Genomic DNA, 57671 nt, shown 5'->3' on the forward strand with positions numbered 1-57671 from the left:
TCTGAGGGGAAGGTGGCTCCAGTACGAGAGGAACGAGTTGTCGGTGCCTCTGGTTTACCAGTTGTCTGATAAGGCATTGCTGGGCAGCTACGCACTGGACGATAAAGGCTGAAAGCATCTAAGCCTGAGGTGTCCCCTGAAAATAGATTGCTTAGGACGCGAGTAGAAGACTCGTTTGATGGGGTAGGGATGTGAGCTTCGAGGTTTTTTTCCGAGTTGTTTAGTCCGCTGCTTCCAATTGTTCGCTTGCTTTATTTTCTTTTTATTACTTAAGGAAAATATTTAGTTAATTTGAATTCCTATGTGTTTATTACTTTTATGTAATGGGCAGTTAGGATTCGGTTTGGTGTATTCAGTTTGGGTGAAAATGTACGTTTATTTAAGATCATTTATTTTATGAGTCAAATTATGTCTTGATTCTTCATAATCATATAGGTTTGGCGGTCATAGCGATGGGGTTACACCTGGTCTCGTTTCGATCCCAGAAGTTAAGTCTTTTCGCGTTTTGTTTGTGTACTATGGGTTTCGGTCTATGGGAATTTCATTTAGCTGCCAGCCTTTTTTTATCTTTATTTCTTCAAATATTTTTTTAATTTATTAAACTATAATTGAGAGTATATTTATATATTTTCAATAACATATTTTTTAATTACAGTATTAAATTAATTAAAGTTCATTATATTTTTTAACTTTTTTTAAAAGGTTATTGCAATGAATATAGTTTATTTGATATTAAATTAATTTTAATTTACAATTATTTTCAATAATTATTTTTTTAACAGATAATAAAGGTTTTAAAATGGAAAAGGGAACATTATACGGAGTAAGTATTGGGCCAGGAGATCCTGAGTTAATCACTGTAAAGGCAATGAATATTATATCAGAGTGCAAATATATAGCAACACCTCATACAGGAACTGGTGATTCATTGGCATTATCAATTGTATCTCAAGCAACAGATTTATCCCAAAAGGAAATAATGTTTTTAGAGTTTCCAATGACTAAGGATAAGGACATTTTAGCTGAAAGTCATAAAAATGCTGCAGAATCAATTGCTAAGGTTCTTGATGAAGGTGAAGATGTAGCCATGTTAAATTTAGGTGATGTAACTATCTTCTCAACATTTGCATATACAATGGACCAATTATTGGAAAAAGATTATGATGTAGAGGTCATTCCAGGAGTAACAAGCTTTTGTGCTTCAGCATCTAAATTAAGGATCGGATTGACTACAATGAATGATCCTTTACATATTATTCCTGCAACAGGAATAGACTTAAAGGAAGCTTTACAAATGCCTGGTTCTAAGGTACTGATGAAAATAGGTAGGTCAGTGCCTAAATTAATCGAAACATTGAGGGAATTAAATCTTCAGGATAATGTCTATGCAGTTGAAAACTGTGGTTTGGAAAATGAAAAGATCTATAATTCTTTAGATGAATTTGATGAAAATATGGGATATTTCACTATCGTCGTTGTAAAGTAATTTAACTCATTAGTTTTATTGGGGATTTCATATGGCAGAAAAACGTTTGGTTAATCAAAAATTATTGCGTTGCGGTTATACAACAGGGACATGTGCAGCGGCAGCTTCTAAGGCGGCTGTGGCAATGCTCTTTAAACAGGAATCAATGGATTCTGTAGCAATCACAACACCTAATCAAACTGATCTCATAATAGATGTTTTAAACCCTCAGTTTAATGATAATGTTGCAAGCTGTTCTATTGAAAAGGATGGCGGTGATGACCCTGACATCACTAATGGAATATTGGTATCTTCCAAAGTGGCTTTATTGCCTGATTCTTCAGAAATTATTATTGAAGGGGGAAAAGGAGTTGGAAAAGTAACCAAAGGTGGGTTAGATCAGCCAGTTGGTATGTCTGCTATAAACTCTGTTCCTCGAAAAATGATAAAGGATTCATTAAATGAATTGGCGATGCAATTTAATTATAGTGGAGGCTTTCATGTTTTAATTTCTGTACCGGAGGGTGAAGAAATAGCAAAGAAAACTTTCAACCCTGAATTAGGTATAGTTGGGGGCATTTCAATTTTGGGTACAACAGGTATTGTTGAGCCAATGAGTGCCAAGGCATTAGCCGATTCAATTAAAGTTGAAATAAGTGTCATTGCTGCAGAAAGCAATGAGTCCATACTTATATTCTTAGGTAATTTTGGTAAAAAGTTCACAGAAGAGGATTTGAATTTATCAACAAAACCTGGAATAATGTGCAGTAATTTCATTGATGTTGCATTGGATAGTTCTGTTGAATTTGGGTTCAAGAATATTCTTTTAGTTGGCCATATAGGCAAATTTGTAAAACTGGGAATAGGAATGTTTAACACCCACTCACATAATGGTGATGGTAGGATAGAAACACTATTGTCCTGTGCGTTGGATGCAGGTGCAAATATTGAAATCCTAAAAGAGATTCAAAAATGTGTAACTACTAATGCAGTATTGGATATCCTATATGAAAATGACTTATTGGATAAGACTATGGAAATCTTAAATGAGAGAATACAACATAATATTGATAGAAGAGTTCCAGATGACATCAATGTTGGATTCATATGCTTTGCAAATACGGGAGAGTATTCTGGAGTTTTATTTGAAAGTGAAAATGTAGATGATCTTAAAAGATTATGGAAAAAATAAAAATTAACTAACTTTAAAGAAGGTTTATTTATCAAAATTTTATTTATAAGAATGTTTATTTGATGATTATTTGAAATTATGGAGGAATAAATAATGATTCATTTTGTTGGAGCAGGAAGTGGAGCTGTTGATTTAATAACTATAAGGGGAGCAGAACTCCTAAAGGAAGCAGATGTAATAATATATGCAGGTTCATTAGTCAATCCTGATTTGTTAAATTATGCTAAGGATTCATGTGAAATTTATGACAGTGCTAAAATGACTTTAGATGAAGTCTTGGAAAAGATGTTTGAAGCTGAAAAGGAAAATAAGATGACTGTCCGTTTGCACACTGGTGATTCAAGTATTTATGGTGCAATCCGTGAACAGATGGACCGTTTAGACGAAGAAGGAATTTCCTATGATGTTTGCCCTGGAGTTTCAAGCTTTTGTGGTGCAGCGGCAGCATTGAAAGCAGAATATACCTTGCCTGATGTTAGCCAAAGTGTAATAATCACTCGTATGGCCGGTAGAACTCCAGTTCCAGAAAAAGAAAGCATTGCATCATTTGCAGAACATGGGGCAACTATGGTTATTTTCTTAAGTACCGGTCTCCTTAAGGACTTATCTAAAGAGCTTGTAAAAGGAAAATATACTGAAAACACTCCTGCAGCAATCGTTTATAAGGCAACCTGGCCAGATGAAAAGGTTATGCGTTGTACTGTTGGAACATTATATGAAACTGCAAAGGAAAACAACATTACAAAAACAGCTTTAATAATTGTTGGAGATGTTTTAGACAGTGAATATTCCTTATCACGTCTTTATGCTGATGATTTTTCAACAGAATTCAGACAAGCTAAAAAATAAATTTGTAGTAATTTCAAGCTAATATGCTTGAATCTGTGAGGTTAAGAATGAAAGTATCAATTATTGCGTTTACAGATAATGGTATGGAAATTGCATATAAATTATCAAATTCATTATCTGAAGCTAATGATGTGGATTTTGCTAGGTGTGGAAAAGGAGCTTTGTCCACTTGGACAGAGGAACATTTCTCTACTAATGATGCCTTAATTTTCATAGGTGCAATAGGAATAGCACTTAGGGCAATCGCTCCCTACATCAAGACAAAAACAAAAGATCCTGCTGTAGTTGTAGTGGATGAATTGGGACAGTTTTCTATACCTATTCTCTCTGGACATATTGGGGGAGCTAATGAATTGGCACTTCAAATAGCTGAGGATTTAGGTTCTATTCCAGTAATCACAACTGCCACTGATATCAATAAGGTATTTGCAGTGGATACTTGGGCAAAAAGTCAGGGATTACAGATTTTAAATCCGCAATGCATTAAATTGGTTTCATCTAAGTTACTAAAGGGAGAATCTGTACATGTCAAATCAGATTATCCCATTCAAGGAAATTTGCCTAAGAATGTTTATCTTAATGATTTAGAAGATTCCAATGTAGGATACGATGTGATAATCACTCATAAAGATTTAGAAAATGAACGTAAGAATGATACATTATTATTAGTCCCACAAATCATTACAGTTGGCATTGGATGTAGAAAAGACATAAGCTTTGAATCGGTAGAAAGCTCCATTTTAAATATATTGAAAAGTGAAAATTATCATATTTTGTCTATAAATGCTTTGGCAAGCATTGATAAAAAGGCTAATGAAAAAGGAATCTTAGAATTTGCTAAGAAATATGATTTGCCATTTAATACTTATAGTGCAGAGGAACTAAACAGTCTTGAAGGAGACTTTACAAAGTCTGAATTTGTTAAAAGTGTTGTGGAAGTGGATAATGTCTGTGAACGTTCCGCAATTATGGAAAGCAATGGAAAATTGATTAGGAGTAAAGACACTTGTGATGGAGCAGGTGTGACTGTTGCTTTAGCAATAAATGACCCAAATATTTCTTGGGAATAATAATTCAATAATAATATAATTCAATAATAATATAATTCAATAATAATATAATTTAATAATTTAATATATTCAATAAAAGTTAATTCATAATTATAATTTAATAATAATATTAAAATCATAAGGTGTCTATTGGAGGAAATAATTTATGAAATGTGTATCTGTAGTGGGTATTGGTCCTGGAAATGAGTTATACCTTAGCATTGCTGCTAAAGAGACTCTTGAGGATTCAGATTTGATTGTAGGTTATAAAAAATATGTAGAACTTGTAGAAGAGTACTTGCCTGAAAAAGAGTATTTGTACACTGGAATGACAAAAGAGGTGGACCGTTGTAAGATGGCATTGGAAAAGGCAGCAGAGGGAAATGCAGTATCTGTAGTCTGCAGTGGAGATGCTGGAGTGTATGGTATGGCAGGTCTGGTCTATGAACTCTCAGTTGACTATCCTGATGTTGAAATTGATATTGTTCCAGGTATTAGTGCTGTTTTAAGTGGATCTGCAGTTTTAGGTGCTCCAATAGGTCATGACTTTGCTGTAATCAGTTTATCAGATTTATTAACCCCTTGGGAATTGATTGAAAAAAGATTGGCATTAGCTGGTGAAGGAGATTTCTGTATTTGCCTTTATAATCCTTCAAGTCATAAAAGAAAGGATTACTTGAAAAAGGCATGTGAAATCTTATTGAAATTCAAAGGTGAAGACACTATTTGTGGATATGTTAGAAACATCGGTAGAGATGGTGAAGAATATCATATCACTAACCTTTTAGAGCTTAAGGACACAGAAGTGGATATGTTTACCACAGTTTTCATTGGAAATGCCAATACAAAAGTCATTGATGATAAAATGGTAACACCTAGAGGTTATAAAGGTGTATAAATGATATAAATTTATAAAAGGATAAAAATTTATAAAAGTTATAATTATTATATTAATTAATAAATTATCAAATTAGAATATTATTTAACTAATGAGTTCTCTTAATTAGAGGTGTGGATATGCACAAAATTGTTTTATTTGGAGGAACTACTGAAGGACGTTTATTAACTGAATTCTTATCTCAAAATAAGATTCCTGCTATAGTTTGTGTTGCTACAGAATACGGGGAGAAAGTATTGGAATATGAACCTCCTGTCATTGTTCAGCCTAAAAGATTAAAGCCTGACCCTATGAGAAAACTATTTGAAGAAGAGAAGACGGAATTTGTTTTTGATGCTACACATCCTTATGCTACAGAAATCAGCAAACACATTAAGGAGATTTGTGAGGAACAGAATATTGAATACATTAGAGTCTTAAGAGAATCAATTGAGATTGAAGATGCTGTAAAAGTATCCAGTATGGAAGAATTGATTGATTATCTTAACACTACTGAAGGATTGATTTTTTCTTCAATGGGGGCGAAAGAGGCTCCTGCGTTAACAGAGGTGGAAAACTTCCAGGAAAGGGTTTATTTAAGAATGTTGCCTTCACCAGAAGGAATGAAGCAATGCCTTGAATTAGGTTACCCTATGAAAAACCTTTGCGGAATGCAAGGTCCTTTTTCTAAGGAATTCAATATGGCACAATTCAAGGAAATTGGTGCAGGCATACTTATAACTAAAGAATCTGGTAATGTTGGAGGTTTTTTAGAAAAGACAGATGCTGCAAAGGAATGTGGCATGGAAGTTGTCGTTTTATCCAGATTAGTTAATGAAGAGGGTATTAGTGTAGAAGAAGCTAAAGACACCATTAGGAGTAAATGCTTATGAAGGAAATCAATATTATTGGAATGGGTATGAGTGAAAAAACCATCACTGCTGAAGCTTTGGAGTTGATTATTGAAGCCGATATTTTATTAGGGGCTAAACGATTAATCAATGAGTTTTCTCACATGAAAAAACCTAGTTATAATGCTTATTTATCTGATGATATACTTGAGATAATAGAAAAGACAGATGCAGAAAAAATAGCTATCCTAGTTTCTGGAGATGTTGGCTTTTATAGTGCAGCTGAGAAATTATTGGATGTCTTAACGGATTATAATCCTAATTTAGTTTCTGGAATATCCTCTGTATCATACTTTTTTGCAAAATGCAGTCTTCCTTGGAAAGATGCAAATTTGATAAGCTGTCATGGGCTTGATACTAATATTGTTTCATCAGTTCGAAGAAATAGGTACACTTTTGCTTTAACAGGCAAAAATATTCCAGAATTGCAGAAAGAATTGGTTAAATATGGATTCGGTGATTTGAAGGTTTGGATTGGTGAGAATTTGGGCTCAGATGAAGAGTCCATTCAAGAATCCAAGATAGCTAATTTGGCTGGAATGGAATTCAGTTCTCTAACTGTTTTGATTATAGAAAATCCTGATTTTGATTCAAGAATCAGAACTGGAATTCCAGATGATGAATTCATTAGAGGAAAAGTCCCAATGACAAAGTCAGAAGTTCGAGCTGTATGCTTGTCTAAGCTATCAATTAATCCTGATGATGTGGCTTATGATATTGGCTGTGGAACCGGTTCTGTAACAATTGAAATGGCGTTTTCAGCATATGAAGGAAAGGTTTATGCCTTTGACAAGAATGAAGAGGCAATTGCATTGTTAAATCAAAATTGCCAAAAGTTCCACTTGGATAATGTGGAGGCGCTATGTGGATTGGCACCAGAATGCCTAAAGGATTTGCCTGTTCCGAATGTGGCATTTATTGGAGGAAGCTCTGGAAATATGGGAGAAATTGTCAGTTATCTTTATGGAATTAATGATAAAATGAAATTTGTCATAACTGCAGTGACTATTGAAAGTGCAATGGCTGGATTGGAATCCTTAAAGAATGTTGGAATAAATGGGGATATTGTTCAAGTTGCAGTTTCAAAAGGCAGACAAATCGGTGACTTGCATATGCTAATGGCTCAAAATCCTATATTCATTATTAGTGGAAGTGGTGCTCATGAATAGAATTTTGATTTCAGGAACCAACAGTAACTGTGGAAAGACAACAATAACTATGGCTTTGCTTGCAGCATTCCAAAATAGAGGTTTGGAAATCGCTTCCTTCAAATCAGGTCCTGATTATATTGACCCAATGTTCCATCGTAAGGTCTTTAATGTAGAGACTCATAATTTGGATCCTTACTTTTCAACTGAGCAAATGTTATGTGACCAATTCATTAGAAATTGCGGTAAGGACTTAAGCATAATTGAAGGAGCTATGGGCTTTTATGATGGAATCGGTGTTGAAGGCAGAGCAAGTGCTTGGGAAGTTGCTAAATCCATTAAAGCTCCTGCAGTTCTTATTATTGATGCTAAAGGAATGAGCAATTCTGCAGCAGCAATCATAAAAGGTTTCAAGGAATTCAAGGAAGAAAGCATGGTTGAAGGAGTAATATTCAATGGGATTTCTCCTATGTTGTATCCTCTTTTAAGGGATATTGTCCAAAAAGAAGGCATTAAGGCCTATGGTTTCTTGCCTAGAGAAGAGAAGTATTCCATTGGAAGCAGAAACTTAGGATTGATCACTGCAGATGAAATTGAAGACATTAAAGAGAAAATAAATGGTCTTAGGGAATTGGCAGAGAAATACATTGATTTGGATGGATTGTTTGAATTGGCTAAATCAGCTCCAGTCCTTGAAGCAAGTGATGATTTTAAAGAGTTGATTCAAAGCAGCAAAACTGATTACAACGAAGCTAAAACTCGAATAGCAGTTTCTCGTGATAATGCCTTTTGCTTTATGTATAAGGAAAACATTGAAATATTGGAAGATTTAGGATGTGAAGTAGTCTATTTCAGCCCATTGGAAGATGAAGAGCTTCCTAAAGATATTTCTGGATTATATTTATGTGGAGGTTATCCTGAACTATATACCGAAGAATTGTCTAAAAATAGGAAATTATGTGATGAAATTAAAGACATAATAGAAAGGGGAATTCCTACAATAGCTGAATGTGGAGGTTTCATGTATTTGCATGATTCCATTGAAGAAATCCCTATGGTTGGATTTATCAAGGGGAATTGTATAAAAACCGACAAATTGCAAAGATTTGGCTATATTGAAATCACTGCTTTGGAAGATAATCTCTTATGCAAAAAGGATGATAGCATCAGAGTGCATGAATTCCATTATTATGATAGTGAAAACTGTGGAGAAGCATTTATGGCTAAAAAGGCATCCAATGGTTTGGAATATCTTTGCTGTCACGGTTCTGACAGTCTTTATGCAGGTTTCCCACATATTTATCTTCCTGCAAATCCTGATTTTGCAAAGTCTTTTGTGGATAATGCAAGGAAATGGAAAGGTTAAAATTTATATTTATTAGTAGTTAATTAATTATGTAATTTAGTAGTTATTCATTGTAAAATTGAAGTGATAGTATGAAAATTGAATTAGAACAAGTTGAACCTGCTGAAATTGAAAGCAGGAGTATGGAAATCATTGAATCTGAACTTCCTCATGAAATTGACCCTAAATTAGCGCCAATTATTAAAAGAGCAGTTCACACTGCTGCTGATTTTGATTATGTAGATAACTTATGCTTTTCAGAAGATGTAGTCGATAAGGCATTGGAAGCAATTAAGAATGGTGCTTGCATTGTTACTGACACAAATATGGCAAAGGCAGGAATCAATAAGGCAGAGCTTAAGAAGCATGGTGGCGAAGTCTTCTGCTTTATGAGTGATGATGATGTTAGAGACATTGCAAAAAAGAATGGATCTACACGTGCAAGAACTTCCATGGATAAGGCAGCAAGTTTGGATAAACCTTTGATTTTTGCAATAGGAAACGCTCCAACCGCTTTGATTCGATTATATGAATTGATTCAAGAAGGAAAACTCAATCCTGAACTCATCATAGGAGTTCCAGTAGGATTTGTTAATGTAGTCCAATCAAAAGAGTTGATTATGCAATGTGATGTTCCTTACATCGTTGCTCGTGGACGTAAAGGTGGAAGTAATGTTGCAGCGGCTATTTCAAATGCATTATTGTACATGCTAAGAGATCAAAATAAATAGCTTTTATTTTTTTAATTTTATCTTTAATTTCTCATTTTTTATTATTTTCATTTCATGAAATTTCATGAATCTTATTTTTCCTTCTTTTTTAATTCTTTTTTCATTTCATTAATTATTTTTAATCAATATTTTTAAATATTTCTTTAAATAAAGTATAATTTAGTAATGTTAAATTTTTCTTTAAAAAATTTAATTTGATTTATTTAATCAATAAAATGAAATATTTTTTATTTTTTAGGATGATATTATGGCTGATAAGATTATTTTAGTAGTAAGTTTTGGTACTTCTTATAACAATAACCGTGCTCTTACCATTGGAGCTATCGAAAAGGACATTGATGAAGCATTTCCTGATTATGAAATGAGAAGAGCATTCACAAGCCAAATGGTTATAAACATTTTGAAAAAACGTGATGATTTGGCTATTGACAATGTGGAAGAAGCATTGGAAAGAGCATTGGCTGATGGTGTAAAGACTGTTATCATTCAACCAACTCACATCATGAACGGTACTGAATACCATTTCAAGATCAAGGATACTGTAGACAAATACATTGACAAGTTTGAAAACATTCCAATTGCAGAACCTTTATTAATCTCTGATGAAGACTTTGAAGACCTGATTGCAAGCATCACCTCTAAAGGAGATTATGATGACGATACTGCAGTTGTATTCATGGGTCACGGTTCTCCTGCAGAAAGTAATATTGTTTACACCAAATTGCAAGGAATGCTAAAGGATAAAGGATTCGATAATTATTATATCGGAACTGTTGAAGCAAAACCTGACTATGATGATGTCTTGGCTATGGTAAAGGAAGGGGACTACAAGAAGATAGTGCTCAAGCCTTTAATGGTTGTAGCTGGAGACCATGCTCAAAACGACATGGCAGGGGATGAAGATGATTCCTGGAAATCAATGTTTGCATCCGAAGGCTATGAAGTTGAATGTGTAATTGAAGGACTCGCTCAATCTAAAGACATTAGAGATGTTTACATTAAGCATGTTCAAAATGCAATTGATGGTTTAAATTAAATCATCTTTCTTTCTTTTTTTATTTTTTCATAATTATTTTTTTATTCTTTTTTTATTCCGCAAACTCTAGTTTTAAGAACTTTTTTCACTAACTTTTTTTCAATTCATTAACTTTAAATACTATCGTTTCTATATTTTATTTGCTAATTATGATTGAAAATATTTAAAAAAGAATGATTTAAAGGGTGATAGTATGAAGTGTAATGCATGTGGCAATAAGTATTCAGATGAATTTGATTTCTGTCCATTCTGTGGTGCCTACCCTAAAAAGTTTTGTCCAAAATGCTTTAAGGAAATTAATGATGGTGGAGATGTATGTTCAGACTGCGGAACGGAACTTTTGCCATTTGAAGGCTTCAAGAAGTATCAGGATCTTAAGGAGAAGGCTCTTGAATACTTGGATAAGGATAATTTTAAAAAATCAACGGAATATTCTGAAAGGATATTGGAGGATTGGCCTCAAGTTGAAGAGGTAAATTTTCTTTTGGCTGAGAATTATGCATTCTTAGGCGAGATTGATAAGTCTTTAAGACAGTATGAGAGATTAGCTGAAATTAATCCAAGATATATGGGAGTATATTCCCGAATAGCTAAGATATACATTGAAAAAGAAGAGATTGAAAAGGCTAAGGAGTATCTTCAAAAGGAACATGATGCATATCCATTTGAAAATGAGCATTATATCTATTCAATGCACATTTGCTTTTTGGAAGATGATTTTGAAAAGGCAAACAGAATTCTTGATAGATTATTTGCAATTGGGCCTAATGAAGATGATTTATTGATTTTCAAAATTAACAATGACTTGAATTTGAAATTAGTTGAGTATGATCCGGAACTTGCAGACTTAAATGAAAGGGTTAAGGCGTATTTGGAGAAAAATTTCAATTATTCCTTTTAATTTTTTTTAAGAAGGTTGAGAGTGATTTCATAGTATGTTTAGGGGGTTGAAATATGGAAGTAATGGATGTCATTAATGAGATAGAAACCAATAATAATCCATTTCAAGATGGCTTGGATTATTATATGGATTGTATTGTGAATGTAAATAGTGTTAGAACAAGATGTGAACAGGTTAGTATTGTCCAATGTGATATGGATGGTTCTGATTATGGTAGAAATGGGATTCATCTTTTGATTGAACTTCGAAGAGGTGAATGGATCACTTGGATTTTCCTTGATGAAGTGGAATCCTTAGAGGTTAAGGAGTTTCATAAAAAATAATGGGTGGTTGTGAAAAATGATTATTTCACATTTCATTTAACCGCTATTCTATTTTTTAAAATCATCACAGCTTGTTATTTCATCATTATCCTTAATGGAACAAACTCCATTCTGTGATAAAGCGCAGTTTAAGCAGTTTTGCTCTTCCTCTGGATCTGGAGCTGCGACTATTTGCTGGAGGGATAATGTGAAAATACCATTTAAATGTTCTCCATTTGTTTTTTTAGGGCCTCTGCCTACAATAGGTGATAAGCTTTTCATATAACATGGGATCTCTCCAGTTCCTCCAATATCCACTTTAATCTGTTCATAAGTGTTGAATGTGTTGAAAAATTCTGCTCCTTCTTTTAATATATCTTGAGAAGCTTCAAATTTAAATATTAACATTTTGTTTTCTAAAGAAGTTAATTGGACATATTTGTCATCAAAGGTAAACTCTTCTCCATTTTCTTTTTTAAAAATAACTATTCTTGCAATGTCAGTCATGTTTAATCTCCTAATATTATATGTATGATAATGGTATCTTATAGTATATGATTGTTTGCATTTATTAAAACTATTTTTATTGAAAAATTAATTGCACTAATATGACGATATCGGAACTAACAACTCCATGTATCCTTCAGCATATCCTAATTCCAGATCATCTGGGTCATAGATGGAATTGCCGCATTCAGCACATCTATAATATCCATCAATTTCATATATTGATTCGCTTCCACAGTATGGGCAAGTCAATACATAACCTTCTTTTCTATCAGATTCTAGTTTATTAAGGCTGTTTGTAGCTTTAGAATTTCCTGAACTGTAATCTCTGCCACCTTTATTCTTTGAAGCATTTCTTTCCATTTCTTCCATTAATCTTCGATAGTCTGCTTCATATACATTGCCGTTGGCTTTAGATTGATACACATCAAATTCATAACCAGTCAAATAGCCATTTTCATCCTTATCCGACTTTCTAAATAGATCATATAGCATATCTTGTGGTGTATGTGAGACAATGTGATTCACTTCATTGAATTCTAATTTGCCATCATCATTAAGGTCCAGATTATTAAATTCATCAGGATAATTGGTTTCATAATCTGCTGGATGCAATCCTTTAATGAAAAGATTTGCATCGCTAGCTATTGAAATCACCAATATAAAAATTAATGGAAAAACACAACAAATATATAAAACAGGGTGTTTTTTAAAACGTGCACTGAATGTTTCAGATTCATCCACCTTTCTTATTTTAAAAAGAGACCAAATACTATCTGAACTAGAATCATCTGTTTCAATATCAGTGCTTAGAGCAGATGGGCCATTATCTAATTTAGTTCCACAATCTGCACAAAAAATAGCATCATCAACGTTTTCCTTTCCGCATTTGGAACATTTTATCATAGAATCCCCCAATACAATTTTAAAAGTAATCTAGAAAATTTGACATTACTTTACTTATGAAATATTTTATGCTTTTTGATTTATATTGTTTTTGAAAAGATTTTCTAATATAAATTTAATAAATTTAATCCTTTTTACAAAATTATATATACAATTTTAAATAAAAATTATATTGTCGCATCATATTTATGACTGATGCCTATGGTCCTTCTATGAGGGAAGCTTTAGCTGTCGATGATTAGGAGAAACCCAGCATTAGATAGGCTGCCTGTTTCGAGGGTTACTCGTGGAGGAAAGGGTAAACTACCTGTGAAGCAAGAGAGTTAGTATACAGGCAACATTATTTTTCATTATTATAAGAAATCTTTTGGATGGAAAAAAATTGATTGTGGCGGGTACTTTAACAGTTATTGCTGTAGCATGCATTGAATTATTTTTATCAGATATTCATTATTATTGTATAGCAGAATCCGGTCCTTTTTTATTGTTTTTTTTGTTGGAATTTTATTATATCATTTCAATGAAAAAATTGAGAAATGGAATTCAAAAATATACTACATAATCTCATTAGCTTTGTTTGCAGTATTGGGGTTAATTATTTATTCAAATATTGATAATACTGTTGTTTATTATATTAGGGATATTTCAGGGGCAGCATTGTTTTATTTCATATTTATGGCAGTTTCAAGAACTTCCTTTTCTGATAAGCTCAATCAGTCAAGATTTTATAATTTTTGCGAATCCCGTTCCATGAATATTTATCTGCTGAATTGTCCGTTTATGCAAATTTATTTCCTTTTACTTAATCCTTTAATAGGAACAAATGTTTATTTAACTATTCTGTGTCTTTGGATATTGTCATATCCTTCAATATTCCTTGCAGTATGGATTCAGAATAAACTGAAAATAGCTTTAGTCAATAAAATTCCAATTCAAAAAACCGGCGGTTAACAGTAATTGATGATAATCGTATTATTCAATATATTGAATAGGTGATTATCTGACAAAACAATATGGTGTTAATGTAATATTTTTGACATAAAAAATCGAGTTTATAAATGAACATTTGAATGCAATATATGATGAACTTCAGATTCAAAGCAAATAATATTAAACCATGAGGTAAATGATAATGAAACTTGAAAATTACCAATACAAAACATATGACAATAACATAATCAACTATTATGAAGCTGACAGCAACAATCCTATACTCTTGATAATACATGCCCAAAGTGCAAACTCAAGTAGCTATTCCGGTGTAATCAAAGATTTGTCCAAAAAATTTCATTTAATTATAATTGATTGCTATGGACATGGTAAAAGTGCTCATAACAAGGAAAAATACAATATAATCAGCCAGGGTGATGATTTAATCGAATTTATTCAATATAAAACTGATGAAAAAATATCTATATTGGGTCATTCCTCCGGAGGTCTTATTGCCTGCTATATCGCTTCAAAATCAAATGTTTGCGATAATCTGATACTTGAAGACCCTCCACTTTTTTCAAGTGTTGGCGAAAAAAGGTTCAATTATTACAACTATAATGATCTTTCAACGATTTGTCACAATTTCATCAATCAAGATGAAGAAGAGGATTTTGTGTACTATTACTTCATGAATCAGTACATGTGGAATTTCTTTCCTGAAAATTCAAGGGAAAAAATCAGAAACAAATCCGGAACATCTGCACTGAAATATAGGAAAAAACATCCTGACAAGCCACTGAAAATCAGATTTTGGCCTAAAAAATTCCTAGAAGCATTCAACGGTATGGAGCAATATGATCCTTACTTTGGAGAGAACTTCTACAACGACACATTCAACTGCAACATCAATTACAGCAAACTACTTTCAGAAATAAACTGCAAAACATTATTCATGAAGGCAAATACCAAAATTGGGGATGATGGTATTATTATGGGGGCTCTGACTGATGAAGACCTTCAACGGGTAACAGGCCTAATCAAAAATATTAGAGTAGAATATTTCAACTGCGGCCATGGAATCCATAATGAAAAGAAAAAAGAGTTTGTAAAAAGTGTGATTGAAACTATAAATGAGTGAGATTTAAATCAATTTGTCATTTAATATCCTAAGAATCATATAATTATTATACCCTTTTAACTTTTTCAAAGTTTTCGCCTATTTTTGCTGTTAATATGTAATATTTTTAAAAACAAACTTTGAGTGTTGATGTTAAAAATGTAATGTATTTGATGAATATGTAATTTCAGATTATGGTGAGAAAGTTAAAAGCAGTAAATATTTTTTGTATAATATATTGCCAAATAAAATCTATTTTTTTGAGTTATTTAACTTATTAATAATTACTGGTTAATTAAAGTAATAATTTTTATTAGGTATATTGCGGTGTTTTTAAGTATTATAAATTAAATATTTTAGTGTAGGGGCTATAAGTACATTATATTTTGTATAGTATACGGGCAAAATATCAATATTTAAAAATTTATAATTTTAGATTTTTTCAAATCTATTATTTATAAATATTTTAAATAATTACTTTTTTTAGATAATTACTATTTTTAAAACAATTTTTATTCTAAAACTTTTCCAATATCTTACCATATACCTTTTTGAGTTCTGGTGGTGAATTGTTATACATTCTTTTTATAATTAATTCTGGTGTACTTTTTGCCAAATAATTCATCTTAGGTGTCCTATCAACAATAAGATTATAGTTTTCATCGAGCCCTGTAGCTTCGATTCCATCTATACGGATGTCTGTGTATTTCATTAGCTCATTTGCCATGTGGGTTACGATTATTGCAAAGGAATTGCTTTCCTCAATCATTTCTATGAAACTGGATATGATCTTTACAGCTGCTTCCAATTCTGTGATTCCTTCAAGTTCGTCAAGGAGAACCAGTTTCTCGCTATCACTTGTAACGATTGGCATGAATACATTGAGGAATGATTCAAAAGCACCTGCATCCAATGATCTCTTTTTGGAAAAGTGATAGATTTCATCCAATAGTTTTATCTTGGCGGATTTAGCTGGAACAGGAAGTCCCATCTGTCCAAGAATAGCTATTTGGCTGATGGTCTCAAGAAGGGTTGTCTTACCTCCACTATTTGCTCCAGTTAGGAGTGCAATGTTTTCCTCTTCATTCAACTTATAATCCACTCTTTGAATTCCTTCTTTGATTGTCCTTTCCCTTAGGCATAAGTTCAAGTGCAATGCTTGATGAAGGTCATATTCATCAGCAAATTCTGGCTTGTTCAAGTCATAAAGATAAGCAAAACTGCCTAAAGCGTATTCATAGTCAAACTTGATTATATCACTGACTTCCCTTTCAGCATCTTCCTTAATTGATGCCAATTGCTCTGCAGCAGTGCTCTTCTTATCAAAATAATTGTTTTCAGAATTTGATAGGATTTCAGTCTTCACCCTTTCCATTTCCATGTCATCGATTTCAATCGGATACTTCCTGATGAATGGGTCAAAATCAATACCACTTTCTAACTTGATAGTTTCTTTTGATTTACTTAAAATTTCGTTAAATATTTCTTCTAGTTTTGGTGGTAAAGCATTGTTTAATAAATCGAGAACTTCATCTCCTTCAAGGTCAATGTTTTGAATCCTTTCTTTCAACTCACGGTCTATATATCTCTTCTCATTATTAACAATTTCATCCAAATCCACTTCTTTGGTTTTATAGGATTCAAGTTCATCAAGTATTGGGCCAATGTCATTAAGAACAGTTTCTTCACCTAATATTGCTTTTATTTTTGAGACTCTTTCAAATAAATCCCTGTTTTCCTTGAAGTAGTCTAAAATAACTTCAGGAACAAGTTGATAGATAGGAGCATCCTTGTTTATCATGATTAGATTCGGTATGTCTCCCAAGTCAAGGAATCCTTCAGTGTAAATGTAATAAATCAATTCATATCCTCTCAATTCTTCCTGGAAGAATGGTGAATCTGATGCAGTCAATATTGTGTAGTATCTGTTCAATCCAAGATCCATTAAATAATCTGCATCTTCATGGCTTTCTACGAGAATTGCTTTGCTTGCATCATAATTAGGTTTGGATTGCTTTGGTGCACTCAAGTGTTTCATTAGCTTATCCAGTTCATATAGAGGCAATTCGCTTACTTTTTCTTTAGCATTCATTACAAAATTCAATCGTTCTTCGATGATTTCCTCATCTTTTACAGGAGCAAGGAGCAAAATTCTGTTTTTAGCATAGCTTGTATTGGAATAGCTTACAATCTTTTCAATGATTTCCTCGTAAAGTTGGATTGCCCTGTCGCTTTTCAAGAATTTTTGAGCAGGATTTCCGATTAATTGATTCATTATTTCAATGGCTTTCCTTTGGCTGATTCCATCAATATTGATCAATCTTTCCAAATCAAGGTTTTCAATAACTTGATTTAATTCATCTTCCCCTCCTAACTCATCGATGATCTTTTGGGATAATTTATCTCCAATTCCCTTAATGTTTTGTAATTGTGCTCCTTCCATACGATTACCTCATTTTATGAATATGAGAAAGTATAATAAATTTTATGTTTTTGTTTATTAATTTTTAATATATAGTTAATTTTTTTTATTTTTATATTAATTTTTAAATCTTTTGATTTTCAATAGCTTGAATTTCAAATTGATTAAAATATTGTTTTAATTTGAAAACCATAGTTTTTAATTTCTTTCAACATTTTCTTCCAATATTTTTATCATTTCAATCCTTTTTCAAAATTTGCTTTTGTCAAAATAGGGCAATGTTCATCAATGATCTTTTTAGACTCTTCTAAATTATTTTCACCATCAATAATACCCTTATAGACTTTTCCAATATCATTGATATAGTCTAAGGATTTCCATCTTGCATCTATTGAAAAGTTGGAAATTCCTATTGATTTCAAATAACTGATTTCATCTATCAAGCAAAGCTCTTCGCAGTTCAATATGATTATATGGTCCTCATTCAAATTGGTTTTTATTGGATAATATTGGTCTCTCCTGTTTTTGAGATAGTATTCATTTGAATCAATGTAATAATCGTTTTCCTTGAAATTCTTATTCAGTTTTCTTTGCTTTTGATTATATTTACTTATAAGTTTCAATTGCTTTCTGGAAACCAGTTCCTTTCTTGTAATCATTGATTCTATATTTCCATGAACCAATAACTCCAATTGTGGAATGTCAGTACTGCCTTTTGACAGTTCCTTATAGTAATCTTCCATTAAATCCTTAATGTTCTTCTTATATATCTCAGGAGATATGGATAATGCATTATAATTTTTCAACTCCAATACGGTTTCTATATTATATGCATTTATTGGATAATTTCCATAAAGTTCCACATCAAACTTGTCTTTTAATGAATCGTCCAAACCAATTAAACTGGTCATTATGTCAATGTGCAGATTCATCTTTTTAAGGATTCCCATTATCTTGATTATGGATTCCTTAGATTGCTTGTGTGCAATGTCTGGAAGTTTCCAAATTAATTTATAATTCTGATCTTTAGAAATTTCAATGGCTTCTTTCAGGAAATTGACACAATAGCTTATGTTCAACTCATGTTCTTGAAGATACTTGTTTTCAATAATCTCATGGCTTATTTCTTCAAAGTCCTTGTTTGGAGGAATTTCCAAATAGATTCTATCAAAAACAGATTCTTTCTCTTTGTTTAGTCCTTTCAGGATTTCCAAGCTATTGGCATATGCTGATAGATTATGGTCATTATCGGTTTTGTCTTGAACCTTTGATTTCAAATCAATTCTTTTTCTTAAGTCCTCTGTTAATCCATTGATGTTTTCTTCAGCTATTTTCACATCATCCTCTTTTGGCTTGTAGCTGTTTATGATTTCCTCTTCGAGCTCATTGAAGAATCTTCTTCTAAGCTCATTGATTTCGCTTATTGGACTGAATAAGCTTTTATTGTTATTTATTGTAATCTTTTCAATATAATAAGGTAATTCTCCAATCTTTAGCAATTGCTTCTTGATTGTTTCATTGGATATTGGCTTTTTGATTGCTTCCTCCCAAGGATTTTCACCTTTGATCTTTAATGTGATCACTTTTCCATTATCCAATTTCAAATTGCCCTTTAAGTGAGGATAATTGTCGCTATCTATTCTAAAGTAAAGTTCAAGCAATGATTTCTTTATGTAATGGTTCTCCTTCTTATGATTGAGGTCTTTAACTTCATTCAATAATGAGTTTTTCTTGGTTAGATAAACCTTTGAACCTTTTGGAAGTGGGAAATTAAGCTTTCTGTTTTCTCTAACCCTTTTAATGACAAGAAGTTTTCCTTCAATGTCCTTGTCCTTTTCCCTTTTTCTCCAATGCTTGTCTTTTGAGTCCTTTAAGACAGGTTTTGAAGAAATGTCAAATCCATATGTTTGAATGAATCCATTATTTTGATTGCCTTGGCCATCTTGATTTTTCTGATTAATTTCCTTTCTGGTTCTTTTTTCTTTCCTTTTAGCTCTTTTATCCTGTTTTGTCTTTAATCTTTTATTGTCTTTAGAGTTATTTCCTGTAGTATTTTGATTATTATCATTTTCTAAATTAGGGTTTGTTTCTATTAGTATTCCATCTCCCTTTTCAGGTATGTGGATGAGATTGTTCCTTAGCAAAATATGAATCTCTTCAGTCTGAGGATTGTATCTGTGAATCTTTCCAATGTATAATCCCTGATGCCCTGGCTTTTTCCTGTTCATGATCATTGGATTGTTTTTAGGAATGAGATGTCCAGTTGTAAACTCTCTATTGAACACTAATTCAAGCTCTTCAAGGGATTCAAGGTTTTGGAGTTTCTGCTCTTCTTTAAGTTTGGCTATATTTTCCTTTTCCTGTGCCTTTTTCAAATCGGTGCTTCTTCCTTTTTTGCCCTTGCTTTTTCTTTCCAATTCCTTGATGTTTCTGTTCAATGCTTGGCTTGTTTTGTCATATCTTAATTTATTGAGTCTTTTCCTATAGTTTTTGATGACAGTTGCAACATAATCATTGCTTCTCATTCTGCCTTCTATCTTTATGCTGTCAACTTCAAGATTGACTATTTCGTCAAGATGCTCAAACAATGACAGGTCTCTTGGTGATAAAAGGTAATCCCCTTCATTTTTCGGATTGATCTTTTTGCCTTTATTGATGTTCAGTTCATATTTTTCTCTGCATGGTTGAGCGCAAGTTCCTCTGTTTCCGCTTCTTCCTCCTTGCATGGAAGATAGTAAGCAATGCCCTGAATAGCTGTAACAAAGAGCACCGTGTGAAAATATCTCTATTTCAACTCCAAGTGTGTGAGCATAGTCAAGAATCTCTTTAAGTTCGTTCATTTCAGTTTCTCTTGGAAGAACAACTCTTTTTATATTATGTTCTGATGCCCATTTGATTCCTTCAATGTTGTGAAGATTCATTTGGGTTGAAGCATGAATCGCTAGTTTAGGAATGTTTTCATTAATGATTTTTACAAGACCGACATCTTGAATAAGAACTGCATCGACACCTATTTTGTATAATTCCAAAAGGTAATTGGCTACTTTTTCCAATTCCCCTTCCTTGATTAGGATATTGACTGTAACATAAACTTTCACGTTATGCAAGTGAGCATACTTGACGGCTTCTCTTATTTCTGGTACTGTGAAGTTTTCTGCAAATTTCCTTGCTCCAAAGTTCTCTCCAGAGAGATAAATGGAATTTGCACCAGATAATATTGCAAGCTTCAAATGCTCTGCAGATCCTACAGGTGCCAATAATTCAGGTAATTTCATTGTTTTTCCTCTAGTAATAAATATAATAATTGTATTTAAATAGCCAAAAGTCAAATGGCCAGAAGTTAAATAGTTAAAAGTCAGTTACCATAACTTAACATGATTTTTCATGTATCCTTCCATTAATGAAGTTTCCTTTATTTAATCTTGATAATGTAATGTTTTTAATTTGTTCTTTCAGTAAGTTTAAATCGTAAGTGTTGTCCTCTTTTAATGCTTGTGAGTAAAGTGAGACAATTGTGGAGCTGTATTGAGGGGATGAGAATCTGCAATCGATTATGCAGGAGTTCACTCCAGTGTCCTTGATTAGTTCCACTTCATCTATTAGGCATAAGCAGTCCTTGTTGATGAAATGGCTGTGTCTATTGTAATCGAAAACAACCTTGTATTTGAACTTCTTACGCTTTTGGTCTTCAAGTATTGCATAATCTGAAGAGTCCTTGATTATGAAGTCTTTTCCATCATTAAGATTTGAAAAGTCATCCTTGCTGCTCATGACTTCAAGGTTTCCTTGGATGATGATGTTTAAGTCTACATCTTCATCTCCTTTGATGAATTGGTATTTGGAAACCAATTCCTTGATTTCTGCATGTGACAATTCAGAAGATAATATTATGCTTTTAAAGTCTGCATCAGATAAGTTTTTTACATTATAACTATTCCAGACATTTAGGTTATGGTTTCCATAAACCTTATTTCTAAAGCTTTTAGCTATTCCTGGAGTGTCATACATAATTGGAATTCTCATTCCTTCGTCTTCCAATTCTTCTATGATTGCGCTGATTCTTTCTATTTCCTCATCGCTTATGAATGATGATAAGACCAATACCAATTTATCATCCATATTTTCCTTACCTTTATAAACGATGGAATATGCTTCTTTGAGTAATTCCTTGATGTTTTCAAAGTATTCCTCTTGACTTCTGTATGAAAAGGACGGGTCAAAGAAATACTTGTGGATTGGCAATTTGGAAGTCATCTTTAAAAGTTCCAAATTGTCTGCAAATATTGAAAGATTCAATCTTTCATTTCTAACTGGAATATCACCATAAGTTTTATACTCTTTAACAAATTGACTAATAAGCTTATTAGTTTTCCTGATTTCCTTTTTATCCGGTTTATAATAAACCAATAATAATTCAGTAGCCTTATCCAGGATTTGTCTCCTAATTTTATTCAGCTTTCCAATTGGCACAAAGCTGTTTTCAGGCATGCCAGTTATAGTTAAGTTGTTAATGAAGAATGATGTTGAACCGGTTTTAAGCATTTGCTTTTCAATGTCTTCAATGTTCACAGGTCTTTTTTGTGCAGGCTCGAATTTGGTTTCTGATATGTATCTGAAAGTGAATTCCTCTTCCTTGTTTTCATTGTTGATTCCCTTTTCGACGATCTTGAATTTAGCACCAATGTTAAGTCTTAAATCTTCAGTCCATTTGATGTCCAAGTCTAATGGAATGTTTTGCTTTATGGTTTCGCTTTTGAATTTCTTAAGGTTGTCATGTGTGGATTTGGAATAGCTTAAGAGAACCTTGTCACCTTCACGAACGTTCCTTGTTGTTTCAAGCTTTATGTATTCATCAGTTTGTTCCTTGATATTGTCGATGTAGATTCCTTTGATCTTATCCTTGTATTTGAATCCAATTCCATCTCCAATGTCAAGGTTTATCTTGAATTCCTCATTTTCTTTAGCTATTGTGATTATATCCCCTTTCTTTTCAATGATTTTACCAATATAAACTCCTTCATGACCTGAACTTTCTCTTCCTAAAACCTGTCCTGGCTTTTGATTAAGGATATAACCGTCAGTGAATTGTCTATTGAAAACGAGACTTAAGTCCTTGTCATAGTCTCCCTCATCACCATCAATCAAATGTCTGTATGCATTTGTGATTGTTCCAACGTAATCTGCAGATTTCATTCTTCCTTCAAGCTTAAGTGAAAAGACTCCTGCATCTTCTATTTTGTCTAATCCTTTGTAAACTGCAAGATCGTGAGTTGACAATAAATATCCGTTTCCGACATTGTAATTCTTATATTTCAACTTGTATTGCTTACGGCAAGGCTGTGCACATGCTCCCCTGTTTCCACTACGTCCGCTGTTGTATGATGAGATGTAGCAGTTTCCACTGAAGCAGTAGCAGAGAGCCCCATGCCCAAAGACTTCAAGCTCCATATTTATCTTGGATTCCTGTAATTTTCTTGATATTTCAGCTATTTTGTCAACGCTTATTTCACGTGGGAAAACTATCCTTGAGATATTGTTTTCAACAGCCCATAAGATACAATCATAATCACTTAATGTCATTTGTGTGGAAGCATGAACTTCAAGACCTGGAATAAGGTTTTTAATGAGTTCTATGATTCCCAAGTCCTGTACAATAACCGCATCAACGCCTATTTTGTATAGGTAGAACAGGTATTTCACAACGTCTATGACTTCAAAGTTGTTTATCAAGGTGTTTACGGTTACATGTATTTTTGCGCCGTTCAAGTGAGCGTATTCCACACTTTTTTCTATCTCTTCCAGAGTGAAGTTTTTGGCAAATGCTCTTGCTCCAAACCTTTCTCCAGATATGTATACTGCATCAGCACCTGCATTGATTGCAGTGACCAAGATGTCATAGTCTCCTGCAGGCGCTAATAATTCAGGTAATGTCATTAAGTAATCTCCTAAAATTTTGATTGTTTTTATGATTGTATTTTTTATTTAATTTATGATTGTATTTTTTATTTATTTAGTTTAATTGGATAATATTTTATTTAAAATAATTTAACTATTAATAAATTTGTTAATTTTATTATATACATATTTTTAATATTATAATAATTTATTGATAATTAATATTTTAATAAATTATATTGATTATTGTGATAGCTTGTGAAAACTAATCAAATTACAATAGAATTTATATATTCTTAAAAATAAATTCTATTCTATGTATATTGTATTGGAAGGAATAGATGGCGCTGGAAAATCAACTCAAATTAAAATGTTAAAGGAATGGCTGGAAAGCAATGGATTAAGAGTTGAGACAATTGTTGAACCGACTGATTTGGAAGTTGGAAAGCTTATTCGTAAGCTTTTAACTCGTTCTGATGCAACAAGTGACACAATGCAAAAGACATTAGGTCTATTGTTTGCAGCAGACAGATTAATCTTAATGGATAAGATAGAACAATTGGAAAAAGATAATGTTGTAGTAATAAGTGATAGGTCTTTCTATTCCAGCTTATCATATCAAGATCCACAGGATTGGATTAAAGAGATAAATAAATTTGCCAAAATTCCTGATTTGGTTTTGCTCTTGGATTTGGATGTAAAGAAATCCGTTGAAAGATGTGATGGAACTGATGAGTTTGAAAACGAAGAGTTCCTCACTGGAGTAAAACAGAACTATTTGGATTTAGCTAAGTCCAATGACAATTTTAAAATAATTGATGCAAATAATGGTCCGAATAAGGTCTCTTCTGATATTAAAAAAGCAGTTGCTCCATTATTTGACATTTGCAAGGATTGCATTTTATAATCTAAAAATAGAAAATTTAAGTAAATCTTAAATTATATTAAATTTTAACTAATTATTTTTAAAATAAGGAAGTAAGTGTAAAGTAAAGATAAATAAAGATAGTAGATAAGATAGTAAATAAGATAATAAAATAGATTATCTTCTATTTAATTCATCTAATCTTTCTTTCATTACTTTAACAATGTAATCTTGTGCTTTTTCAAGCTCTTCTTTTGTACCTTGGAGTTTTGGTCCAAATTCAGTTTGCTTAAGTTCAACATCGAACTGTTCAATAACATGAGCAAGCATTTGTTCTCCAATTCCATTGGTAAGTTTCATTTCATATACTGGTTCTTCTTCCATTCTATCCCTCTTTTTGATCTTTTTTTAAAAATTAATAAATGATTATTTTTATTTTTAGATTTAATTTTAATTATTTTTATTCTTGTTATCATTCTTATTCTTGTGACTCCATAAAGTCTCTAACTGGTTTTAAGAAATCAATTAAGTATTGTGTAATTGCATTCTTCAAGTCCATTGGGTGTAAGTTTTCTTCTCCATACATAGTGTATAGTTCATCTTTAGAGAGTTCTAAGTTTCCACCAAATTTCTCAGGTCTTTCTATAAGCAAAGTGTCTTGTTGTGAGAAAACAAAATGGTCTGCAATTTCCAAAATAGGGTTTCCTTCAGTTTCTCCCATAGGACAGTAGCTTTTCTTGATCTTATCCTTGATTGTCTTTTCATCATCGTCAACAGCGATGTAGTTTCCTTTGCTTGAGGACATCTTGTCATCACCGTCAAGACCATGAATCAATGGAGTGTGAATACAGACAGGAGCTTCTTTTCCTATTCTAGGTAAGTTTTCCCTTGCTAACATTTGGATTTTTCTTTGTTCCATACCACCTAAAGCAACATCAACTTCTAAAGCGGACATATCTGCAGTTTGCATCAATGGATAAACTACACTAGCCACTTTAGGGTTGTCATCATGTCTGCTGACTTGATCCATACTTCTTTTTGCCCTTTTTAAGGTGGTTAAAGTGGCTAATTGATAAACGTCATTGGTGTATTCGCTTCCGGTTTGGAAAGATGAACCTAAAATGTATTCAGTGTCATCAGCGAGTCCTAATCCTTGGAAGCATCTTTTATTGTATTCTGCAGTTTCAGCTATTTCCTCTACAGTTCCTTTTCCATTCAAGAAAGCATGATAATCTGCAAGTAAGATTTTGATTTGAAATCCTAAATCTTGTAATTGTTTAAGTTTCATTATTGTCACTGCATGACCTAAATGAATTTTTCCAGAAGGTTCATATCCAGTATAAGCAATAGGATGCTCTTTTTCAAGCTTTTCTTTCAATTCATCTACATCAATGATTTCTAAAGTTCCTTCTTGAATTAATTCAATTTTTTCTTCAATGTTCATGTAATCACACTTTTGTTTTTGTAATAGATAATAGATAATTATTAATTATTTTTGTAATTGTTTAATAGATAAATTATATAATTATGATTTTTTTGTTTATGATTTTAGATAATATAGATTTTTCCATCTATTTTTATAACATCTATTTCTTCGCCAATATTGTATTTTTCCATATTTTCATTCATTTCCAAATCAATTGGACTGTAGTCATCCGGATCAAGAATTTGCATCATGCTTGGAGATTTCGCTGTAATGATTGCCTTTTGGACCCCTTCCAAATGCTCTATTTTTTCTATGGAATCGTATTCTCTCCATTTTAAAGCGATTATGTCTTGATTTTCCAGGTTTATGACTTGAATCCTGTTTCCATCAACATCGCTCACTTGATAAACGTTATCATGATATTTTACAAAATCATTCTTAACGAATTTTGGAAGTCTCAATGCTATCCAAATTCTATATAATCCTTTTCCAGTAGACTTGTCCTCACTGATAAGTCTTGGGGATTCTTTAGTGGTTCCTCCAAATTCCTCTTTAAGATGCTCTACAACCTTTTTTGCAGATTTCAAAGAGCCTATGTAATAGTCATTTCCTTCCTTAAGCTTTGCAACTTGAGGAATATAAGCCAATTTGTCCTTTTTGAATTGCTTATCAAGGGTTCTATTGATTATCTCTTCAGCAATAGCTATTTCCTCTTCTTTGAGTTCCCTATCATCTGCACGCAATTGAATTACCGCTTCATAGTACCCTGCATTTCTTTTACTGCAGTCCGGGCAAACTGAGTAATTGATCTTTACATCTGGAGTGTGTGTTTCAACCACTTCTTCTCCTAAAACAGTTGCAACAGCTTCAACATAACATTCTGCAATTGTTCCTCTCATCTGGTCGATTTCAAGTTCTATCTCCTCATTTTCAGCCAAGTCGGAAATGGTTATGTTTCTCTCCAATGCTCTATAGATGATTTCCTCTTCAGGAATGTACTCATCTTTCCATTTCCCCTCTTCTAATTTGGCATTGCAGTGCTTGCAGATGGTTACAGTGATATTTTCCGGAATTTCCATAAGTTGGAATTTCTTTAAAAAACAGTTTTTGCAGATTCCATCTATCATTTCAACGTCTGTTGCACCACATTCTGGACAAAACATTTTAAAACACTCATAAGATGTAAAATTGAATAAAATTAATGGTTTAAGTTTAATGGCTATTTAATTTTTTTAAAAATAAAAAATATAAAAGAAGAGAAAATTTATAATGGTTTTAGTGGAGCTTTTGCACCACATGCTGCACATTTTAAGATAAAAATTCTGTCCTCTCTTATGATTTGAGTATCTGGTCTGTTACATTCATGACAGATAACGTATTTTTCAATGTATTCATCGATTCTCTCATTGATTAGGAAATGATTGAATTTACCTTGCAAGATTGCTCTTACTCCTTCTAAGTTACCTGCAGTACCTAATTCTCTTAATAAGTATTTTAATACGTGTTGTGGGTCTCTGTTTAATGAGTCTGCCACATCTTTGAAATTTTGAATAAAGGTTCTATTACCTTGAATAACAGAGTATGCTTTAACAGGTTCAAATCTTTTTGTTTCAAATACCTCAGGAGGCAATTGATCAATAGCTCTGTTTAATAAGTTTTCATATTCATCCATTTTTTCACCTCTTTGGAATAGTAAAATTAATTTAAAGTAAGTATAATCAAATAAAATTTATGATAAATATTTATAAAATTAGTATTTGAGTTATATTAATATAAAATATATTTTTTATCATTTATTAATGTATTTATTATATAATAATTTATATAAAGAAAAATCTTATTATTTTTTGATAAGTAATATGAAAAATTTCAATGAAATTTTGAAAATAAAAAATAGAAAAATGCTTGATAATTATCAAGCATAAAATTTAATTTTATTTAGTAGTTTTTGCACTGTTTTAATCTTCCAGTCTTTTTACCACACCATGATGAGGTTCATAAATAATTCCTTTAGATCTAAGTATTCTTAAGATCTCATCTGTTTTCTCTTCACTCATCTCGTGGTTTTCAGCAAGATGATCTTTTAGGATATTCACTGGAACTTCAACGAATTCTTCTTCCAATGCTTTAATCGCTTCTTGCACTACACGCATCTTATCTCTTTCAGAGGTTGGAGTTCTTCCTTCAACTCTCGCAATATCGATTTTACCTGTATCAGGATCCATTCCGATTTTCTCTAAACATCTTCTTTGCAAGTTAATTGCTCTATGCGCATCTGAAGCTTCAACCTCATTTTTAAGTTGAAGTTTTGCACTAGCTTCAGCTAAACGAATGGTTGCTTCCAATTGCCTTGGAGTGATAGGTACAGGAGTTCCCTCTTCCATACCTCCAGTTCTCACAGATACATAAAACTCTTCCAATACTTTATTTGCTTCATCTGTAAGTACCGGATGGATATTTTTACGTGCATAAGCGATATATTTTCTTAAGAGTTCAGGCTCTATATCATATGCTATGTTAGAGTATTGGTGAGTCTTAAGAATGTGTTGTGCCAATTCCCTATCCTTTTCAACATCTGGTCTGTCTTCAATTACAAATATCAAATCGAAACGAGAAAGAATCGGTGAAGGCAAGTCAATTTGGTTTGCTAAAGTTTTATATTGGTCAAATGTACCGAATTTAGGGTTTGCCGCTGCAAGAACTGAACATCTTGTATTCAATGTTGCCATGATTCCCGCTTTTGCAATACTTACTGTTTGCTGTTCCAATGCTTCGTGAAGTGCAGATCTATCTTCTGAACGCATCTTATCCAATTCGTCAACACATACGTTACCTTGGTCCCCAAGTACTAATGCACCTGCTTCAAGAGACCATCCTCCAAGTTCATCTCTAACCGCAGCTGCAGTTAATCCTGCACCGGATGTACCTTTACCACTGGTGTAAACACTTCTTGGAGCTAATTTTGAAACGTATTTAAGTATTTGGGACTTACCGATACCAGGGTCCCCGACAATAAGAATGTGAAGGTCTCCTCTTAAACGAGTTCCATCCTCTAATTGTTGCACTGTTCCACCAAAGAGCTGCAATGCAATAGCTTCCTTTACATCTCTGTGACCTTTGATTGAAGGAGCAGTTGAATTAATGATTTTATCGTGTATATGAGGGTCTCTGGATAATTCCAAGATTCTCTCTTCATCCTCTTCACTAAGTTCCAATTCCTCAAATTCCTGTTCCAATGGTTCGATATGATTTACATAGATGTAGTTTTTGAATTTTCCACTTCTCTCTTCCCTAAATGTCTTTAGGGTTCCTGTGATTCTAACTTTATCTCCAGGATTCAATTCATCTACTAAATCATCTTCTAAAACCATAAGCATTTGTTTTGGTTCAGTTCCTCCAGACAAGTTTTCTAAAGGTTCCTGCATTCTAGCGCTTTGTGTATCAATATATTTTGAGTCCTCTTGAAGCAATCTAAAGGATCTCCCACCACATTCGCTGCATAATGAAGGTTCCATAATATGGTTTCCAGAGGTTTGTTCCACTTCAGTTATTCTCATGCAACCTCTGCATTCGAATACTCCTGTTTCAATACGTGGACGAATCTCATCAGTTTTTCTTACAATTCCATCAGCAGATACAAAGCTTCCAATGTATTTACTCAATAAGTCGCTTAATGGAATGTTATTTGTAAGATTTTCAAATCTGATGTTCAATTCAGCATCTTTCATTAATGGGTCGATATTCTTGATAGCTTTCTGTGAAGCTAAAATAACCTCATCAGGCTTTTCTATCAATAAATCTGCTAAATCAGGATCAAACATCTCTAAGTCTTCATAATTGACTGTAAGTGACCTTTCATCAGGATATTTTTCTAAAATTTCAAATACATCATCCTTGTAAATTGTTGAGAAAAATTCTTCAAATTTTGCAAGTGATGTTTTTGTTTTGTTAGTGGAATTCATTGTAATATAGTTTTTATATTTAATATTATAAAAGTTTAATTAATTTTTAAATTTTTCATTATAATTGCATTGAAAAATTGTTATGATTTCGTTATAATTTTTTATATGAATTGATAATTTCATGTTGAAAACTTGTTCTAATTTTGTTATAATCTTAATATAAATTGATAATTTTAAATAGGTGTAAAATTAAAAGTATTAATAATACTATTTATTTTTTTAAATAATATTATGGTGAATTTATGAGAAAATCAAGATTGAATCTATTCAAATCAACTTCTATGTTAATTTCTGTTTTAGGAGTTATAATGATTGTAGCTACTGTAGCTGCAATTGCTTATGTTGGTTTTAGCGTAGTTTCTTCTAGTTTAACTGGTGGAATTTCTTCAGGCACTCAATATGACCAGTTAGCTGAATTGAAGAACAATTATTCCAATTTGGAAGTTCAATATAATGAAACTGGTAATAAGATTTATATGATGGACAATATCACTTTAGAAAGAGAATTTGTAAATGCACAAGTGGAACTTGTAAGAGTAAAAAATGACATAAGTGATGTTGAAAGTGCTTTATCTATGGGGAAACAAGCTTCAGAAGTTGATAAAAGGTTACAACTAGCAAAAGACGATTTAAAAATAGCTCAAGAAGCTTATAACAGTTTATCAGTTAAATAATTTTTATTTAACTTTCTTTTTTTTATTTTATTATTTTTTCTTAATTTTTAAAAATTATTTTTTCTTTTTAGGCCCTTTTCTATAACCTAAACCTACAATATACATCTCTTTGCTTTTTTGCCTTGATGATGGAGGTTTAGTTGATTTGACTTTTCTGAAATCGTATTTTATGCTGTCTAAAAGACGTTTGTATTCAGAACCTTGAAATGCCTTGATGACTAAATTTCCTTCGGTTCCAAGTATGTTGTCTGCAATTTTCAACACTGTTTCAACAAGGTCTACAGACCTTAAGTGGTCTAAATCCTTCACTCCAGTTAATGAAGGTGCAGCATCTGACATCAGAACTTTCACTTTTCCGTTGGTTAATTCCATGACCTTTTGTTGAACGACCTCTTTTGTAAAGTCCCCTCTAATTCCATAGTAATTAGGTTCGTGGAATGGCTTGATTCTATTTAAATCGACTCCTACAACGATTCCCTCTTCACCTACCTTTTCCAATGCCACTTGAGACCATCCCCCCGGAGCGGCACCTAAGTCCACCACGGTGTCTCCTTCCTTAATGATCTTGTATTTTTTATCAAGTTGCTTAAGCTTATATGATGCTCTTGAACGATACTCTTCACTTTTAGCTCTTTTGTAATAAGGGTCATTCTTCTTTTCCACTTGCCATCTGCTTCCCATTTTAACCCTCCTATAATTTCTTAATTGATTCAGTTTTTTTTCTGTTTTTTTTATTTTTTTTATTTTTTTTATTAATTGCCTAATTTATCTTTTTTCAAAATTAGTCTTTGTTGTCTTTATTCTTCTTTCTTTGCCTTCTCTTCAAAGAAATTCAATGCTGAGCAAACTGGCCTTCCAGTTTGAATGAATTCTATGCTAATGTCATTGCCATTTATTTCCATCAATGCAACTGATGGGTCTGATAATCTTGGGTTTGTTGGACTTCCAGGATTTACCAAAATAACATTTTTAATCTTTTCAAGCTGTGCAATATGTGAATGCCCACTTACAAGGATGTCAACTTCCAATTGCAATGCATGATAATATAATTGTTGTGTATCTCCTCTCGGATAGACCTCCCCATGCATTACTCCAATCTTATGGCCTTCCGCCTCTATGATTTCAGAAGGATTCAAGTCAATTTCTCCATGAACACGATCCATATTTCCTTCAACTGCAACTACCGGAGCTATTGCCTCCAATTCATCTATAACGCTTTGGCTGGTTATGTCTCCTGCATGGATAATTAAATCCACTCCTTCAAAACTTTCCAAAACCTTTTGAGGAAGCTTGATTCTCCTATCTGGAATATGGGTATCTGATACTAATCCAATCAACATATTTTCACATTAAATGATAATTATGAATTTAATAACAATTGAAATTTATTAGCTATTAATTCGTTTTCGTCTAACAATAATAATTTTGTTTAATATTGATTATATAGTTTATTAGAAAATTGCTTAGAAAATTGTGGTCTCAGTTCATTAATTTTAATTTTCTTTGCATTTTTTTAGTTTCATAATATATGAATTAAAATTTAATAATAAAACTTTATAAGTTTATAAAAATATAATATTATTATTGATAAATAATTTTTATCTTTTAGTTGATTTCTGAAAAATATTAGTTCAGGAGATTAAAAATGGGAAAAGTTAGTAAAGAAAAAATATTGGAGATTTTAGAAGGGTATGATAAAGACAATATCACTATCGCAACTCTAGGTAGTCACACCTCTTTACATATTCTTAATGGTGCTAAACAAGAAGGATTTAGAACTGCTATTGTTTGTGCAAAGGGTAGAGAAGTGCCTTATCAACGTTTTGATGTTGCAGATGAATATATTATTGTCGATAAATTCGAAGACATTGTAAACGAAGATGTTCAACAAAAATTAAGAGACATGAACGCAATTGTTATTCCTCATGGATCCTTTGTTGCATATGCAGGTTTAGACAATGTTGAAGATAAATTCAATGTGCCTATGTTTGGTAACAGAGACATCTTAAGATGGGAAGCTGAAAGAGACTTGGAAAGACAATTGCTCGTTAACGGTAAGATCAGAATCCCAATGAAATATGATGACCCTGCTGAAATTGACCGTGCTGTAATGGTTAAATTCCCTGGAGCAAGAGGTGGAAGAGGATACTTTGTAGCTTCATCTCCTGAAGAATTTAATGAAAAGATTGATGCAATGAAAGAACGTGGATGGATTGAAGATGCAGATGTGGAACAAGCTCACATTGAAGAGTATGTGTCTGGTTGTAACTACTGTATCCACTACTTCTACTCAGCATTGAATGATGAAGTGGAACTTATGGGTATGGACAGCAGATACGAATCCAGTATTGATGGATTTGTAAGAATGCCTGCTAAAGACCAATTGTCCATTGACATTAGCCCCTCCTATGTTGTAACTGGTAACCATCCAGTTGTAATGAGAGAATCATTGCTTCCACAAGCATTTGAAATCGGTGACAAATTAGTTAAAAGTGCAGCAGAATTAGTAAAACCTGGTTTAAACGGTCCATTCTGTATCCAAACTCTTGTAAACGATAACCTTGAAGTTGTTGTATTTGAAACAAGTGCAAGAACTGATGGTGGTACAAACACCTTTATGGAAGGTTCCGCATATAGTTACCTCAAATATGGTGAAGGTATGAGTATGGGAAGAAGAGTTGCACGTGAAATTAAAATGGCACTCGAAAATGGCGGATTTGAAAAGATTATCACATAATCTTTTAAAACTTTTGGAAAAAGTTTAATCAAAACTTTTTCAACTTTTTTTTATTTTTTTATTAGTTTTTACTATTTTTTTCTTTGTTTCACTGTACTTTTTAACTTTTTTTCTTTAATATTTTTTAAAAATAGTAAGTTCTGTGTAAAAATAATTTTTTGTTTTTTGAGATTTAAAAAAAAGAATTGTATAAAAAAAGAATTGAGAATTCCAAATGGAATTCATTGAATTAAAATTATTTTTTCCTTCTGCCTTTTGGAAGGAATAAGTTAGCAATGTTCTTTTTAACATTACCAGTATCTTCGAATTTTTTCTCTTTTGGTTTAACTGGAACATTTTTAGTTCCTTTGGTGCCTTTTGCAATGTCATATTCTTCTTTAGCTTTTGCTCTTCCTTGATAGAGGTACGCTCCAAAGAATGCCATCAATGCACCAAGACCAAGTATAGCCACACTTGTAATAAGGTCTCCCATTTCAGTTGGGGTGTATGCTCCTAAAAATCCAGCAAATGCCATGTAGAGAAGTGGTGTTGCACCAACGATTCCTAAAATGGTTGCTTTAAGATAGGATTTTGCTTCATAACCAATATAAAGTGGCCCAATAGCTGAAAATGCCATTAAAAGATCTATTCCATATTGGGTTGCAACAAGTGGGAAAAACGCATATGCTGCTGCACCGAATATCAATGATTTTAAATTTATATCAGGTAAATTAGAATTTTTATTCTTTTTTACTTTAGGTTGTTTTGCCTTTTCTGCATCTACCATTAAATCACCTAAAACTTTAAAATTATATTTATCTCATAATCATTATTTAATTAAAAAAATTTTATGATTCCTATTTATTTTTCTAAATAAATTTTTATTTTTCATATAATTTAAAGTTTAATATTTTTTTTAAAAATTAGGATAAATTGATAAAATTTGAATTAAAAAAAGTGAAAAGTGTTTAAAAAAGAAAAACAGTTAAGGTGAAAGAATTAAGTAAATTAATAAAAAAAGAATAAAAAAGAAAATAATTAAAAAATTATTTAATCTTTCTTACTAGTTAAAGCTCCACCAAGAGCACCAGTTATGCCCATAGTTATCATATATTTTATTATATTGTAGATAATTATGAATAAGCTTGAAACTCCAGATACAGTGAATCCGCTAAGTCCTCCAAGAGGTCCCATCAATGCGGTTCCACCTACAGTAACAAGTAAGATGAATAGGAATGATGCTACAATTGTTCCGAATGCTCCTGCAAGTGCTGCATTCCACATTCCTCCCAATATTCCTTCGTGAGCTATGTATCCGACAATGAATCCCACAATTAAAAGACCCCAGAATTCATAACGTCCGAAGAATAAATAAACGACTAATGTCAATAGGAATCCTAAAAACACTGAACTCATTTTAGCCATTTTATCACCTCATTTTACATTAATTATTTAAATTAAATATTGCTTTTTTATTATAATTTTCACGTATTTAAGTTTAGTTATCAAGTATTTAAACTTTGCTTTTTGTTGCTGTTTTATATTTGATTAATAATAATCATTTTCCATTTGCCCTTTTATCTTTTCTATAACTGCCCTATGCATTCTTTTGGTAAATTCTGATTTATCGTTCTGCTTAAGGACTTCCAAGTATCCTTGTGATACAAGATTAAATGCAAATGGGCTTGGAATGATTGTATTTATTGTCTTGATTTCCATTTCGCCACTTGAAATCCATGAAATGACTCTTTTAGCATTTTTAATGTCCATATAGTCTTCAGTGGCTTCCCTTCTGGATTCCTTAAGTATTGGGAAATTATTGTCCATTTCCTGAATGTACTTGAGCAATATTTTACCTCTGACCTGCTGTCTTCCTACTGACTTTTCATGCCCTTTGTATCTTCTTAGGGTCATGAGGGATCTTCCAGCGCAATGCCTGAATCTGCTTGCCAATGTTTCTGTTTTGTCAAGTGACCTTATCAGGATGTTTTCAAAGTTGTTCGGATTCAATCTTTTCAATGCTTCCAATGCACCCATCTTGCCATCTGAGCTTAAATAGAATCCATTGTCTGTAATTGAAATTGTAATGTTCCTTTTGTTTCTATCACTTGCCACATAAGCTACTGCTCTTGCAATTGCATCATTTGTCTTTCTTCCGAACAAGCTATGGAAAACAACGAATTTCCTTCCACCAAATCCAGTGTAATATTCAACAAGAAGCTTTTGCTTATGGGGGATTTGAGCATATAGGAACTGTTCATTAAAGTATTCATAGATGGAATTTGCAGCAAATTCATCAACATAGAGATATTCATGAAGGAATTCTATTATTTCCTCTTTAGATCTTCCATATTGGAATTTGCTTTCAAGAATGTATCTGAATCTTTGGATGTCTACCGCAAGGTCAAATGCAAGAGGCAATTGCTCTGAATACCATGAAGGAATTGTAGGCGGTCCTGATGCTGGAGAAACGTTTATGGTCATCCCTTTTCCGTAATTGAATTTATAGGTTCTTCCACCTAGAACGAAACTGTCTCCTTTTTTCAGTTTTTCCATAAAGTCCTCTTCAACCTTTCCTATTGGCTCACCATCACATTTTACAATGACTGCAGAATGGTCCGGTATGGTTCCAATGTTGGTTGAGTAAAGCATTCTTGCTAATTTTCCTCTTTTTCCAAAGGTGTTTTCCTTATAGTCAATCCAGATTTTAGCATAAACATAACGCTCTTCAAGCTCTACATATTCTCCTGCCAAATAGCTTAGGACATCCTCATAGTCATCTCTTTCCAGGTCATTATAGCAATAGCTTTTTCTGATTACATCATATGCATAATCGATGTCCCAAGGGTTTTCAATTCCCATTCCATAAATGTGCTGTGAAAGCACATCAAGACAGTCCTTAGGGATTTTTATATTGTCAATTTTTCCTTCCTTGGCATTTTTCAAGAGAACAGAGCATTCTACAAGTTCGTCCCTATCTGTAACGATTATCCTTCCTTTTGATTTTTCATGTAATCTATGGCCACTTCTACCTATTCTTTGAAGGGCTCTTGAAACTGATTTTGGTGAATTGATTAGTATAACCAGGTCGATGTAACCGATATCTATTCCAAGTTCAAGAGAGGTAGAGGATACAACCGCCTTAAGTTCTCCTTTTTTCAATTTTTCTTCAGTTTCAAGTCTTGATTCTTTTGACAGTGAAGAGTGGTGTGCCATAATGTTATTGCTGTTGAAATGTTCTCCATAAAGTTTCTTAAGGTTGTAAACATAGCGTTCTGTAGCACTACGAGTATTTGTAAATATGAGAGTTGTCTTATGTTCCATTACCAGGTCATCTATTAAGGCATAAGTTGCCATTCTCGTATCTTCATCATCAGCTATCACTATATCATCCACTGGGGAGATAACCTCTATATCCAGTTCCTTCAGATAATTGATATCCACTAGGATACAGTCCCTTTCAACCCCATACTCATATCCTACAAGGAATTTTGCAACCTCTTCAAGTGGGCTGACTGTAGCAGATAATCCAATCCTTGTAAAACCGCCGATTAGATGTTGCAATCTTTCTAATGATAAGCTTAAGTGAACTCCCCTTTTGTTTTCAGCCAATGAATGAATCTCATCAACGATCACATACTTTACATGTGACAATTTTTCCCTGAATTTAGGGGCAACAAGCAATATTGACAATGTTTCAGGTGTTGTGATTAGGATATGTGGAGGATGCTTTAACATCTTTGTTCTTTGATATTGGGTAGTATCTCCAGTTCTAACAGCTTTTCTGATTCCTAATGGCTTTTCAGCTATTTTTTCTATTTCCTTAAGTGGCTGCTCCAGGTTTCTTTCAATATCATTGTCCAATGCCTTTAGTGGAGATATGTAAATGCAATAAACCTTATCTTCAAGTTCCCCTTTGTCTGCAAGAGCAGTCAGTTCATTTATCACAGATAAGAATGCAGTCAAGGTCTTCCCAGACCCTGTTGGTGATGAAACAAGTATATTGTTCCCTTTGTGGATTTCAGGAATCGCTTGTTTTTGTGCAGGTGTAAAGTCATCAAAGCTATTCTCAAACCATTCCTTGACATAAGGATGGAGTTTTTTATAGATTTCCTTTTTGGAATAGCTTTTTGTCTGTTTTTTAATCATATTATCAAATCTTTAATTTCAAATCATTGGTGTTTTTGCGTTTTATTTTAAAATAGTTACTCATTTATTTATGTAATTTATTTATTTTATAGTTTAGTTTTTACTTATTCAAATTAATTTAAATATTAGTTTTAACTTAAATATTATTAAATTAAGAATTAAGTTTAAAAATTTAGTTAAAATTAATCTATGTTTTTTAAAATTTTAATTATTTTAATTATTTTAGTTTTATGAGGATTTAATATGCTAGGAAATTTATCAATTGAAGAAGCTATTGAGGCATTAAAGGATGAAGATGTGGCAACTAGAAAATCAGCTATAGCAAGTTTGGAAAAGGTGAATGATGAATCCATTATCAATCCATTGATTGTAGCTACCACAGATGAAAATGCACAGGTACGTTTTAAAGCTGCAGAAATCTTAGGTAATATGGGAGAGGTAGCTGTAGATAAATTGATTGAAGAGTTTGCAAATGCGGAAGGAAAGGATAAAAGATTTTTAGCATTTGCGCTTAAGGAAACTGAAGATCCAAAGGTTATTCCTTATTTCGTCGAATCCATTGATGATGAGGATTTCGGAGTTAGAAAAGTTGCTGTAAGGGCTTTAGGAGAACTTCAAGCAGAAGATGAATTGGATAGCATTGCAAAATGTCTTGAAGATGAGGATTGGGGTGTAAAGTTAGCAGCAGTTCAGGCTTTAGGAGACCTCGCTACTGATGATTCAATTAAGTTAATCAAAAAGGCAAGAAAAAATGAGGAAGACAAGGACTTCAAGAAATCCTGTAATAAGGCAATCAAAAAAGCTGAAAAAAGAAAAAAGGCAAAGGCCTCTGGAAAATCTATTGTTAAAGTCATTCCAATGAGTACCATCAAAGAAATGGAAGAAGCTAATCTTAAAAAGGCAATTAAGGAATATGAAAGGTATGTTGAATCAAAACAGCCAAAAGATGCTCCTTATAAAAGATTATGCGTTCTCTATAGAAAGGAAAATGACTATGACAATGAAGTAAGAGTCTTGGAAACCGCATGTGAAGTGTTTGCTGACAATGAGAAAAAATTAGCTTACTTTGAAAAGAGATTAGCAAAATTAAAATAAAATTAAAATAATTTTTAATTAATTTTTATTAATTTATTTTCTCTTTTTTTATTAATTTATTTTCTCTTTTTTTATTAATTTATTTTCTCTTTTTTAATAATTTTCTTTATTATTTTTTTTTTTAAAAATAGTGTCTATTTTTTTTAATTTTTATTTTTTCATGAAATTTCATGTTTATTTCATGAACAAATCTTATTTTATCTATTTTTCATTTATTTCATATAAATCTGTTCTTCTATTCTTTAAAACAGGAATCTCTTCTCTAATTCTTTTTATTTCACCCAAATCGATTTCAACGATTTTTAATTCTTCATTGTAATCCAATTCCTCAATAACTTCTCCCCATGGATTAACAGCTATTGAATGACCATAAGAATTATAACTTGCATCCTTATCTAATGCTGGTGCAACTCCAATTGCATAAACTTGATTGTCCAATGCCCTTGATCTAAATAGGAGTTCCCAGTGTGCAGGGCCTGTAGTCAAATTGAAAGCTCCAGGGAAAATTAATATTTCTGCTCCATTCAATGCCATGATTCTTGAAAGCTCCACAAATCTTATGTCATAGCAGATTCCAATTCCAAAGCTTGCCAACTCTGTTTCGATTATTGTGAAATCATTTCCTGAACTTAAGGTATCTGATTCCTTAAAATAGATTTCCCCCTTAACATCTATGTCAAAGAGATGCATTTTCCTATGCTTTCCTAATGATTTTCCAGTATTGTCGAAGAAAACTGCAGTATTATATATTGATTCAGTGTCTTTCCCATCATCTCTTTCAAGTTCAGGTATGGATCCTGCCAAAACATGAATGTTCTCTTCTTTTGCAATTTTAGCTATTTCCTTTAAAGTATTGCTGCTTTCCAATATTTCAGCATATTCTATGAATTTCTCATTTTCATATGGGCAGTTAAACATTTCAGGAAGAACAGCTAAATATGCTCCTTGCTTTTTTGATTCCTTTATCATTTGAATGGCCTTTTTGATATTCTTTTCCTTATTGTCCACAACATTCATTTGACAAAGAGCTATTTTAATTGTTTTCATGTTTTTTCCTCGATGAGTTGATTTTGATAATAAAAAAATAGATTTAATATTTAATTTAAATTTTAATTAATATTTAATTTAATATTTTATATTTAATATTTTATATTTAATATTTCGAATGATATCTTAAATTATAAAGTTTGTAAAAATTAAAAAAATATAGAAAAATAAAGAAAAATAAAAAAGAAAAAGTAATTATTTTTAAGTGGAAGTTAAAAATAAAAAATAATAGATTAGTTTTAAGCTATTTCTGCACCGTCTGCTGCATCAATTTCAGTTGTTTGAAAACTAATACTATTAATCATATTTTGGATTTCAGTTGTATTCAAAGCGCTAATGTCTTTATTACTTGATTTACCATTATTTATGACAAAGCTGTAATATACTCCATCACGTAATATGCAGTAGTATCTTGAATATCCTTGATCTGCAGTGCTGATTGTCATTCTCAAGGATGGGATTCCACCAACCTCATAAGTTTCAGCGTCTAAAACTTCACCATTCAATGATTGTGATGTTGCATTGATGTCACTTATGATCTTATCATAGGTAATGTCATCACTTTGAATTGTAGTGAATCCAATTAATGTGTTATCTTTAGTTTTGAATGCAATATCGCTGGAATTGCTGTTTCCATCGGTATTGTTGTACATGGACCAATTTCCTGAGTAATTGAAACTGATTATTCCATCAGAATAAGTTTTCACTTCATCAGTGGTTTGGTTTTGTAGTCCATTGATTCCAATTCCCGCAATCAAGAGAATGATTATTGCGAGTATTGCTACAATTGCAATTTTTCTAATGTTTATGCTGGAGCCGCCACTTGATTTTTCAGTGACTTTAGGTTCAGCTTTCTTCTCTTTTTTAGGAATTGATTTTTTAACTTTTTCTTCCTTAGGACTTTCTTTTTTAATTTCCCTAGTGATCTTTTCAGTTTTTGCAGAACTGAATTTTTTAGCAGGGTCTTTAATTCCCTTATCTTTTTGCTTGAATCCTTCAGTTGCAGTTTTGCTAAATGAAGGTTTAGCGCTTTTTTGAGCTTGAGCGTGACTTTTTTGTTCTTTCTCTCTAGAAACACTACTAAATTTACTTAAATCGAAGCTACCTAACTTGCTGGATAATCCTTTTCCAAAGCCGGATGAACTGCCTGAGAATATTGAATCATTAGTGCTAGTGATTACTCCTGGCTTGAACTTATCATCTAACTTAGGTGGTCTAGAATTTGCTTCAGATTTTGGAGGAAGTTTAGCACCACAGTTACCACAAACTGGTGCACTGTCATAACTTGCATTTCCACACTCTTGACAATATTTTACCAAATTTTAACCTCCTACTTTCGATAATTAGATTAAAATACTTATAAATATTCTTATAAAAATTCTTATGAAAATTTTTTAATATATTATGATATATACTAATATTAATGTTTATATTTAATCTTATATTTAAAATTTAACATATTTTAAGGATATTTTAAACAATTAAGGCAAATTATTTTATTAAGTAATTAGAAATTAATATTTAATTGAAAATTTTTAAAATTTAAAAAATATCTTTTAATAATCTTTAAGAATAATGTGATAATATGGCTGAAGAAAAAGAAATTAAATGTGACAATATCAATTATGCAGTTTATAAAATTGAGGATTGGGAAAATGATTATGAAATAAACATCATTGGGACTGCAAGAGAAAAACCTGTAACTCAACCAACTTTAGATCATATGCTTAAGCAAATGGAACATATAAGAGTGTCTGTATTTGAAATTGGTGGAAAGGAAGTCAATGGGATGATTGGATTAGGCATGCAGCTCAATCAATCCATGCAAAAAAGAGATTTGGATGAGCTTATTCAACAGGAAGAAAAAGAGTACCAATCAATTATGGAAGAATTGAATGCCCTTGAATTAAAATCCGCTGAGGACACTATTTCTTTAGATACTGATGAGTATGTTATTTATAAATTAGAGTATGATGGACATACATTATCCCCTAAGCCTTATAATGATTATGCTATAAGACATCAAAAGGAAGAAATCGAACGTCTTAAGAAAGAAAGTGGGCAAAAATTCGTTTTAGATCTTTAATTATTATTAAAAAAAGATTTGAGCTTTAATATTCTAAAGCTCATTTAACTATTTTTATAAAACCAATATTCCTAATCCTTCAAGGAGGATTTTTACACCAAGCAAGATTAAGATTACTCCACCAAGTATTTCAAACTTGTCTCCGAAGTAATTTCCTATTTTTTTACCTAAATAAAGGCCAATTATTGTGAAAATAAATGCTGTAACCCCAATCATGATTATTGGAATCAAGATGTCTGTTTTCAATACTGCATAGGTTATTCCAACTGCAAATGCATCTATGCTTGTAGCTATTGCAAGCAATGTCAACTCTTTAAATGAAAACTTATCAGATGAATCCTCTTCTTCTTCATTGGAGAAGCTTTCCCTAATCATGTTTGATCCAATCAAAAGAAGCAGGATAAATGCTATCCAAGGAGCGAATGTAGTTATGAGCCATTCAAGTTGAATTCCACCTAACCAACCTAATACCGGCATTAAAGCTTGAAATCCTCCAAAGAATATTGCAAACCATAAGACTTGGCTTTTGGTGATTTTCTTTAATGTGAATCCTTTTGTAAGTGAAACGCTGAATGCATCCATTGCAAGTGCAATTGCAATGAGTAATGTTGAAATAAAATCCATAATAATCATCAATGTTTAAACATAAGTTCTATCCAAAGGCATCTAAAGTAACCTTTTTATCCTTTTTAAGTTCTCTTGGAGGCTCTACAGCTACAAATTCGATTCCTTCCTCTTCAAGAAGCTCAAGTGCATCGTCACCTATTGAAGGTGCTACAAGCAAACCTCTGATTTTCTGTTTTTCTCCAGTTTTTCCTTTGATTTCCTTGTTTTCCCTATTTTCAAAGTCAGACAAGTATCTTCTGATTTGCTTAACTGCAGCTATTCCTGCCTTACGTGCTTTCAATTCCAGAATCATAAGGTTTCCTTCACTATCCTTTCCAAGAATGTCAATGAACCCATGTTCGGTAGCATATTCCCTTACGCTTGGACGGAATCCTTCCTCAATTATGTGAGGCTTTTCCCAAATCATGTCCCCCATATCCTTTTCATAGCCTGCTCTTTCAAGCTCTTCATAATCTTCAATTAGGTTATAGTTAGCGTAATGAACCTTTCTGACTTCAACTTCCAATCTTTCAGGAGGACTGCGCCTATGGCTTTCCAAAAAGAGTATTTCATCTTTGATATAAGCTCTTGGTCTTGATTTAGGAGGTTGCCAGTTAACTGGATCAACCTTATTATCCTGATGAATCAAGAAGCATCCATCCGGTTTCATCATGATGATTCTTTCACCATAATCAAGTTCACTTAATGCACGGCCTTCATAGCTAACTCTACAGCATGCAAAAAGCAATATGGTCGCCTTTTTCCTAAGGCCTTCCTCAATAAGCTCATAAGTCTCTTCATAATTAGGATTTTCTAAAATTTTGTATTTCATTTTATCAATTATAATTTTTATAAATAGTAAGTTATTTGTAAAGTTATTTGTACAATTTGTTTTATTTCCACTAATCAATATTTGTTTTTATTTTTTATAAATTTAATCAATTTATTACTTTTTTATGAATTTTTTAAATGTTAATAATACCCTTAAAATTTTATATATGACTATGTATATATTAATAATAGTTAGGAAATGATTATTATGGAAATGAATGAAAATGTTGAAATGATTACAGGAGACCCAAAGAAAGCTATTAATAAGCTTGCATGGCCTATGATAGCAAGTATGTTTTTAATTTTTTTAAATAATATTGTGGATAGTATTTGGGTAGCAGGATTAGGTCCGGCTCCTTTGGCAGCACTTGGATATGTCACTCCATTGTTTATGGTGCTTGTAGGATTTGGAAATGGTATAGGTGCTGGTGCAACCTCTCTCATTTCTCGTTATATTGGTGCTGAAAAAAGAGATGAGGCAAATAATGCCGCTATTCACTCTGCTATTTTAAGTGTAATTGTTTCATTAATTCTTACAGTATTTTTCCTTTTATCTTTAGAATCCTTATTGAAGATAATGGGAGCTAGTGATGTATTGAAATATGCTATGGATTATGGTATAATCGTATTTGCTTTCACTGCCCCTATTTTAATTCCCCCTATTTTTGGAGGAGCATTTAGGGCAGAAGGGGATGTAAAAAGAGCTACTTTGCCTATTGCTGTTGTAGCTATTATCAATATGGTTTTAGATCCAATATTTATTTATTCATTTGGTTGGGGAGTTTCAGGTGCAGCTCTTGCAACAGGATTATCTCCTTTATTTGCTATTCTAATGATGTTATATTGGATTTTCATTAAGAAAGATACCTACTTATCATATAATAAAAAGGATTTCCATAATAATTTTAAAATGTATAAGGACATTTTAGTTGTAGGTATTCCAGCAAGTTTGGAACAATTGATCATGGCAGCTCTTGCTGTTACTGTCAATTATATGCTTACTTTGGTTTCAGGTTCAACTGCTGTAGCCGTTTATACTGCAGGTTGGAGAATCATATCCCTTGGCCTATTGCCCGCTATTGGTGTTGGAACTGCAGCAATCACCGTTGCAGGTGTTGCATATGGTGCGAAGAAGTATGAAAATATTAGAACTGCATGCAGATATTCCGTTAAGCTAGGTCTAATCTCCTCTATTATAGTTTGCATATTGCTCTTTGTATTTGCAAATCAAGTTGCATTCATATTCTCTTATTCAGAGGCAAGCTCACATCTTGAACCGTTGATTGCTTCATTCATTCAATTGATGTGCCTTTTCATATTGTATGTCCCATTTGGTGCAAGTGCAGGAAACGTATTCCAAGGGCTTGGAAAAGGAACAACTTCCTTTATTTTAACCACATTCAGGGAATTTGTCCTCGTATTGATATTTGCATACCTTTTAGGATTTGTATTCAATATGGGTGAGCGTGGAATTTATTACGGTATGCTTTTAGGTGGTTTTTTAGGTTCCGTAATAGCTTATGGATACATTGAACTTTATGTGGACAGATTGATTAAGGGAAAAGTTAAAGGAAGCGAGATTTAGCTTTAGCTTTTCAACTTCTATTTTATTTTTATCTTATTTCATTTCTTTAAAATTTATTTCATCCATTACAATTTATTTAAATTACTTAATCTGGTAATATAAACTTTTTTAAATGATTTGATACAAATTAATTAATAGAAAAAATATTTTATAATTTATAATTTTTTTAGGCGGTTAATTTAATATGCAAAAAGTAATTAATTCTCATTGTCACATTTATCCAGATAAGATTGCAGCAAAGGCTGTAAAGGGGATACGTGATTTTTATGACCTTCATATGTCTTTAAATGGGACTGTAAAGGATTTGATTGAAGATGGAAACAAGGTCGGTGCTGTTCATTATCTTATCCATTCAGTTGCAACAACTCCAAAGCAGGTTCAATCAATCAATGAATTCATCAGCTTTGAGGTTAAATCCCACCCAGGCCTTTTTACAGGTTTTGGAACATTGCATCCTGATAGTGAAGACATTGAAGGTGACTTGGATTACATTATTGAACTTGGCCTTAAAGGGGTTAAAGTTCATCCTGATTTCCAGCAATTTGCCTTAAATGAGGAAAAGGCATTTAAAATGGGAGAAGCAATCAATGAAAGAGGATTGCCGATCATGATTCATTGTGGCGACTTTAGGTATAACTATTCCAATCCGGAGCATCTAAAGCCATTCCTTGAAAGGTTCCCAGATCTCACTGTCATTGGGGCTCATTTTGCAGGATGGAGCATATGGGAAAAGGCAACTGAAGAATTGGCTGGAACTCCTAATCTATTTGTGGATTGCAGTTCAAGCTTATATGCATTGTCTCCTGAAACTGCAAAGGATTTGATTCATGCATATGGTGCAGATAAGGTCTTATGGGCAACTGATTTTCCAATGTGGGAATCAACAAGTGAGATGGAAATGTTCAATAAGATTGATTTAACTGAAGAAGAGCGCAATTTGATTCTTTATGAAAATGCAGCTAAACTTTTAGGTTTAAAATAAAAATAATCATTTTAACAATTTTTTTATTAATTGGAATTTATTTCCAATTTTATTTTCTTATTTTTTATGGTTGATATCATGTTTGATGTAGAAGCTATTGAAGCAGAGTATTTTTATTTGTATGAGTTTAAATTCAATAATGGAGAAGTCTTGAAGGATGCAAAAGTTGAATACATCACCTTTGGAACTCCACAATATGATAATGAGGGAATCATTTCAAATGCTGTGATTTACTTTCATGGTTCAAGCGGCAGCTGTTACTCTGCAAGACGTATTTCTGAGGATATGGGAAGTGGAGAGATATTTGATACAGATAAATTCTTCTTTATTTCAGTTAGTGCTCTTGGCTGTCCAGGTTCTGCCAGCCCATCAACAACAGGGCTTATGAATAGGTTTCCTGAATATGATGTGGGGGATATGGTTAATTTCCAAAAGCAATTCATAGAAGAGAAATTTGGAATCACTCATGTGAAAGGGCTAATTGGAAACTCAATGGGTGGTTTTGAAGTCTTGACTTGGGGATGCATTTATCCGGATTCAGTTGATTTTATCATTTCTCTTGTAAGCAGCTTTAAGGTAGGTGGACATAATTATGCCTTAAGCAAGATAATGAACAATATTTTGGAATCAGATCCGGATTATAATGATGGGGCTTATGATTTGCCTCTTTCAGACTCATTGAAGAGAAGCTTAAAGCTTTCATCAGATGCAATGTATTGCTATGGATTGTCAAGAGAGGAATATAGAAACAATATGACAAATGAGGAAATTGAACTTGCTATGGCTGAATTTGCTGAAGAAAGCTTAGAGGAAGATCCTAACGATTTGATTTATATGAATAACTCTTCCTTAGACTATGACTTGACTGACCAGTTGGAAAATATAACTGCTAAAGTATTGATTATAGCAATTAATCAAGATCAATACTTCCCACCAAATCTTGATGCAATTCCAATGAGCAAAATGATTAAGGATAACAAATTGCTTATTTTTGACTCTTGCATGGGTCATGTAGGTTCTAGTGAATTGTTTAAGGTAAAAGAGGATTTGGAAGAGTTCATTAAAGAATTTAGAGACATTTAAAATGTTAGGATATTTAGATATTTTAAGGTGTTTTAATGGAAATAACTTACAAAGATATTCATGATTTTACAGAAGAAGATTTAAAAGACCTGTTCCTATCAGTTGACTGGTCTTCAGGCCATTTCCCAGACAAACTTGTAATTGCCATGAAAAACTTCGAAACAGTATGTTCTGCATGGGATGGAGAAAAGCTAGTTGGTATGGTTTGTGCAATGGATGATGGGATAATGACAGCTTATGTCCATTATGTTCTTATCAGACCGGATTATCAAGGAATGGGAATTGGAAAGGAAATGATGAAAAGAGTGACTGATAAGTATAAGGACTATTTGCGTATTGTAGTTGTTTCCTACAATGATGAGATTGAGTTCTATGAGCATTGTGGATTTGAAAAGGCGGATGATGCAAGTCCAATGTTCATTACAGATTTATGGACATAGTTAACATTTAGAAAAATATTAAAATTTAAAAATTCATATCTTAATTTAAGGGTATAATAGATTTAAAGGGATTAATATGTTAAGCGTTAAAGTTGAGGATTATGGAGAAACTGAAGATCAAATGCACTATGTAACTTATAGGGCATCTGGCTTAAGTGAAAAGGAATTGGATTTTTTATTGAATAACTTGGAAGGAGAAACCATAGTGGAAGATGGTGATTTGCTCCTTAATATATTCTATTCCAGAAAATTCTTCCCATTCGCTTCAGATGATGCACATTTTAAACTTGAAGATTTCATAAAAAGGGAAGAGATTGAAATGACTTATTTCATTGCAAGCTTCTTGGAAGACATGAAATGAGTTTTAACTATTTTAAAAAAAGTTTTTTTTTTTTAATTGTTTAATTCTTATTAAAATTTCGATTTTATAAAAAAAGAGAGGATAAAAAGAAATTTTCTTTTTATCTAATTTTTATTTACTATTTTTATTTAGATGCTTCAAGCATTCTTTCTACAGCATTGATTGATTTTTCAGCTATTTCATCAGGGACAATGATTTTAGGTTCTTCATTGATTAAGCAGTCCCTTACTTTTTCCAATGTGTGGAGTTTCATGGTTTTGCAAATAGCTCCTTCAAGCAATGGGTAGTAGGTTTTGTCTGGACACTCTGATTTAAGTCTTGTAATCATGTCAACTTCGGTTCCAATGACAAATTCCTTATCCTGGCTGTCCCTTACATGTGCAAGCATTCCACCAGTACTTAAGACATAATCTGCCATTTCCTGAACCTCTTTGTTGGATTCAGGGTGAATTAAGATGTCTACACCAGGATATTTTTTCCTTGCATCTTCAATGTCCTCTTTGTGGAATAGCTTGTGAACATAACAGTGTCCGTCACCTGGAATAGGAATGATCTTTTTGTCAGTGAATGGCTGAACGAATTCTCCAAGATTGGTATCTGGTCCAAAGAGAATTGTGTCTTCTTCTAAGCTTGCTACAACCTTTTTTACATTTCCAGAAGTACAGAGAATGTCGGATTCCGCTTTTGCTTCACCAAGGCTGTTTACATATAAGCAGACTGCAGCATTAGGATATTTTGCTTTTGCTTCTCTGACTTGCTCTCCAGTAAGCATATGTGCCATAGGGCATTCTGCATCAATATCTGGGATTAAAACATTTTTATCAGGGTTTAGCATATATGCAGTTTCTGCCATAAAGTCTACTCCGCAGAATACAATGATGTCCCTATCTTCCACTTCTGCAGCTTTATTACATAATTCTAAAGAGTCTCCAAGGAAATCAGCTATTTCCTGAATTTCTTTTGGTTGGTAGTTATGTGCGAGTATAATCGCATTCTTCTCTTCTTTCAATTGAATAATTTCTTTCTGTAATTCATTCATTTTTATCCCTCTTTACAATGGGATTAGTATAATATTTTTAGTTATTATATTATCTTTATTCTTTTTGCTTAAAAAAATTAACTATTGTTATTTTTTTAAATCTTTTTAATTTTTTTAATTAAAAATAATTATTATTTCTTATACTTTATCTTGATTTTTCTTGTTCTTATATTCATCAATCAATCTATTGATATTTTCCAAGATTGTGACTTTACCGCAGTCAATGTACTTATAGTCTGTTATCCAATAGCTTACCTCAACTTTAGGGCCCCATTCAGTGTAATCCTTTGAAAATATTGAAGTTTTATCATTCACTACCCAATCGTATTCATACATGATCTTATCAAGCTCTTGTTTGAATTCTGGAATATTCATTCCATGAGGCAAGGTTGCAATGATTCTTAGCCTATGGTCTTCAGTTGGCTTATACATCTTATAGATATTTTTTGATAAAACAGAGTTAGGGATTGTTATTTCGTAGTTGTCCTGATTTATCATAGTCGTATTTCTGAATCCGACTTTCTTTATTGTTCCCTTAAATCCATTGACTTCAATGACCTCTCCAACTTTGATTCTTTTATCACTGATTACAAAGATTCCTGAAATGAAGTTGGAGACAATGTCTTGTGATGCAAAACCTATTACAATACCTACAACACCTAAACTGATTATGATGCTTTCTAAATTGATTCCAAGAACATGCAATATCCATGCAATGGCTACAATAATCACTGTGTATTTCACTATGTCCTTAAATAGATAATGGGCAGTGAGATTCAAATCGAATTTTTGCTCTAGCTTAGTGAGCATTTTATCTCCTATTCTGATGAAGATGAGCCCACCTATTATAATCAGCAAAATGTATATGATATTCCTTAAATTAAAAAGATGAAACATAACGTCCAATATTTGAGATGTGAAATCCATTTTATCCCTATCCTCTTTTATTTTTTCTTCTCTTTTTAATAATAGTTTCCATTAGTTTTCTATTCTTTTTAATCATTGTTTACGGTTAATATGTTCTTGAAATTTATGGAAGTCTTGTCTTTTCCAATGTTAATTTCAGTAAAGTCATTTGCCACAATGGTATTTTCAAATATTTCCTTAGCTTCATTCTTTATATTCAAATCACTTGTATACCTTGTGCTTATGTGAGTCAAGACCAATAATTTGACATTTGCCTCTTTAGCTATTTCTGCAGCTTCCTTTGAAGTGGAATGGCAATTTTCAATTGCCTTGTCTTTGTCCGCATCCTCGTAAGTTGCTTCATGAATAAGAACGTCGCTGTCTTTAGCAAGTTCAATCAGTTTTTCACAAGGCCTTGTATCTCCAGAGTAAGTGACTTTCTTTCCAGCTCTTGGAGGTCCTAATACCTGTTCAGGCTTGATTATCTTTCCATCCACTTCAACCTCTTGGCCACTGTGAAGCTTTCCAAAGGCAGGGCCTACTGGAACTCCAAGCTCAATTGCCTTTTCCCTTAAGAAGCGAGGCTTTTTCTTTTCATAAATTGAATAAGCGATATTTGGAATGTTATGCTCTGCAATTATTGACTTGATGATGTATTCATCAGTTTCCACAACTATTCCTTCATCGATTTCATGAATGTTTATATTGAAATTTATTTGGAAAAATCCATAGTTGGAAATCACAGTTTTTATCTTTTCCAGTCCTTTAGGTCCATAGATATCCAAGTCTTCCTCTCTACCTCTAAATCCCATGGATTGAATAAGTCCTGCCAAACCTAGGATATGGTCTCCATGAAAGTGGCTGATGAATATCTTGTCTATTTTCATAGGGCTTATCTTAGCATAAGTCAATTGTCTTTGTGTTCCTTCCCCACAATCAAAGAGCAGTGTATCCTTAAAGTATTTCAAGATTATTCCTGCATGGTTTCTATATTTTGAAGGCACTGCAGATGAGGTTCCTAAAAATGTAATTTCCATAAAATCACTTAAATTATAAATTTTATCAGCTATTTTCGGTTGAATAGTTGAATTAAATTATATTTTGTCTTATAATTAATATTTTGTTAATTTACATATATAAATTGATTTAAATATTGATTTGATATGTAATATATATTAATGGTTTAAAACATATATTATTGTAATCAATTTTGATTTTTTATAAATGTTTTCAATAATTTTGGTGTAAAAATGGATGAAATTATAAAGTACATGCTTAGTGAGGATGAAGGTTTTGGAGATATCACTTCAAACGCATTAATTCCAGAAAATAAGATATTTTATGCTAAATTGATCACTAAAGATGATGGAATCCTTGCAGGAATTGAAATCATAAAGGAAATGTTTTTAGAGTATGGCATTGAAATCATATCCTCTAAAAAGGATGGGGATGAGATTGCTAAAGGGGATATCCTTTTAGAGATTGAAGGTAATGCCCGCAAGATTCTTCTTTTAGAGCGCACTGCACTTAATTTGCTTATGAGAATGTCTGGTGTTGCTACCATAACAAATAGGATAGTCAATAAGGTTCATGATGTGAACCCTAAAATAAGGGTTGCAGGAACCCGTAAGACTGCTCCTGCACTTCAGAAGTATGATAAGTTAGCTATTGCAATTGGTGGGGGAGACAGTCATAGGAATGCATTGGATGACATGATATTGATTAAGGACAATCATATTGCTGTTGTCGGTTCAGTCAAAAAGGCTCTTGAATTGGCTAAAGAGAACAATAGCTTTTCCAAAAAGATTGAAATTGAAGTTGAATCAACTGAAGATGCAATCATTGCCTGTGAAAACGGTGCAGACATTGTCATGTTTGATAACATGACTCCTCAGGAAGTTCAAGACACTCTAAATGCATTGGAAGAAAAGGATTTGAGAAAAGATGTCTTGATTGAGATTTCCGGCGGAATCACTGAAGACAACATATTGGATTATGCACCATTGGATGTGGACATTATCTCTTTAGGTTCAATAACCCATCAGGCAAGCAGCTTGAACTTTAGTTTGGACATGGATTAAAAACCCTTTCGGCTTATTGGATAGATGAAAAGTTTATATGTAATATTGCATAATGTTTATATAACTTTAATATGAGGTGAAATTATGGCAAATCTTGAAAAGAATATAGAAGAAAAACTCACTGAAGTATTTAAAGGCGAATTTGAAAAGGAAGATTTTGAATTGAATTATCTTATAACCGATGATGTAATCACTTTCTTCTTCCCAATAGCAGAAGGAAAAGAGCTTTCACTTGATTCAATTGAAAAGATCTCAAGCATTATCGATGGAAGATTCGAAGGTTCCAATATTGTAAACCAAGAATACAGATATGCTTTCAATCTTGATCCTTGTGCTGACTAAAATTATTGGTTTTTAAAATAAAATTTTAAATTTTATTTTTTTATTTATTATTTTTTTTATTATTATTCTATTATTATTTTATTATTATTTTTTTATAATTTTTATTTTCAAAAAATTTTCACTGCTTCTTTCACTATTGTTTCAATTATAGTATACTATTTCTATTTTTTACAACAATTTTCATTGATTTTCCATTTAATAATTTTTATATTTTTTATATGCTTTATAGTTTTAAAAAAGGGATTTTTCAATTTTTATAAGCTATCAAAATTATTGACTTTTGCTATAATTATTCATATAGTTATAGAGTAAACTATATGAAAAAATAATCATAAAATTAAAATAATACGATACCTTTATATATTCCTTTAAACAAATATATTATTACATCTAGATAAGCAAATGGATTTTTTAGATTTCAAATCAATTTTTATTAAAAAATAAAAATAATTTTTAATCCAAATTTATATTTCACTTGCTTTTCATGATTTATTTAAAATTTAGATAAATTTTATTAATATTAAAATTCTTATTGTAATTTTTCATTTATGATAAATTTTTATGAACTAATTATTGCATTAGCCAGTTAATAATTCAGTTGTAATCAATTATTAATAAAATTTATAATATTTATTATGGAGACGTTATTATGGCTGAAGAAGAAATCAATAATGTTGAAATCGAAGAAGAGGAAGATGAATACTTACCTTTCGCTAAAGCAGAAGTTGTTCGTTTAATGAAACAAAACCTTGATGATGACAAAATGATCAGGGAAAGAGTAAAAGTAGAAATGAACAAGTTCTTAGGAGACATCCTCAAGCAAGTTTGTGAACAACTCAATGAGTACCCATACACAACCATTGAGTATGAAATGCTTAAAGAGTCAACCTATCCATACACTAACATCAAAAGAATCAACCAAGAAAAAGAAAGAATCTTATTACACTTAAATGCTATTAAAGCAGATTGTGATGCATTAGCTATGGATGTTCAAAAGACTCTTAAATTAAAAGACGTTGTAGATGAAGATGAGTTCACTCCATTATCTATGACAAAACAAGAAGAAGATGAAGAAGAAATAGAAGAATAAATCTTCTAATTTTCTTATTTTTTTTATTTTTAATAATTTTATTTTTAATATTTATAAATAAATTCAATTTTAACTACTTTTTTCAAAATTTTAATTTTTCAAATTATTTTATCTTTTAAAATTTTCACTATTTTTAATAATCTAATCAATTACAGTATAACCTGTTTTTAGATTTTTAAGTTCCTCATCAGTTAATGGTTCTGTCTTTGCACGAACATCCATGATTTTGCTTTGTCCGAATGGATCTTCGATAAGCAAGAGAGTTTCAAGTTCACCCTCTAAAATCTTGTGCAGGTTTTCAATAACCATTTTTCCATTTTGTTGAGATGTCTCATCAGTAAACATATTCAATGCCCTTTCAGTTGCTTCAATGAATCTTACAATAACACCTTCAACATTTGAGATGTACCCTTCAGACTTTGGGCCTGGTTCAACTTTGATTCCAACTTCAGGAAGTGAAACTGTAGCTGATTGTGATCTGACCACCCTTGAGTCCAAAGATTTTTTGGTAATTATCAAACTATGTTTGGCAGGGTCTTTCTGTTCAGTTGCCAAAACGTCATTATGTCTGAACCCACATCTTTCACATTGTATTGTTGATTCAACAACCTCTCCAAAATAAGCAAGTTCATGAGTTTGAGTAGTGTAAGTTGCAGTTCCTTTTCCTCCACATACTGGACAATCCATCTTCATTTCTGCACTTTTTCCAGTTGTAACATCATCTGTGTTCATATTAATTCTCTCCTTTATTAATTTTCATACTTGTGCAATAGTTATTGATAATTATTAAGTCTAAGTCTTATAATTTGAATAGTTGTTACTAAGTGTCTATTTTGTATTTTCTAGATGTAGATGCACTTATCAATAAATCACATAATTAAACAATTTTTCAGATTTTCTATATTTTTTATATATAATTTTTTCAATTTTCTATTATAATTTTTATACAAGATTTTATTTAAAGATTTTTTAAAACAAAAATCTATCTTTAATTGTTTTATGCTAATATTTATAAATAATAATAAATATATACATACATTAAGATAAATTCTATGATGTTGGATAATGTATTATTTATTTCATTAGTATATAATAAATTTATTTAAAGAAGTTCAATGTTTAACAATTTATCAAAATAATATTTTTATCAAAATTACACAATTTTTAAAAGAGGAGTGATTACTTGTATTCTATAAATTCTGTTGAAGATCTTCAAGAATTGAATCCTTATATTATAGTAGGATGTGGAGGTGGAGGAGAAAAGTTCTCTAACCTCGAAGGGATTGAAACAGTAGGATTCCTTGATGATAACCCTGCAAAACAAGGAAAACCTTTCTGTGGTCTTGAAGTGGCATCAAACTTATCAGATTTATTTGAATCTACTGAAGCAAATACTGTAGCAATCATGTTGCCTATTGGAGCTGAAGGGACTGCTTTAAAATATGCAGTTCAAGCATTGGCAAATGGTAAGAATGCAGTTGTTTCATTTAGATCTTTATCATTATCTGAAAATGAATCTTTATTAAAACTTGCTGAACAAAATGATGTTTGCATTAAAGAGATTAGTCCAAGATTGGATGTTGTACGTAAGATTTGCGGTGTAGCGCCTGAAAAATGCTGTGAAGTATTGCCTAAGATTTCATATGAAGCAAAGGCACCTGTTATTTTTGTTGGAGGTACTTCCCAGGAATGTGGTAAAAGAACCACTACCAAATCATTAGGAATTGAAGCTATGAAAAGAGGAATGAAAGCTTCTATCATTTCCACTGATGAAATGGGATTGGAACAGCCTACTGCATTTAACTTCAGAGCAGGAAGCTTATCTGCAATGGACATTCCTTCAGCTATTTTAAGTTCAATCAAATATGTTGAGGAAAATGACCAACCGGACATTATCTTTATCGAAGGGCAATCAAGCTTAACTGAAGATGGAAACCCTCACCCAAGAGGATTGTCTGCATGTATCCTAATCGGTGCAGATCCAGATGCAGTTATCGTAGGTCACAGACCAAACCATCCATACCGTGAACCAAGAGGTATTGATTATGAGGTAAAAGCTATTGAAGCTGTTGTACCTACCACTAAAGTCGTTGGATTATCAATTAACTTAAGAAATGCTGATGAAGACATGACTTTAGAAAGCTTTGAAGAGAAATACGGCTTGCCTGCAGCAGATATGTATTTTGGTGGAGCAGCTAAAATATTAGATGCAATTTTAGAATATTTAGATAAAAACTAATTGATTTTTATTTAATTATTTTATTTCTTTTTTTACTATTTTTTTTTAAAACTTTTCATATTTTTTTACTATTTTTTTTAAAACTTTTAATATTTTTTAATATTTTTTCATGCCCTATCATAAAATTCTATTTTTATAAAATCCATTTTTTCATAAAAAAAATAATAACTTTTATAACTATAAAAAAATATATACTTTAATGTAACAAAGTTTAATTTATTAAACTTTTAAATTATTAAACAAATTTTTTATTAAATATGTATAAAATTTTAAAATTTTTTTAAATTTATTTAAATTAATTAATCAATTTTATTTATTAAATTTAAGGGAAGATCAAAATGAGTTTTACAGATAATTTAAAGAAAAGCCTTGGTTTTGAAGAAGATGACTTTGGCACTGCATACGGAATTAGCGATTACGGAGAAGAAGATTTTTTCGAAGATGAATTCACTACAATCTCTCCAGAACAAACTTTTTATGAAATTGTCTTAATCAGACCAAAATCCGTAGATGATATGGATTACATCTTTGACCAAATCGTTGAAGAAAACAATCCTGTAATTCTTGATTTAAAATTCCTTGAAAAACAAAGTGAAAAGGACTTCAGACAAGCAGGAGAAATCTTAAAGCTTTTAAGACATCAATATGGTGCAGAAGCAATTTTGCTTTCACAAACTGAAGACAAGAACTTAATTATTGTAACTCCATCTAGAGTTAAATTAGTTAGAAAAGATTAAATGGAACAATACTCATATTGTTTTTCCTATTTACTTTTTTTTCTATTTTTTTATTTTTTTATTTTTTTCAAGTATTTTAAATTCTTTTTTTATTAATTTTTTAAATAATTAGTTTATTTTAGTATTATTATTATCATTATTATCATTATTATTATATTTTAGTTTTATTTGGAGTGGTATCATGAGTCATGTGGAAAGATCAGTGGAATTATTCGGATTAAAGTTCAATTGTGCACAGGCTGTTTTTGCAAGCTTTTCTGACGAATTAGGGATTGATGAAAAACAGGCACTTAAAATAGGGGGATGCTTTGGAAGTGGCATGCGTAAAGGTGAGGTTTGTGGAGCATGCACTGGTGCATTAATGGCTTTAGGATTGAAGTATGGTCAAAGTGAAGTCGGTGATGTGGATAGCAAACTAAAGTCAGATGATGTTTGCGTCAAGTTTTTAGAGGAATTTGAATCAAAAAACGGTTCTTATATCTGCAATGAATTGTTAGGGTGTGACATTAGAACTAAAGAAGGAGTTGAATATGCAGTGGAAAATAAGCTTTTCACTGAATTTTGTCCTAAAATGGTTGAATCCGCTACATTAATTGCGGAAAAATTAATCATGGAATAATTTTTTAATTATTCCCCTTTTCAATTTTTTAATACTTTTTTTCAAAATTTCTATTTTTTATTCATTTAAATATTGAAAAAGCTTTTTGCATTTTCAAATGCTACTTTATTTATCTCTTTTTTATCGTATCCTAATCTTTTTAGTGTTCTGACTGTTTTTGGAACAGAAAGGGGATTAGATGGCTTATTGCTTATGTCACTATTCAATAGGAATTTATCAAATCCATATTTGTCCAAAATTTCAATTGCCTCTTCAACTTCCATCTTTTGAGGCTGTACAGTCAATCCTATGGTAAAATCTTCATCAATTACCTCTTCAACGGTGTTAAGGTTTATATGATCGATGACTACAAGCTTTGGATTGATGTTTTCAAGAACTATGTCCTTAATGTCCTTTAAGACTTCAAGCTTGTTTTTTCTGGGAGTGTGAATAATGACTTTTGATTTGCTATCTTCTGCCAATTCCAATTGCTTTTTAAAAACTTCCTTTTCCAAATCAGTATTCTCATCCAATCCTATTTCTCCAATAGCTATTATGTCCCTATTTTCTATCCATCTCTCTAATGCTTCGAATATGATTTCATTGTTCTTCAATGCATTAGCTGGATGAATCCCCAATGCAACCCTTAAGTCAAGGCCATATTCTCCTGCTCTCCTTGGTTCAAAGTTTAGGATTCTATTTAAGTGGTTTAAAAGTATTTTTGGGTTGTTATCAATTTTATACGGATAGTAAGAGCAAGTTATTGCAGTATCTATTCCACTAATAAACATTTTTTCAAAGTCTTCACTGCTTCTTGAGTCAGCATGCATATGTGTATCAATCATATTTTCACCATTTTTAGGAATTTGTTAAATTTTTTTCTAGCTATTGGGATTTTTGTTAAAATATTATTATGAATAGTTAAGAATTTGTTTCTAATTATATTTTTCTTCGTTTTATATATTATTTTTTCTAAAAATCATTTTAATTCAATATTTTTATAAAAATTAACAGTTTCACATCAATATTGATGTCATTTTGAAATTCTATTTCCCGTTTTTCTAGCATGTTTATATATGTGTTTATGAAAATTACTAATTGAGTTAACTATTTGTTAACATTGATTTTTTTCAAATCTTTAACTT

General features: G+C 31.9%; 54 protein-coding genes and 2 rRNA genes. 32 read left to right on the forward strand and 24 right to left on the reverse strand.

The genetic code is table 11. The features are described 5' to 3' along the window. From QZU90_RS02300 to QZU90_RS02365, 14 genes are all read left to right on the forward strand, one after another. A 23S ribosomal RNA gene (locus tag QZU90_RS02300) occupies positions 1 to 258 on the forward strand; the annotation flags it as partial. Positions 259 to 436: 178 nt separating this feature from the next. Beyond that, positions 437 to 558 (forward strand): 5S ribosomal RNA (rrf, locus tag QZU90_RS02305). A gap of 241 nt (positions 559 to 799) precedes the next feature. Next, complete coding sequence (gene cobI, locus QZU90_RS02310; RefSeq protein WP_295604866.1) at positions 800 to 1486, forward strand: precorrin-2 C(20)-methyltransferase; 687 nt, start codon at positions 800 to 802, stop codon at positions 1484 to 1486. A 31-nt stretch (positions 1487 to 1517) separates the two neighbouring features. After that, positions 1518 to 2657, forward strand: a complete 1140-nt coding sequence (cbiD, locus tag QZU90_RS02315) for a cobalt-precorrin-5B (C(1))-methyltransferase CbiD (RefSeq protein ID WP_295604868.1) — start codon at positions 1518 to 1520, stop codon at positions 2655 to 2657. Between the two features lie 93 nt (positions 2658 to 2750). Further along, entirely contained in the window at positions 2751 to 3506 is a 756-nt protein-coding gene (gene cobM / locus QZU90_RS02320; protein ID WP_295604870.1) for a precorrin-4 C(11)-methyltransferase, read from the forward strand. Positions 3507 to 3553: 47 nt separating this feature from the next. Beyond that, positions 3554 to 4576, forward strand: coding sequence for a cobalt-precorrin 5A hydrolase (locus QZU90_RS02325; RefSeq protein WP_295604872.1), 1023 nt, complete (start codon positions 3554 to 3556; stop codon positions 4574 to 4576). A gap of 145 nt (positions 4577 to 4721) precedes the next feature. Then, the gene (gene cobJ, locus QZU90_RS02330; protein ID WP_295604874.1) at positions 4722 to 5453 is read left to right on the forward strand and encodes a precorrin-3B C(17)-methyltransferase; all 732 of its coding nucleotides are present in this window, start codon (positions 4722 to 4724) and stop codon (positions 5451 to 5453) included. Positions 5454 to 5572: 119 nt separating this feature from the next. Next, positions 5573 to 6325, forward strand: coding sequence for a precorrin-6A reductase (gene cobK / locus QZU90_RS02335; protein ID WP_296855325.1), 753 nt, complete (start codon positions 5573 to 5575; stop codon positions 6323 to 6325). Next, positions 6322 to 7512: a precorrin-6y C5,15-methyltransferase (decarboxylating) subunit CbiE gene (gene cbiE / locus QZU90_RS02340; RefSeq protein WP_296855326.1), complete on the forward strand. Its 1191-nt coding sequence runs from the start codon at positions 6322 to 6324 to the stop codon at positions 7510 to 7512. Before cobK ends, cbiE begins: the two co-directional genes overlap by 4 nt. Continuing rightward, entirely contained in the window at positions 7505 to 8857 is a 1353-nt protein-coding gene (locus QZU90_RS02345) for a cobyrinate a,c-diamide synthase (RefSeq protein WP_296855327.1), read from the forward strand. The genes cbiE and QZU90_RS02345 overlap by 8 nt, the downstream gene beginning before the upstream one ends. A 71-nt stretch (positions 8858 to 8928) precedes the next feature. Beyond that, on the forward strand, positions 8929 to 9567 hold the full coding sequence (locus QZU90_RS02350) for a precorrin-8X methylmutase (RefSeq protein ID WP_296855328.1): 639 nt from the start codon (positions 8929 to 8931) through the stop codon (positions 9565 to 9567). A gap of 247 nt (positions 9568 to 9814) precedes the next feature. Continuing rightward, positions 9815 to 10603, forward strand: a complete 789-nt coding sequence (locus QZU90_RS02355; RefSeq protein WP_296855329.1) for a sirohydrochlorin cobaltochelatase — start codon at positions 9815 to 9817, stop codon at positions 10601 to 10603. 193 nt (positions 10604 to 10796) lie between these two features. Next, positions 10797 to 11504 (forward strand): zinc ribbon domain-containing protein, encoded by a 708-nt coding sequence (locus tag QZU90_RS02360; RefSeq protein WP_296855330.1) that lies wholly within the window; start codon positions 10797 to 10799, stop codon positions 11502 to 11504. A gap of 53 nt (positions 11505 to 11557) precedes the next feature. Continuing rightward, positions 11558 to 11827 (forward strand): hypothetical protein, encoded by a 270-nt coding sequence (locus QZU90_RS02365; protein ID WP_295604890.1) that lies wholly within the window; start codon positions 11558 to 11560, stop codon positions 11825 to 11827. Positions 11828 to 11875: 48 nt separating this feature from the next. Here the strand turns inward: QZU90_RS02365 and QZU90_RS02370 are convergent, their stop codons facing one another. Together QZU90_RS02370 and QZU90_RS02375 are read right to left on the reverse strand one after the other, a co-directional pair. Then, positions 11876 to 12313 (reverse strand): hypothetical protein, encoded by a 438-nt coding sequence (locus tag QZU90_RS02370; RefSeq protein WP_295604892.1) that lies wholly within the window; start codon positions 12311 to 12313, stop codon positions 11876 to 11878. Between the two features lie 96 nt (positions 12314 to 12409). Further along, positions 12410 to 13219 carry a zinc ribbon domain-containing protein gene (locus QZU90_RS02375; protein ID WP_296855331.1) on the reverse strand — a complete coding sequence of 270 codons (810 nt, stop codon included), beginning with the start codon at positions 13217 to 13219 and terminating at the stop codon, positions 12410 to 12412. A gap of 657 nt (positions 13220 to 13876) precedes the next feature. On the opposite strand from QZU90_RS02375, the gene QZU90_RS02380 reads away from it, so the two are divergent. Then, complete coding sequence (locus tag QZU90_RS02380) at positions 13877 to 14170, forward strand: hypothetical protein (protein ID WP_296855333.1); 294 nt, start codon at positions 13877 to 13879, stop codon at positions 14168 to 14170. 181 nt (positions 14171 to 14351) lie between these two features. After that, positions 14352 to 15290 (forward strand): alpha/beta hydrolase, encoded by a 939-nt coding sequence (locus QZU90_RS02385; RefSeq protein WP_295604900.1) that lies wholly within the window; start codon positions 14352 to 14354, stop codon positions 15288 to 15290. A 496-nt stretch (positions 15291 to 15786) separates the two neighbouring features. Here the strand turns inward: QZU90_RS02385 and QZU90_RS02390 are convergent, their stop codons facing one another. The 3 genes from QZU90_RS02390 to QZU90_RS02400 all read right to left on the reverse strand — a co-directional run bounded on the left by QZU90_RS02390 (position 15787) and on the right by QZU90_RS02400 (position 23625). Further along, the gene (locus QZU90_RS02390) at positions 15787 to 17712 is read right to left on the reverse strand and encodes an endonuclease MutS2 (protein WP_296855335.1); all 1926 of its coding nucleotides are present in this window, start codon (positions 17710 to 17712) and stop codon (positions 15787 to 15789) included. Positions 17713 to 17924: 212 nt separating this feature from the next. Next, positions 17925 to 20966, reverse strand: a complete 3042-nt coding sequence (locus QZU90_RS02395) for a U32 family peptidase (RefSeq protein WP_296855337.1) — start codon at positions 20964 to 20966, stop codon at positions 17925 to 17927. Between the two features lie 94 nt (positions 20967 to 21060). Continuing rightward, a complete protein-coding gene (locus QZU90_RS02400) occupies positions 21061 to 23625 on the reverse strand; it encodes a U32 family peptidase (RefSeq protein ID WP_296855339.1) in 2565 nt (854 codons plus the stop codon). Positions 23626 to 23902: 277 nt separating this feature from the next. On the opposite strand from QZU90_RS02400, the gene tmk reads away from it, so the two are divergent. Then, complete coding sequence (tmk, locus tag QZU90_RS02405; RefSeq protein ID WP_295604908.1) at positions 23903 to 24493, forward strand: dTMP kinase; 591 nt, start codon at positions 23903 to 23905, stop codon at positions 24491 to 24493. Between the two features lie 135 nt (positions 24494 to 24628). Here the strand turns inward: tmk and QZU90_RS02410 are convergent, their stop codons facing one another. The 5 genes from QZU90_RS02410 to QZU90_RS02430 all read right to left on the reverse strand — a co-directional run bounded on the left by QZU90_RS02410 (position 24629) and on the right by QZU90_RS02430 (position 29839). After that, positions 24629 to 24835, reverse strand: a complete 207-nt coding sequence (locus QZU90_RS02410; RefSeq protein WP_296855341.1) for a hypothetical protein — start codon at positions 24833 to 24835, stop codon at positions 24629 to 24631. Positions 24836 to 24929: 94 nt separating this feature from the next. Next, positions 24930 to 25895, reverse strand: a complete 966-nt coding sequence (locus tag QZU90_RS02415) for a tyrosine--tRNA ligase (RefSeq protein WP_295604912.1) — start codon at positions 25893 to 25895, stop codon at positions 24930 to 24932. A gap of 104 nt (positions 25896 to 25999) precedes the next feature. Further along, positions 26000 to 27040, reverse strand: coding sequence for a 60S ribosomal export protein NMD3 (locus QZU90_RS02420; protein WP_295604914.1), 1041 nt, complete (start codon positions 27038 to 27040; stop codon positions 26000 to 26002). Between the two features lie 101 nt (positions 27041 to 27141). Continuing rightward, a complete protein-coding gene (locus QZU90_RS02425; RefSeq protein ID WP_295604916.1) occupies positions 27142 to 27549 on the reverse strand; it encodes a translation initiation factor IF-2 subunit beta in 408 nt (135 codons plus the stop codon). 286 nt (positions 27550 to 27835) lie between these two features. Continuing rightward, a complete protein-coding gene (locus tag QZU90_RS02430) occupies positions 27836 to 29839 on the reverse strand; it encodes a minichromosome maintenance protein MCM (protein ID WP_296855344.1) in 2004 nt (667 codons plus the stop codon). Between the two features lie 242 nt (positions 29840 to 30081). Between QZU90_RS02430 and QZU90_RS02435 the strand changes: the two genes are divergently transcribed. Then, entirely contained in the window at positions 30082 to 30513 is a 432-nt protein-coding gene (locus QZU90_RS02435; protein ID WP_295604920.1) for a hypothetical protein, read from the forward strand. A 54-nt stretch (positions 30514 to 30567) separates the two neighbouring features. Here QZU90_RS02435 and QZU90_RS02440 read toward each other — a convergent pair whose 3' ends face one another. Both QZU90_RS02440 and QZU90_RS02445 read right to left on the reverse strand, forming a co-directional pair. After that, a complete protein-coding gene (locus QZU90_RS02440) occupies positions 30568 to 31194 on the reverse strand; it encodes an RlmE family RNA methyltransferase (protein WP_295604921.1) in 627 nt (208 codons plus the stop codon). Between the two features lie 116 nt (positions 31195 to 31310). Then, positions 31311 to 31853, reverse strand: a complete 543-nt coding sequence (locus tag QZU90_RS02445) for a metallophosphoesterase (protein ID WP_295604923.1) — start codon at positions 31851 to 31853, stop codon at positions 31311 to 31313. Between the two features lie 305 nt (positions 31854 to 32158). Here QZU90_RS02445 and QZU90_RS02450 point away from each other — a divergent pair, with 305 nt between their 5' ends. Continuing rightward, positions 32159 to 33250 (forward strand): formate--phosphoribosylaminoimidazolecarboxamide ligase, encoded by a 1092-nt coding sequence (locus QZU90_RS02450; RefSeq protein WP_296855346.1) that lies wholly within the window; start codon positions 32159 to 32161, stop codon positions 33248 to 33250. 235 nt (positions 33251 to 33485) lie between these two features. Here QZU90_RS02450 and QZU90_RS02455 read toward each other — a convergent pair whose 3' ends face one another. From QZU90_RS02455 to QZU90_RS02465, 3 genes are all read right to left on the reverse strand, one after another. After that, positions 33486 to 34016 carry a hypothetical protein gene (locus tag QZU90_RS02455; RefSeq protein WP_295604927.1) on the reverse strand — a complete coding sequence of 177 codons (531 nt, stop codon included), beginning with the start codon at positions 34014 to 34016 and terminating at the stop codon, positions 33486 to 33488. A gap of 263 nt (positions 34017 to 34279) precedes the next feature. After that, positions 34280 to 34654 (reverse strand): DUF5518 domain-containing protein, encoded by a 375-nt coding sequence (locus tag QZU90_RS02460; RefSeq protein WP_295604929.1) that lies wholly within the window; start codon positions 34652 to 34654, stop codon positions 34280 to 34282. A gap of 123 nt (positions 34655 to 34777) precedes the next feature. Then, on the reverse strand, positions 34778 to 37378 hold the full coding sequence (locus QZU90_RS02465; RefSeq protein WP_296855349.1) for an ATP-dependent helicase: 2601 nt from the start codon (positions 37376 to 37378) through the stop codon (positions 34778 to 34780). Between the two features lie 243 nt (positions 37379 to 37621). On the opposite strand from QZU90_RS02465, the gene QZU90_RS02470 reads away from it, so the two are divergent. Continuing rightward, on the forward strand, positions 37622 to 38473 hold the full coding sequence (locus QZU90_RS02470; protein ID WP_295604933.1) for a HEAT repeat domain-containing protein: 852 nt from the start codon (positions 37622 to 37624) through the stop codon (positions 38471 to 38473). 201 nt (positions 38474 to 38674) lie between these two features. Here QZU90_RS02470 and QZU90_RS02475 read toward each other — a convergent pair whose 3' ends face one another. Continuing rightward, positions 38675 to 39520: a carbon-nitrogen hydrolase family protein gene (locus tag QZU90_RS02475; RefSeq protein WP_295604935.1), complete on the reverse strand. Its 846-nt coding sequence runs from the start codon at positions 39518 to 39520 to the stop codon at positions 38675 to 38677. Positions 39521 to 39759: 239 nt separating this feature from the next. Next, positions 39760 to 40839, reverse strand: a complete 1080-nt coding sequence (locus QZU90_RS02480) for a hypothetical protein (RefSeq protein ID WP_295604937.1) — start codon at positions 40837 to 40839, stop codon at positions 39760 to 39762. A gap of 266 nt (positions 40840 to 41105) precedes the next feature. Between QZU90_RS02480 and QZU90_RS02485 the strand changes: the two genes are divergently transcribed. Beyond that, positions 41106 to 41606, forward strand: a complete 501-nt coding sequence (locus QZU90_RS02485; RefSeq protein WP_295604939.1) for a hypothetical protein — start codon at positions 41106 to 41108, stop codon at positions 41604 to 41606. 54 nt (positions 41607 to 41660) lie between these two features. Here the strand turns inward: QZU90_RS02485 and QZU90_RS02490 are convergent, their stop codons facing one another. After that, positions 41661 to 42230 (reverse strand): manganese efflux pump MntP family protein, encoded by a 570-nt coding sequence (locus tag QZU90_RS02490; RefSeq protein ID WP_296855351.1) that lies wholly within the window; start codon positions 42228 to 42230, stop codon positions 41661 to 41663. A 28-nt stretch (positions 42231 to 42258) separates the two neighbouring features. Beyond that, positions 42259 to 43044 carry an endonuclease NucS gene (gene nucS / locus QZU90_RS02495; protein WP_295604944.1) on the reverse strand — a complete coding sequence of 262 codons (786 nt, stop codon included), beginning with the start codon at positions 43042 to 43044 and terminating at the stop codon, positions 42259 to 42261. Positions 43045 to 43251: 207 nt separating this feature from the next. Here nucS and QZU90_RS02500 point away from each other — a divergent pair, with 207 nt between their 5' ends. From QZU90_RS02500 to QZU90_RS02520, 5 genes are all read left to right on the forward strand, one after another. Further along, positions 43252 to 44628, forward strand: coding sequence for an MATE family efflux transporter (locus QZU90_RS02500; protein WP_295604946.1), 1377 nt, complete (start codon positions 43252 to 43254; stop codon positions 44626 to 44628). Positions 44629 to 44812: 184 nt separating this feature from the next. Further along, entirely contained in the window at positions 44813 to 45610 is a 798-nt protein-coding gene (locus QZU90_RS02505; RefSeq protein WP_295604948.1) for an amidohydrolase family protein, read from the forward strand. Between the two features lie 78 nt (positions 45611 to 45688). Then, positions 45689 to 46693 carry an alpha/beta fold hydrolase gene (locus QZU90_RS02510; protein WP_295604950.1) on the forward strand — a complete coding sequence of 335 codons (1005 nt, stop codon included), beginning with the start codon at positions 45689 to 45691 and terminating at the stop codon, positions 46691 to 46693. Positions 46694 to 46728: 35 nt separating this feature from the next. Then, positions 46729 to 47133, forward strand: coding sequence for a GNAT family N-acetyltransferase (locus QZU90_RS02515; RefSeq protein WP_295604952.1), 405 nt, complete (start codon positions 46729 to 46731; stop codon positions 47131 to 47133). Between the two features lie 76 nt (positions 47134 to 47209). Further along, positions 47210 to 47494 carry a DUF5750 family protein gene (locus tag QZU90_RS02520; RefSeq protein WP_292788893.1) on the forward strand — a complete coding sequence of 95 codons (285 nt, stop codon included), beginning with the start codon at positions 47210 to 47212 and terminating at the stop codon, positions 47492 to 47494. Positions 47495 to 47618: 124 nt separating this feature from the next. Here the strand turns inward: QZU90_RS02520 and nadA are convergent, their stop codons facing one another. The 3 genes from nadA to rnz form a co-directional block, all read right to left on the reverse strand. Next, the gene (gene nadA / locus QZU90_RS02525) at positions 47619 to 48533 is read right to left on the reverse strand and encodes a quinolinate synthase NadA (RefSeq protein WP_296855355.1); all 915 of its coding nucleotides are present in this window, start codon (positions 48531 to 48533) and stop codon (positions 47619 to 47621) included. 138 nt (positions 48534 to 48671) lie between these two features. Further along, on the reverse strand, positions 48672 to 49460 hold the full coding sequence (locus tag QZU90_RS02530; protein ID WP_296855356.1) for a mechanosensitive ion channel family protein: 789 nt from the start codon (positions 49458 to 49460) through the stop codon (positions 48672 to 48674). A gap of 68 nt (positions 49461 to 49528) precedes the next feature. Then, the gene (rnz, locus tag QZU90_RS02535; protein WP_295604960.1) at positions 49529 to 50476 is read right to left on the reverse strand and encodes a ribonuclease Z; all 948 of its coding nucleotides are present in this window, start codon (positions 50474 to 50476) and stop codon (positions 49529 to 49531) included. A 213-nt stretch (positions 50477 to 50689) separates the two neighbouring features. On the opposite strand from rnz, the gene nadC reads away from it, so the two are divergent. The 3 genes from nadC (at position 50690) to QZU90_RS02550 (ending at position 52952) form a co-directional block, all read left to right on the forward strand. Then, positions 50690 to 51520: a carboxylating nicotinate-nucleotide diphosphorylase gene (gene nadC / locus QZU90_RS02540; protein ID WP_296855357.1), complete on the forward strand. Its 831-nt coding sequence runs from the start codon at positions 50690 to 50692 to the stop codon at positions 51518 to 51520. A gap of 84 nt (positions 51521 to 51604) precedes the next feature. Further along, positions 51605 to 51862, forward strand: coding sequence for a hypothetical protein (locus tag QZU90_RS02545; protein WP_295604964.1), 258 nt, complete (start codon positions 51605 to 51607; stop codon positions 51860 to 51862). 649 nt (positions 51863 to 52511) lie between these two features. Continuing rightward, the gene (locus tag QZU90_RS02550; protein WP_295604966.1) at positions 52512 to 52952 is read left to right on the forward strand and encodes a hypothetical protein; all 441 of its coding nucleotides are present in this window, start codon (positions 52512 to 52514) and stop codon (positions 52950 to 52952) included. 141 nt (positions 52953 to 53093) lie between these two features. Here QZU90_RS02550 and QZU90_RS02555 read toward each other — a convergent pair whose 3' ends face one another. After that, positions 53094 to 53684, reverse strand: coding sequence for a ZPR1 zinc finger domain-containing protein (locus QZU90_RS02555; RefSeq protein ID WP_295604968.1), 591 nt, complete (start codon positions 53682 to 53684; stop codon positions 53094 to 53096). 451 nt (positions 53685 to 54135) lie between these two features. Between QZU90_RS02555 and QZU90_RS02560 the strand changes: the two genes are divergently transcribed. From QZU90_RS02560 to QZU90_RS02570, 3 genes are all read left to right on the forward strand, one after another. After that, positions 54136 to 55191, forward strand: coding sequence for a DUF1611 domain-containing protein (locus tag QZU90_RS02560; protein WP_295604970.1), 1056 nt, complete (start codon positions 54136 to 54138; stop codon positions 55189 to 55191). A gap of 338 nt (positions 55192 to 55529) precedes the next feature. Beyond that, positions 55530 to 55928 (forward strand): cell division protein SepF, encoded by a 399-nt coding sequence (locus tag QZU90_RS02565; protein ID WP_296855360.1) that lies wholly within the window; start codon positions 55530 to 55532, stop codon positions 55926 to 55928. Positions 55929 to 56109: 181 nt separating this feature from the next. Continuing rightward, positions 56110 to 56547: a C-GCAxxG-C-C family protein gene (locus QZU90_RS02570; protein WP_296855362.1), complete on the forward strand. Its 438-nt coding sequence runs from the start codon at positions 56110 to 56112 to the stop codon at positions 56545 to 56547. Positions 56548 to 56612: 65 nt separating this feature from the next. Here the strand turns inward: QZU90_RS02570 and QZU90_RS02575 are convergent, their stop codons facing one another. Further along, entirely contained in the window at positions 56613 to 57371 is a 759-nt protein-coding gene (locus QZU90_RS02575; RefSeq protein WP_295604981.1) for a TatD family hydrolase, read from the reverse strand. Positions 57372 to 57671: the final 300 nt, after the last annotated feature.

It is taken from the genome of uncultured Methanobrevibacter sp., from assembly GCF_902784195.1.
Lineage (GTDB): Archaea > Methanobacteriota > Methanobacteria > Methanobacteriales > Methanobacteriaceae > Methanobrevibacter.

What these genes read in the sequence shown, in the direction of transcription:
- QZU90_RS02445 (WP_295604923.1), bottom strand. Translation starts at nt 31,853, where the DNA reads ATGTTGATTGGATTAGTATCAGATACCCATATTCCAGATAGGAGAATC.
- QZU90_RS02460 (WP_295604929.1), bottom strand. Translation starts at nt 34,654, where the DNA reads ATGGCTAAAATGAGTTCAGTGTTTTTAGGATTCCTATTGACATTAGTC.
- cbiE (WP_296855326.1), top strand. Translation starts at nt 6,322, where the DNA reads ATGAAGGAAATCAATATTATTGGAATGGGTATGAGTGAAAAAACCATC.
- QZU90_RS02565 (WP_296855360.1), top strand. Translation starts at nt 55,530, where the DNA reads ATGAGTTTTACAGATAATTTAAAGAAAAGCCTTGGTTTTGAAGAAGAT.
- QZU90_RS02530 (WP_296855356.1), bottom strand. Translation starts at nt 49,460, where the DNA reads ATGGATTTCACATCTCAAATATTGGACGTTATGTTTCATCTTTTTAAT.
- QZU90_RS02500 (WP_295604946.1), top strand. Translation starts at nt 43,252, where the DNA reads ATGGAAATGAATGAAAATGTTGAAATGATTACAGGAGACCCAAAGAAA.
- tmk (WP_295604908.1), top strand. Translation starts at nt 23,903, where the DNA reads ATGTATATTGTATTGGAAGGAATAGATGGCGCTGGAAAATCAACTCAA.
- nucS (WP_295604944.1), bottom strand. Translation starts at nt 43,044, where the DNA reads ATGAAATACAAAATTTTAGAAAATCCTAATTATGAAGAGACTTATGAG.
- QZU90_RS02490 (WP_296855351.1), bottom strand. Translation starts at nt 42,230, where the DNA reads ATGGATTTTATTTCAACATTACTCATTGCAATTGCACTTGCAATGGAT.
- rnz (WP_295604960.1), bottom strand. Translation starts at nt 50,476, where the DNA reads ATGGAAATTACATTTTTAGGAACCTCATCTGCAGTGCCTTCAAAATAT.
- QZU90_RS02440 (WP_295604921.1), bottom strand. Translation starts at nt 31,194, where the DNA reads ATGGGAAGCAGATGGCAAGTGGAAAAGAAGAATGACCCTTATTACAAA.
- QZU90_RS02470 (WP_295604933.1), top strand. Translation starts at nt 37,622, where the DNA reads ATGCTAGGAAATTTATCAATTGAAGAAGCTATTGAGGCATTAAAGGAT.
- QZU90_RS02425 (WP_295604916.1), bottom strand. Translation starts at nt 27,549, where the DNA reads ATGGATGAATATGAAAACTTATTAAACAGAGCTATTGATCAATTGCCT.
- cbiD (WP_295604868.1), top strand. Translation starts at nt 1,518, where the DNA reads ATGGCAGAAAAACGTTTGGTTAATCAAAAATTATTGCGTTGCGGTTAT.
- QZU90_RS02360 (WP_296855330.1), top strand. Translation starts at nt 10,797, where the DNA reads ATGAAGTGTAATGCATGTGGCAATAAGTATTCAGATGAATTTGATTTC.
- QZU90_RS02420 (WP_295604914.1), bottom strand. Translation starts at nt 27,040, where the DNA reads ATGTTTTGTCCAGAATGTGGTGCAACAGACGTTGAAATGATAGATGGA.
- QZU90_RS02465 (WP_296855349.1), bottom strand. Translation starts at nt 37,378, where the DNA reads ATGATTAAAAAACAGACAAAAAGCTATTCCAAAAAGGAAATCTATAAA.
- QZU90_RS02515 (WP_295604952.1), top strand. Translation starts at nt 46,729, where the DNA reads ATGGAAATAACTTACAAAGATATTCATGATTTTACAGAAGAAGATTTA.
- cobK (WP_296855325.1), top strand. Translation starts at nt 5,573, where the DNA reads ATGCACAAAATTGTTTTATTTGGAGGAACTACTGAAGGACGTTTATTA.
- cobI (WP_295604866.1), top strand. Translation starts at nt 800, where the DNA reads ATGGAAAAGGGAACATTATACGGAGTAAGTATTGGGCCAGGAGATCCT.
- QZU90_RS02350 (WP_296855328.1), top strand. Translation starts at nt 8,929, where the DNA reads ATGAAAATTGAATTAGAACAAGTTGAACCTGCTGAAATTGAAAGCAGG.
- nadC (WP_296855357.1), top strand. Translation starts at nt 50,690, where the DNA reads ATGGATGAAATTATAAAGTACATGCTTAGTGAGGATGAAGGTTTTGGA.
- QZU90_RS02400 (WP_296855339.1), bottom strand. Translation starts at nt 23,625, where the DNA reads ATGACATTACCTGAATTATTAGCGCCTGCAGGAGACTATGACATCTTG.
- QZU90_RS02545 (WP_295604964.1), top strand. Translation starts at nt 51,605, where the DNA reads ATGGCAAATCTTGAAAAGAATATAGAAGAAAAACTCACTGAAGTATTT.
- QZU90_RS02365 (WP_295604890.1), top strand. Translation starts at nt 11,558, where the DNA reads ATGGAAGTAATGGATGTCATTAATGAGATAGAAACCAATAATAATCCA.
- QZU90_RS02430 (WP_296855344.1), bottom strand. Translation starts at nt 29,839, where the DNA reads ATGAATTCCACTAACAAAACAAAAACATCACTTGCAAAATTTGAAGAA.
- QZU90_RS02395 (WP_296855337.1), bottom strand. Translation starts at nt 20,966, where the DNA reads ATGAAATTACCTGAATTATTGGCACCTGTAGGATCTGCAGAGCATTTG.
- QZU90_RS02345 (WP_296855327.1), top strand. Translation starts at nt 7,505, where the DNA reads ATGAATAGAATTTTGATTTCAGGAACCAACAGTAACTGTGGAAAGACA.
- QZU90_RS02475 (WP_295604935.1), bottom strand. Translation starts at nt 39,520, where the DNA reads ATGAAAACAATTAAAATAGCTCTTTGTCAAATGAATGTTGTGGACAAT.
- QZU90_RS02325 (WP_295604872.1), top strand. Translation starts at nt 3,554, where the DNA reads ATGAAAGTATCAATTATTGCGTTTACAGATAATGGTATGGAAATTGCA.
- QZU90_RS02410 (WP_296855341.1), bottom strand. Translation starts at nt 24,835, where the DNA reads ATGGAAGAAGAACCAGTATATGAAATGAAACTTACCAATGGAATTGGA.
- QZU90_RS02455 (WP_295604927.1), bottom strand. Translation starts at nt 34,016, where the DNA reads ATGGTAGATGCAGAAAAGGCAAAACAACCTAAAGTAAAAAAGAATAAA.
- QZU90_RS02520 (WP_292788893.1), top strand. Translation starts at nt 47,210, where the DNA reads ATGTTAAGCGTTAAAGTTGAGGATTATGGAGAAACTGAAGATCAAATG.
- QZU90_RS02575 (WP_295604981.1), bottom strand. Translation starts at nt 57,371, where the DNA reads ATGATTGATACACATATGCATGCTGACTCAAGAAGCAGTGAAGACTTT.
- QZU90_RS02435 (WP_295604920.1), top strand. Translation starts at nt 30,082, where the DNA reads ATGAGAAAATCAAGATTGAATCTATTCAAATCAACTTCTATGTTAATT.
- QZU90_RS02385 (WP_295604900.1), top strand. Translation starts at nt 14,352, where the DNA reads ATGAAACTTGAAAATTACCAATACAAAACATATGACAATAACATAATC.
- QZU90_RS02450 (WP_296855346.1), top strand. Translation starts at nt 32,159, where the DNA reads ATGGGAAAAGTTAGTAAAGAAAAAATATTGGAGATTTTAGAAGGGTAT.
- QZU90_RS02355 (WP_296855329.1), top strand. Translation starts at nt 9,815, where the DNA reads ATGGCTGATAAGATTATTTTAGTAGTAAGTTTTGGTACTTCTTATAAC.
- QZU90_RS02375 (WP_296855331.1), bottom strand. Translation starts at nt 13,219, where the DNA reads ATGATAAAATGTTCCAAATGCGGAAAGGAAAACGTTGATGATGCTATT.
- QZU90_RS02485 (WP_295604939.1), top strand. Translation starts at nt 41,106, where the DNA reads ATGGCTGAAGAAAAAGAAATTAAATGTGACAATATCAATTATGCAGTT.
- QZU90_RS02370 (WP_295604892.1), bottom strand. Translation starts at nt 12,313, where the DNA reads ATGACTGACATTGCAAGAATAGTTATTTTTAAAAAAGAAAATGGAGAA.
- QZU90_RS02555 (WP_295604968.1), bottom strand. Translation starts at nt 53,684, where the DNA reads ATGAACACAGATGATGTTACAACTGGAAAAAGTGCAGAAATGAAGATG.
- QZU90_RS02415 (WP_295604912.1), bottom strand. Translation starts at nt 25,895, where the DNA reads ATGAACATTGAAGAAAAAATTGAATTAATTCAAGAAGGAACTTTAGAA.
- nadA (WP_296855355.1), bottom strand. Translation starts at nt 48,533, where the DNA reads ATGAATGAATTACAGAAAGAAATTATTCAATTGAAAGAAGAGAAGAAT.
- cobJ (WP_295604874.1), top strand. Translation starts at nt 4,722, where the DNA reads ATGAAATGTGTATCTGTAGTGGGTATTGGTCCTGGAAATGAGTTATAC.
- QZU90_RS02550 (WP_295604966.1), top strand. Translation starts at nt 52,512, where the DNA reads ATGGCTGAAGAAGAAATCAATAATGTTGAAATCGAAGAAGAGGAAGAT.
- QZU90_RS02510 (WP_295604950.1), top strand. Translation starts at nt 45,689, where the DNA reads ATGTTTGATGTAGAAGCTATTGAAGCAGAGTATTTTTATTTGTATGAG.
- QZU90_RS02570 (WP_296855362.1), top strand. Translation starts at nt 56,110, where the DNA reads ATGAGTCATGTGGAAAGATCAGTGGAATTATTCGGATTAAAGTTCAAT.
- QZU90_RS02390 (WP_296855335.1), bottom strand. Translation starts at nt 17,712, where the DNA reads ATGGAAGGAGCACAATTACAAAACATTAAGGGAATTGGAGATAAATTA.
- QZU90_RS02505 (WP_295604948.1), top strand. Translation starts at nt 44,813, where the DNA reads ATGCAAAAAGTAATTAATTCTCATTGTCACATTTATCCAGATAAGATT.
- cobM (WP_295604870.1), top strand. Translation starts at nt 2,751, where the DNA reads ATGATTCATTTTGTTGGAGCAGGAAGTGGAGCTGTTGATTTAATAACT.